We start from the raw sequence: 57671 nt of genomic DNA on the forward strand, positions 1-57671 counted from the left end.
TAGATGATTGAATTACAAGCTATTGGTAAAAGTTACCAAGATAAAGTAGTTTTAAAAGATATTAACTTAAAGATTCAGACAGGTGAATTTATTTGTTTAGTTGGTCCTAGTGGAAGTGGTAAGACGACTTTACTAAAAATGTTAAATCGCTTGGTGGAGCCAAGTAGAGGTAAAATCTTATTGGATAATCGTCCGTTAGAAGACCAATCTGTACAGCAACTACGCTTAAACACCGGTTATGTTTTACAAGAGGTTGCGCTTTTTCCGCATATGACCGTCTTTGAAAATATTGCGTTAATGCTGGAGTTAAAAAAGATTCCTAGAGGTCAGTGGCGAGCTTTAGTTAAAGACTGGCTGCTAAAAGTTGATTTAAATCCTGAGTTATTGGAGCGTTATCCTAGCGAGTTATCAGGAGGTCAGCAGCAGCGAGTGGGGATTGTCCGAGCTTTGATTACTAAACCTAAAGTAATTTTAATGGATGAACCTTTTAGTGCGCTTGATCCCCTAAATCGTCGCCAGTTACAGGCACTAATTAAACGTTTGCAGGTGAAATACCAGCTAACGATTGTTTTTGTTACCCACGATATGGCTGAAGCAAAGTTATTGGCGGATAGATTAGCCTTAATTTATGAGGGAACATTATTACAGTTTGGTCCAGTGGCAGAACTGTTAGCGCAGCCTAAAAATTCCTTAGTGACCCAATTTTTGCAAGGGGGGAAAGCTATTGACTAGTATTGGCCAAGCAGTTTTTGAGCACATGCAATTATCATTAACTGCCCTCTTGCTTGCAAGCTTATTAGCACTTATATTAGCGGTGGTACTTAGGCCCTTTAATAAGCTGTCAGAGTTTGTATTACAGTTGACAGGTATTTTGCAAACCATTCCTTCTCTAGCCATCTTGGGGCTATTAATTCCTTTTTTAGGTATTGGCTTTGGCCCCGCCTTGGTTGCCTTGGTTTTATATGGTCTCTTTCCGATTTTACAAGATACTTTGGTCGGACTCAGAAGTATTGACCCGACCCTTGAGGAAGCAGCCCTTGCATTAGGTCTAACTAACTGGCAAAAGTTTAAGAAAGTTGACTTTCCGCTAGCTTTACCTATGATTTTATCTGGGGTCCGGACAAGTGGTATTATGATTATCGGGACCGCTACTCTAGCCGCCTTAATCGGGGCGGGGGGATTAGGAACTTATATTCTTTTAGGGATTGATCGCCAAGATAATAAGCTAATTTTAATCGGAGCAATTTTATCCGCCGGCTTAGCGATTGGCTTTAGTTTAGTTATTAACCTCTTGAAAAAGTTGAAGTTAAAGCAGATTAGCTTGATAGTTACTATCTTAGTTATTTTAACTGCCGGTTCTTTTTTGCCTCAGATCAAGAACAAAAGTTTTAATCAACCCTTAATAATTGCCGGTAAGCTTGGGACCGAGCCTAACATATTGATTCAAATGTATAAACTGTTAATAGAAAATCAAACCGACATTAAAGTTGAACTAAAGGAAAATTTAGGGAAAACGGCCTTTTTATACCAGGCGCTAAAGTCAGGGGCAATTGATCTTTATCCGGAATTTACTGGGACGATTACCAAAACTTTGTTAAAAAATCCTCCTAAATCTTCAAATAACGCCCGGCTTGTATATGAACAGGCTAAGCTAGGAATTAAACGAGAGGATGACTTGGTTTACCTAAGACCAATGGCCTATCAAAATACTTATGCGTTGGCGGTTAAGCAAGATTTTGCTACCAAATACCATTTACAGACCATTAGTGATTTACAAAAGGTTAGTTCCTTTGCAATAGCCGGTTTTACCCTTGAGTTTAGTCAAAGGGCCGACGGCAACAAAGGCTTACAAAGTAAGTACCAGCTAAATTTAAAGGTGAAAACCATGGAGCCAGCCTTGCGCTATAAGGCGCTTGAGCGAGGGGATATTCAGATTATTGACGTTTACTCGACCGATAGTGAAATCAGACGCTATCACCTTAAAGTCTTGCAAGATAATCGCCAGCTCTTTCCACCTTATCAAGGGGCTCCGTTAATGAGAGCGGAGACCTTGAAAAAATATCCGGCCTTAAAACCAGTTTTAAATCAGTTAGCGGGTAAAATTACAACCAAGCAGATGCAAGAGCTAAATTATCAAGTGGATGTCTTGAAAAAATCACCCCGTCAAGTCGCCCAAAAATTCCTAAGTGAGCAAGGCTTACTTAAATATTAATAAAAAGACCGTTCCTACTTGGGCGGTCTTTTGTAATTACTGGTTCAGTTGGCTAAAATCCGGTTGCCACAAGTCTTGGTAAGTCAGTTTACCGTTTTTATATTCGTATTTGAAAATAGAGCAATTTTTGATGCCCTTAACGGGAAGGCGACTTTGTCCGGTGACTTGGCGGTAGAAGCAAGCGCAGGCGGCACCGTGAGAGACCACCAAGACATTTCCACCTGGGGCGGTTTTCATGAGATCTAAGATAGTTGCTTCCATTCTGCTTCCAACTTCGCTTTGACCTTCACCGCCAAAGGTTTTAAAGAAATCTTCGTAAGGTAAAGGTGGATTTAAGGATTCATCTTGGCCTTCAAAGCGACCAAAATTCCATTCCTTTAGTCCCTTAAGGCGGGTGTAAGGTAAGCTATTATTAGTAACAATCTCTAAGGTATCACTAGCCCGCTCAGAAGTAGAACAAAAGGCAGCGGTAAGCTTTATTTGCCTGTCATTAAAGTAGGCCCGAGCTAGTTTGGCTTGCTTAATACCCAAGTCTGTTAGCGGGGAATCACAAGCGCCTTGAATTTTATGCATTTGGTTAAAGAGCGTTTGCCCGTGGCGCATTAAGTATAGTGTCTTTGTCATTGAACATTCTCCTGGTAAAGCAAGGTTGGTTGGATTAGGTCCTTGAAGGTGAAGTGACCGTCAGCGAAGTCATAAACGCAAATGGCGCAGTTAGTCATGGGCAAAAATTCGCTGCGTTTGTTGGTAATTCCCCAGTAGAAGTTAATCAAAGCCCCACCGTGAGAGACGGCGAGAATATTTTGGCCACTGGTTTGTTCCATAACATCCGTTAGGGTTTCAACCAGCCGGGCTTCAACTTGACTCTGGCCCTCACCGCCGTAGTACTTGAAGAAATCCCCGTAAGGAGCAGGGGGATTTAGGGCTTCGTCTTGTCCTTCAAAACGGCCAAAGCCCCATTCACGCAGGCCCTTTAAGCGGGTGTAAGGGAGGGCGTTGTTAGTGGCAATCTCTAAGGTATCGCTAGTTCGTTCGGCAGTTGAACAAAAGGCAGCGTCAAAGTGAATGCCGGCTTCTTTGAAGTAGCGACCGGCTGCCTGTGCCTGTTTAATCCCAGCTTCCGTCAACGGTGAGTCACACCAACCTTGAATTTTGTGCATTTGGTTAAAGAGGGTTTGCCCGTGGCGCATTAAATATAATTTCTTAGTCATTTGAAAGCACCCCGATTTCTTTAAAGCCGTTAAAGAGTCCGTCGTCCATAAGGTCAGTGGTAATCAAGTCGGCTGCGGCCTTGGTTTCGGGGCCGGCGTTACCCATGGCAACCCCCAAGTTGCAGTAGGTAAACATCGGGATGTCAATCTTGGCGTCCCCAAAAGCTACGGTTTGTTCCTTAGTGGCGTTTAGGAAGGTAAGCAGGTGATCAATGGCGTTAGACTTGGTGATATTTTTAGGGCGGAGGTCACCAAACAAGGCTAACTCGTCCTTGCCGCCCCAAGTTCCTACCTCGAGGTCTGGAAAAGCAGCTTTGGCATCCAAGAAATCCTGGTAGGATTTTAGGGCAAAGCTGATTTTGTTGACGTCAGTCCGGGTGAGGTCTGCCCCTAAAATTAGCCCGTGGAGCTCGTCTTCAACTTTTAAGTTGCTGGTATCTACTTGGGGATTTTTTCCGTGAATGTAGGCTTGAAAGGCGGGCTTGGCTTTGATTTCAAAGTCTGGACTCCCAAACAGGCCGGCGTTACTTTCAAGGTAGAAGGGCAAGTCACGCTCAGTTAGCCAGGCAACGATGGCTTGTTCAGTCTCAAGTGGTAAGGCCTGGTGAAAGATGACCTGGCCGTCATTTTCGACGTAGTTACCATTGCCACCGATAATCCCGTCAAAGCCGATGGCTAACAGTTCCTTAGGTAACTCAGCCTTACTGCGGCCTGAATTGAGGTAAACCCTGTGACCATTTTGGCGGGCGGTCTTGATGGCCGTAACCGCGCTAGCAGGGAGGGTGCCATCATAACCTAGGATGGTTCCATCAATATCTAGGAAAATAAGTTTTTGTTCCATAAATAAGTGTCCTCTCTCGTTATTTGAAATTGCTTACAGTCTATATTATAATTTATTGGTACAAATTATTCAAATCCTAATAACTAGAGGGGGATTTTAGATGAAAATTGAACACCTAGGCTTATTTGTAGCTGATTTAGAGGCGGCTAAGGACTTTTATAGCCAGTATTTTGACGGGCAGGCGGGGCCTAAATACCACAATCCGCGGACAGGCTTTTCCTCTTATTTTATTAACTTGGCGGAAGGGGCGCGGCTAGAACTCTGCCATAAAGCTGACCTACCTCAAGTAGCCACTGAGCGCTTAGGCCTGGCCCACCTGGCTTTTAATCTAGGGTCTAAGGAAGCTGTTGACGCCAAGGTTAAGGAGCTAAGGGCGGCTGGCTGTGATTTGCTTAGTGGTCCGCGAATTACGGGCGATGGCTATTATGAGGCTGTCGTTACAGATTTAGAGGGCAACTTACTTGAATTAACTATCTAAAAAGAGGCCGGAAAATTTTCCCGGCCTCTTTTTGACTAGATTTTATTTAAAACTTAGGCTAAAGCACCCATTGGGTCCCAAGGAGCAAGGACCTTTGGTTCTTCAGTTAGGACTGCTTGTAATTCTGCTGGTAAGAACTTCTTGTTAACAACTACTTGGTAGCAGTATTCGTCCATCCAAGCGTCGCTCATTACGAAGAAGCCTTTCGTCCCGACTTTTTCACCCCAAGAGTTTTCAACCTTCCACTTAGTTGGTTTGTCATCAACTAGGTCAACCCCGGTTAGGACCATGGCGTGAGTCATTAGACTTTCGCCGTAATCGAGCCGGTCTGCCTTAGTCATCTGCATGTCAACGTTGAAAAGTTCATCTTTGTGGTAAAGGTTAGTATCCATGATACCTTTTTGGCGATCTGATTCTTGGCCAACGTCACAACCGAACCAAACACTTTCGCCCGCCTTTAATTGGTCAATGGCAACTTGTTTGAAGGTAGCCATGTCCACGTTTAGGTGCCGAACTTGCCGGCCATCCACAACGTTACCTAACATTTCCACGGTGTACATGTGGTTGTAAGGCTTGTCAGCGGTTGGTGCGTTGATGATAGAAACGTAGTCGCTAAGGTTCCAACCGATGTATTTAGCAAAGAAGGCCTTAGGAGTCAAGTCGCGGTCGATGTGGTAGTTCTTGTCGCTATCACGGTATTCGAAGTCAAACTTAACTGGTGGTTGTCCGAAGCTGTAGCTAGCCATGCGGTAGACTTCCGCTAGCATTTCTTCTTTGCGCTTAGCAATTTCTGCTTCTGAAGCGTTAGCGGCGACTAACTTTCTAAGTTCTACGGCATCCTTACGCAACTTAAGGTTCAAAGTAGCGTTAAATTCGCGGGAAGCGCTGGAGCTGAAGCTTTCAGGCATGACTGACTTAGGTACGACCCCATATTTTTCGATGATGGCCATGAACATATCCCATTGGCCCCCGTCTTGTTGAGGTGTGGTCATCAACCAAGCTACTTTTCGGTCGCTAGTTGGTAATTGAGCAGTGGCTAGGACATTTTGGTAGAAGTAGTTGGCCTTTTCTAGCTTATCCCAAAAGAAAGTGTAGCTTTGGGATAATTCGAAGTCGCCTTCGATTTTGAGCTTATTTTTCATATCGTGACGCATGGTGTTTAAGGCAGCAAACATCCAGCAACGGCCGGATTGTTTTTGGTTGGCCACCTTACCAGTATCAAGGTCGATAGAAAAAACAGGGGCCATGTCAACTTCTGCTTGCCAGTCAGCAGCTGTTTTTAAAATGCCATTTTTAGTCACAGCCCGTTCGATTACGTCGTGGGCAGGTTGGGTATTTAAATTAGCCTGAAAGTCGGCTAATTGTTCTGGACTGATTTCTTTTGTCACAAAAAATTCCTCCTTAAGTGAAACAACTAATTTCATTGTAAACTGATTAGAAATCTAAGTAAAGTCTTAACGGGCTTCTAAGACCTCGGGACCAGTTTGCTTACCGACGATGACGGTGTTTACACGGTCTAAGAAGAGTCCGTGTTCCACCACCCCAACTTGTTTAATGAGGTAGTCGGCTAGGGCATGGGGATCTTCAATTCTACCGAGGTGGAGGTCGATAATGTAGTTATCGGAGTCGGTTAAGAGTAAGCCGCCGTCTGCTTTCTTGCGGAAGCTAGGGTTTAAACCTTTTTCTTCAAAGCGGTCAAAGATGCGTTGGCTCCCATAAGGGATGACTTCAACGGGAAGGGGAAAGGCACCTAGGGTTTCTACCATTTTACTTTCATCGACAATCCACAGGTTTTTCTTAGAGTTAGTGGCTACGATTTTTTCAAATAAGAGGGCGGCGCCACCGCCTTTGATTCCTTGGAAGTCGGCGGAAATTTCGTCGGCCCCATCAATGGTTAAGTCAATGTGGTCAACTTCATCAACCGATTTTAAAGGAATTCCTAGTTCGGTTGCTTGCTTGGCGGTTACGTTAGAGGTCGTAACCCCCACCACGTTTAAACCTTCTTCTTTAACCTTGCGTCCTAGTTCATCCACCATGAATTTGACGGTTGAGCCGGTACCTAGGCCAACAATCATGCCGTCTTTAATCCAGTCGACGGATTTTTGACCAACTAGTTTTTTTAGTTCAGTTTGATTCATTTTTAGTCCCTACTTTCTTAATTAGTTGAAGCGCTCTCTTTTTTAGTGAAATTTAAGCCTTGAGCAAGTCGGCGTATTCAGGGTGTTTTTCAAAAAATTTTTTAGTATATGGGCACAGAGGCAAGACCTTTTTGCCTTCTGCCCTAGCATGTTCTAAGAAGTTAACGGTGATTTTGCCGGCTAACCCCATGCCCCGAGCATCTTCTGACACCCAGGTATGTTCAACCACATAGGTTTGGTTGGCATCAATCATTGAAAAGCCGATATTAGCCAGATGGCGACCTTCTTCGTTGGCGTAATCCATTGAATTATCTGTCCAAGTGTACATAAAATCTAACCCCCAATAAAAATATTTAATTTAAGTTAATTATATCATATTAGCTTGCCTTTTACGTGAAGCCAGCTAAAAAGAATGGTATCATAATAGATAAGTATCGATGAGAGAGGTTAATTCATGAAAAGAGGATTTAAAGTAATTTCTAAGTACAAAGAGCAAGAGATTAAATTACCAACGCGGGCTACTAAAAATGCCGCCGGTTATGATTTTTATGCCCGGGAAGACTTTGTCTTGCCTTCAATTTGGAAGCTGGGCTTTTTAAAAGTGTTACATGCTTTAAGAAAACAAAAAGAAGTCAGTGACGAAGAGTTGTTATTAGGCCAAAAGATTTTAAAGCCCTACCTAGTTCCTACTGGTATCAAGGCTTACATGCAAGCAGACGAATTTTTACTCCTAGCCAACCGCTCAAGTAGTCCCCTAAAGCGGAGCTTGATTTTACCTAACGGGGTCGGCATTGTTGACGCGGATTATTATGATAATGAAGCCAACGAGGGAGAAATTTTCTTCCAGTTATTAAATTTTGGCCTCACAGACCAAGTGATTAAAAAAGGTGAACGGGTCGGGCAGGGCATCTTTATGCCTTACCTCCTAGCCGATGGGGAACAAAGTCCTAGTCAAAAGCGGATTGGGGGCTTTGGGTCTTCCGGCCGTTAAAAGAAGGTGAACTTGTGGCGAAAACCAAAACAAAGTATGTCTGCCAGGAATGTGGTTACAGCTCCCCACGGTATTTGGGCCGCTGTCCTAACTGTGGAGCCTGGAACAGCCTGGTAGAAGAAATCGAAGAAAAGACTAGTCCCAAGGCAGCTGCGAATGCGCGGGTGACCATCAGTGGCACCAAGGTTAGCCCGCAATTAATCGAGCAAGTTAGCATTGAAAAAACACCCCGCATCAAAACCAACCTAAAAGAACTAAACCGGGTGTTAGGCGGGGGGATTGTCCCTGGCTCCTTGGTTTTGATTGGGGGGGACCCGGGAATTGGTAAATCCACCCTATTATTGCAGGTTTCGGGTCAATTAGCTGACTTAAAGAGCCGGGTCTTATACGTTTCTGGTGAAGAAAGTGCCAGTCAAATTAAGATGCGGGCGGACCGGCTAGGGGTTGGCGGTAGCGAATTTTACCTCTACCCCGAAACTGATATGGGGGCGGTTCGTCAAAGTATCAGTGATTTGAAACCAGATTATGTCATTATTGACTCGGTTCAAACCATGCAAGAACCAGAGATGACTTCGGCTGTCGGCAGCGTTGCCCAAATTAGGGAAGTAACCGCCGATTTGATGCAATTAGCCAAGACCAACGGCATTACCATCTTCATTGTTGGCCACGTAACTAAGGGGGGCGCCATTGCCGGACCCAAGATCTTAGAGCACATGGTTGATACCGTCCTTTATTTTGAAGGGGATAAGCAAAGGACCTTTCGGATTTTGCGGGCCGTCAAAAACCGCTTTGGCTCCACCAATGAAATTGGGATTTTTGAGATGCGGGAAGGGGGCTTATATGAGGTCGCTAACCCGTCAGAAATCTTTTTGGAAGAACGGCTGCAAGGTGCAACCGGGTCGGCAGTGGTGGCTTCACTTGAAGGAACCCGCCCAATTTTGGTTGAACTCCAAGCCCTGGTAACCCCAACTGCCTTTGGGAATGCTAAGCGGACCACGACCGGTCTTGACCATAACCGGGTTTCGTTGATTATGGCCGTTTTAGAAAAGCGGGCCGGCTTGCTATTACAAAATCAGGATGCCTACCTAAAGGCCGCGGGGGGCGTTAAGCTAGACGAACCTGCGATTGACTTAGCGATTGCAGTTAGTTTGGTGTCCTCTTACCGGGATAAGGAAACCCGGGCGAGCGACTGCTTTATCGGTGAGTTAGGCTTGACCGGTGAGGTCCGGACGGTGACTAGGATTGAACAACGGGTGGCAGAAGCCGCTAAGCTAGGTTTTAAGCGGGTAATCGTTCCTAAAAATAACCTAGACGGTTGGGACTTTCCGGCTGGCATCCAGGTTTTAGGGGTGACGACTTTAAACGAAGCGCTCCACATTGCCTTTGACTAGGAATATTTTGATGAAAGGAATTGTTAACAATATGCGCAAGAGATTAATCAAGATTGTCTTTGCCATTTTAGGGATTGGGATAGGCTATTCCTTTTTTCCCTGGGCATGGCGTTTAGCTAATTTTAACCAGCCTTGGTTGGTTAATCCAATTATGAATATGTTTTTAGGGTTAGTGATAATGTCTTTTTTAGGTCTACTACTATCTAACCCTTTGGAAGCTTTAATTAAAAAGATTGAAAGTAGCCTCCTCCATCAAAAGCCGGAAGTTTTAATTACAGAGGGAATTTCAATGATTGTCGGCTTAGTGATTGCTGCCTTGATTTCAACTCTGTTCTCGCATTCGCAATTATTCTTCTTTAATACCATTTTACCGGTTGTGTTGATGATTATTTTTGGCTACCTGGGCTTTATCGTGGGGAAGATGCGCTTCAGCGATTTACCTAAGCTTTTTGCCCTTAAGAAAAAGGCCGAAAGTGAAGTGGTGAAAGCTACTCCTGAAGAAGAGGTGCTGGAACGTAAAGTTGGCGAAAACTTTTATAAGTATAAGTTATTAGACACCAATATTTTAATTGATGGTCGGATCTATGATTTAGCCAAGACGGGCTTTTTAGAAGGAACTCTGATTGTACCTAACTTCGTCTTATACGAATTGCAATACATCGCCGATTCTGGTGACAGCATCAAGCGAGTACGGGGCAGACGGGGCTTAGACATCCTAAATAAACTCCGGACCGAAAAGTTAGTTCCGGTTGAAATGTATGAAGGCGACTTTGAAGATATTCAAGAAGTCGATACCAAACTAATCAAGCTGGCTAAGTTGTTGGATGCAGAAATCATCACCAACGACTATAATCTCAATAAGGTTAGCGAGTTTCAAAATGTGCGGGTCCTAAACGTTAATGCCCTGGCTAAGTCCTTAAAGCCCCGGGTAATTCCTGGTGAAAAACTTAATGTAATGGTAATTAAAAATGGGACTGAGCGCCAACAAGGGGTCGCCTATCTAGACGATGGGACCATGATTGTGGTTGAAGACGGGCGCTACTTCATGAATAAGACGATTGAAGTTGAAGTAACAAGTGCCATCCAAACCGATGCCGGCCGGATGATTTTTGCCAAGCCTGCTCATTCCCGGCGAGAAATTAAAGAAAAGAACTAAAAAAATAAGCTCATCAAAATTGATGGGCTTATTTTTTTAGTGTCTATTGCAGTTTAAAGTAGGCGACCGTTTTTTGGAGGTTAGCAGCCGTTTGTTCGTTTTGCTTAGCCACTTGTTTTAATTCCTCAACCTTATTGGTGATGTCCATGGCACTTTCGGTGACTTGGGTGATGCCCTTGGCACTCTCATCGGTTGCGGTATTAACAGCCTGGGTTGATTGGGCAATGGCATCTAGCTTTTGATCTAAGCCCTGGCTGCTTTGGGCGAAGTCTTTGAGAAGGGCCCCGAGGGTTTCGGCTTGCCCCTGGTAATCCTTGGCGATGTCTAGTAGCTGGTTATAACCAGTAGTTACTGTTTCGTTGAGGAAATCCCCGACGTGTTTAGCTTCCCCACTTAATTCAGTTACAACTTGAATGACTTGGGCAGAAACCGTGCTGATTTCATTGGCCACATCACTTGATTGGCTAGCCAGTTGGCCGATTTCTTGGGCGACCACGGCAAAGCCCTTACCGGCTTCACCGGAGCGGGCAGCTTCAATTGCTGCATTTAATGAAAGGAGGTTAGTTTGTTGGGCAATAGCAATAATTTGACTGGTTAATTGTTTAACTTGCTCAACAGCTTGAGCTCCGGCAATTTTGGAGTTAAGTTTAGCAGTAATTGCAGCTACTTCATCATTAGCCTCAGCTTTTTGTTGGCTGGAAGTTTGGTAGATATTTTCTGCTTTAGTGATAGTAGCTTGGCTATCTTTAAAACCGCTATTAGCACGACTGGCAATATCTTGAGTGGTAGTTTTGATTTCCTGAATTGAATCATTGATTTCACTCATTGAGGCGGTTGTTTCTTCCATGGAAGCTGACATTTCTTCCATAGAAGCAGAAACATCAGCAACACCAGCTTGAACTCCGGTAATATTAGTAACCATTTGTTTAGAAGCACTATCTACTGAAGTTGCTCCAGCAGTAATTTTTTTCATAACTTCTTGTAGGTTATCTAGCAGATCATTAACATGGTTAGCCATAGTTTCAAATTCGTCATTTGATTTAATATCTAGACGTTTGGTTAAATCGCCATCAGTATGGGCCAGGTCGTAGATATTTTGGTCGATATTGCGAATAAATTTTTGTAGTACAGATAAACCAAAATTGAGAAAAATAGTTGAAGCAGCTAAGCAAATTAGGCTAATAGCAACTAAGAAGAGAGCTTTTTGCTTGAGCATGGCCATTGCTTCATCGGCACCAAAGTCAACTCCAATAACAGCAACTACCTTACCATTTTTGTCCATAATTGGGCGGTAGACGGTAATTAGATAACCATCTTCAGTTTTTTGAATTTTTGAGTTTGAAGTTACTTGACCCGAGAAAGCTTTAGTGACCAACTCTTTATCACTGGTAAAAGCACTTCCAAGAGCAGTTGGATCATTTTTATCACCGTCTACTTGGAATACGTACTGGTCATTATTTTTAATAATGGTGTAAGCATATTTAATATCACTACCGGTAGTAATTCGGAGTAAGTCTGCCCGGATTTTACGATAGGATGAGTTATTTTTGTGTGTTACACTTACTTTTTTCACGTCAGCTGGATTTAAACTATCGGCTGCTGTCTTAGCAGCTAGTTTACTTTGAGAGATGCCTAGATTTGTAACGGTTGATTTTAAAGAATTAAGAGAACTAAGACTAAAAATGACACAAATGATAAAAACTAAGGTGACAAAAGGAACTAATAACTTAGTCTTGATACTTTTGCCGAATGTAAAACGAACGTGCACATTAATCACAACTTTCTGTATGGAATGGTTTACTAACAAAATCGGATGAAATATATTTAAATTAAGGGCAAAATTCAAATTTCTTGTATATACATGAAGTAATTTGCAACAAATTTCCGAAAGTTTTTCAAAAAAGGTTGTCTGTTACCTAAAAAATGAGTAGAATAAACTGAAAATTATTTTGAAAGGAAAGTTAGTTAATGAGTAAGTTAACGCTGATTTTAGCTACCCTGGTGGCACTTGAATTTTTCTATATCATGTACCTAGAAACATTTAGAACCACCTCTGCCAAGACGGCCAAAGTTTTTAAATTGACACCGGCAGATTTAAGCAACCCTACGGTCCAAACTCTCTTTAAAAATCAAGGGATCTACAACGGGTTACTAGCTGTGTTGATTTTACTAGCAGTCTTTGTGTTTGCAAGTAAGGTCGCGACTGTAATACTAATGGGCTACATTATCTTGGTGGCTGTATATGGAAGTTTAACGAGCAATCCCAAGATTATTTTGATGCAAGGTGGGCTAGCAATTTTAACCTTGCTGAGCACTTTGCTTTAGCCAAGCAAAAGAGCTGTCAGTTTCTCAAAAAATGGAACTGACAGCTCTTTTTTAGTATTAAAAGCGGGCTGTTATAGCTGCGATAACATCTGCTAAGCTGGTGTCTTTTAGCTTGGCAAAGGCTGCTTGCTCAGCCGCGGTATAAACCTGGTCTAAAACGGTCTGAATGTTGGCCCCCACTGGACAGTTGGGATTAGTCTTGGGGTCGATATGAAGGAGGCGTTGCATGTCGATAGCCTGGTAAACATCGTAGAGATTGATTTCAGCCGGACTTTTGGCTAGGTTAGCCCCGGCTGCTCCTTGCCTAGTGACAATTAGACCGGCAGTGCGTAAATTACTCATGAGACTTCGGACCACGCTGGGATTAGCTTCTATGCTGGCTGCGATTTGCCGACTGGAACGGTCGCCGTCTTTGAAAATTTCGAGGTAGGCAAGAATGTGGATGGCGTCACTTAATTTATATGAAAACTTCATTAATAAATCCTCCGCAAATTTAGCTGCTAGCATTTTAGCATGGTTTTTAGAGCTTACGCAAGCTTAGTTTTGGAGTAGGTTAGCGATTGCAGCCGTAATTTCCAGGGGCTGTTTGCCTAAGACGGTGGTTAAATCATCACTTGGCTGAGCTAAATCTCCCAGTGAATTTGGAATTTGGAAGGAGGCGTAAAGGGCAGCTGTTTCATGGTCTAAACCAGTTTGCACCAGGCTGTTAACGTAATCTTCGTGGCTAAGCTTAGTTAGGGTTACTGTTTGGTTAGTAGCTGTACCTACGGCTTGAGCTAGGTCTTCATAGCTAAGGGGAGTTCCGGCAAATTCGTAGACTTCCTTAGGATGTGCCATCAATAAGACGTTAGCTGCCGCTTGGGCATATTCACTTTCAAGGGCCCAGCCGGTTTTATTATCTGCCCAGTAAGCTCCGGTTTGGGTTTGAGCTAAGCCAGAAATTAAGCCTAGTTCATTTTCAAAGTACCAGTTATTACGTAAAAAACTGTGCTTAATGCCGCTAGCTTGAAGTAGCTGTTCGGTTAACTTATGGTCAGCTGCTAAGCCGGCTTGGGCGCTATTAGCGTGGGGGTAGCTAGTGTAGGCAACGTAGGTAACCCCCGCCTTCTTTAAGGTGTTAACAACATTTTGGTGTTGAATATCCCGGCTAACTGCTCCTCCTGGTTGCGAAGAAATAAAGAGAACTTTATCAATCCCCGTTAAGGCCTTGGTTAGTTCAACTTCACTGTCATAGTCAGCAGGGCGAATTTCTAGGTCAGGGAAGAGTTGTTTAGCCTTAGTTAGGTTACGAGCAATAATGACTAACTCTTGACTGGGGAGCTTTTCTAATAGAGCCTTAACGGCGGCTTGACCAAATTTGCCGGTAGCGGCGGTAACTGCATATTTCATAAAAAACATCCTTTCAACTTGTTGCCTTATCATTTACAAGTATTATCATAGCACATGTTATTTTTAAGTCAACATGTTTTTAAAATAATTTCTTGTGCTATACTAGATTAGAAAGAAAAAGAGTGGAGGAAGGAAATGACAACAATTCGCGATGTTGCTAAGTTGGCAGGGGTTTCACCTTCAACTGCCTCAAGAGTGTTACACGATAGCGACATGATTAGTGAAGCAACCAAAAAGAAAGTCCGTCAAGCCATGAAGGAGCTAGATTATTCACCTAACTACTTGGCGCAAAATTTGGCTAATAAAAGTAATAATATGATTGGGATTGTTTTACCGGTCCGTCATGATCAACCAGCCCTCAGTAATAACCCGTTCTTCATGCAGATTATCCAAGGAATTGTAACCGTTTGTAATCAACGTAATTACATGGTTAGCTTGGCTACTGGGCAAACCGATGAGGAATTAATCACGAATTTGACAACGTTAAGCAAGCAGGGGCAGATTAATAAGTTTATCTTTGTTTACTCGAAGGAAAATGACCCGGTCTTTGATTATGTTCAAAAGCGAACGGAAGCCGAGACCATTGTGGTGGGCAGTCCTTACGCTAAGGTCACTAAAAGGGCCCGTTACGTGAACAACGACAACGTTCAAGCGGGGAAGGATTTGACTAATTACCTCCTCAAACGAGGCTACCAAGAGGTAGCTTACGTTTACTCTAATTTAAGTGAAGTGGTTCAAGAAGACCGGTATATGGGTTACAAAGATGCCCTAAAGGCCAAGGCCGAACATTTATTGTGCTTGGAGTCCAGCGACCAAACCGAATTAGTAGCTAATTTTTTGGAGACTAATCCAGAGGTGGATGCCTTTGTAGCCTGTGACGATATGACGGCTATTTTTCTTCAACAAATTTTGACTAGGTTAGGGCTAGCGGCCAATGCCTATGGGTTGGCGGGCTTTAATAACTCTTTGATTGGGCAGCTGGTTCATCCAAGCTTGACGTCAGTTGAGATTCACCCCTATGAATTGGGGATGGAAGCGGCTAAGCTTTTAACCCAGGCAACCACTAAGAACTACCTCTTAGTTGAACATACCATTATCAAACGGGATTCAACCAAGTAATAATAGGTGCAGCTAATGCAAGTTAGGCAGGCTTGACATTGGCTGTGCCTTTTTATTTAAGCAAATTAAAAATTTATTTACGAAACCGGTTGCGTAAGTTTTGTGCCTGTGCTATGATATGAAATGTAAGGCCTTCCAGTTTATTGGTGAACTATAACAATTAATGTTAACTAAAGGGTGGTAATAATAGTGAAACGAATTTTTGAAATTGATCCTTGGAAAATCATCAGTCATGATTTGAATCCAGCAGATAAAAGATTACAGGAAAGTATGACCAGTATTGGTAACGAATACATGGGAATGCGGGGGATGTTTGAAGAAAAATATTCTGCCGATAGCCATAAGGGAATTTATCTCGGGGGCGTTTGGTTCCCTGATAAGACCCGAGTTGGTTGGTGGAAAAACGGTTACCCTGAATACTTTGGTAAAGTCATTAACGCGGTAGACTTTGTTTCCGTAGACATTAAGCTTAACGGTGAATCAATCGACCTTGCCCAAGATAAGTATTCGGACTTTGAAGTTAGCCTGGATATGCAAAAAGGGATTTTGACTCGGACTTACACAATCCACAGAGGCGAAGCTAAGTTAAAGGTGACTTCAACTCGCTTCTTGAGTATTGACTTAAAAGAACTTTACGCTAACCGACTTGAATTTGAAAACGTGGGCTCAGTTCCGGTTAGAGTCGAAGTTGCTTCTAAAATTGACGCTGACGTTTATAACGAAGATGCTAACTACGATGAACAATTTTGGAATGTCTTAGGCAAAGAAGTGTCTGCCAAAGAGGGACGCTTAGTAGCTCAGACAATCCCTAATAACTTTGGTACCCCACAATTCATGACCGAGATGGCTATGTTTAATAGTGGCGACTTAGAGGCCGTTGACTTGGGGCAAACAGCTGAAAAAGAAGTAGTCAATACTTTGGCTACTGAATTAGCAGTTGGGGCTAAGGCTAACTTTGAAAAACGAGTAATCGTTACGACTTCGCGTGATTATGAAACTAAAGCAGACTTAGACCAAGCTACTAGCAAGCTCCTTGATTTACAAGCAGAAAAGACTTTTGACCAATTACTAGCTGATCAAAAGGAGGCTTGGGCTAAGCGGTGGCAAAAAGCGGATGTGACAATTAGTGGTAATGACGAAGCTCAACAAGGGATTCGTTTTAACCTCTTCCAACTCTTTTCCACTTACTACGGTGATGACGCCCGCTTAAACATTGGGCCTAAGGGCTTTACTGGTGAAAAGTACGGTGGCGCTACTTACTGGGATACCGAAGCTTTTGCGGTGCCATTATATTTATCAACCGCAGATCAAAGTGTAACGAGAAATTTGTTGGAATACCGCTACAAGCAGTTGCCAGGTGCCTATCATAATGCTAAGCAACAAGGCTTAAAGGGTGCCTTGTACCCAATGGTAACTTTCAACGGAATTGAATGCCATAACGAATGGGAAATTACTTTTGAAGAAATTCACCGTAACGGAACAATTGCCTATGCAATTTATAACTATACTCGTTATACCGGTGATCAAGAATATGTGACCCACGATGGCTTCGACGTCTTAGTCGGGATTGCCCGTTTCTGGGCCGACCGGGTTCACTACTCCCAACGCAATGACAAGTACATGATTCACGGAGTTACTGGACCAAACGAATACGAAAACAACGTCAATAACAACTGGTATACTAACATGTTGGCTAAATGGTGCTTAACTTACACCGACGAAATTGCAGCTAAAGTTGGGGAAGATAAATTAGCAGAACTAGGTTTAAACCAAGCTGAACGTGACAAGTGGCGCGAGATTGTAGCCAAGATGTACTTACCAGAAGATGAAGAACTAGGAATCTTTGTTCAACATGATGGCTTCTTAGACAAAGATTTACGTCCGGTGTCAGCCATCCCTGCCGACCAATTACCATTGAACCAAAACTGGTCATGGGACCATATTTTAAGGTCACCATATATCAAGCAGGCCGACGTTTTACAAGGGATTTACTACTTCATTGATAAGTTTAGTCCAGCTCAAAAGAAGGCTAACTTTGACTTCTACGAACCATTTACAGTTCACGAATCAAGCTTATCTCCATCCATCCACGCGGTGTTAGCTGCTGATTTACATGAAGAAGATAAGGCGGTTGAAATGTACTCACGGACAGCCCGCTTAGATTTGGATAACTACAATAACGATACCAACGATGGTTTGCACATTACCTCTATGACAGGTAGTTGGTTAGCGATTGTTCAAGGTTTTGCAGGCATGCGGGTAATTGATGATCAGTTAGTCTTTAACCCATTTGTTCCTAAGGACTGGGATGGCTATAACTTCCACATTAACTTTAGAGGGCGCCTTTTGAGCGTAAACGTGGATAAAGCGGGTACCAAGATTGACTTACTAGCAGGTGACGATTTAACAATCAAGTTGAACGGTACCGAAGAAACATTAACAGCATAGGAGGCATTAGTTTGAAGGGTGTAGCATTTGATTTAGATGGGGTAATTACGGATACCGCCAAGTTTCACTTTGAGGCTTGGAGTAAGTTAGCCTTAGAAAAATTTGACTTAGAGTTACCGGCTGAATTTGAAAGTCAGCTCAAGGGAATTAGCCGGATTGAATCGTTAGAGCGTATCTTAGCTTTTGGTAAGTTAAGCGGCAAGTATACCCCAGCGCAAGTTGCTGAGTTAGCGGACGAAAAGAATACTTATTATGTAGCGGCTATTTCCAAGTTGACTCAAGCAGATATCTTACCAGGCATTAGCCAACTCTTAGCAGATTTAAAGGCACAGCAAGTGAAATTGTCACTGGCTTCGGCTTCCAAGAATGCGCCCATGATTTTAGAAAAATTAGGGTTACTGACTTATTTTGATGCCATCGTGGATCCAAGTAAGTTGAAGGCTGGCAAACCAGCGCCAGATATTTTCATTGAAGCAGCTAAGGCAGTTGGACTAGCACCTAGTGAATGTGTGGGCTTAGAGGATGCTAGTGCGGGAGTTGCTGCCATTAAGGCTGCAGGTATGGTAGCCGTAGCAATTGGTGATAAAGAAGAGTTAGCTCAAGCAGATACAGTAGTTAGTTCAACGGCTGACTTAAACTATGACCTATTGGTTACTAGTTACCAACAAGCACAAGGCAAATAAACACTAAATTACAGCAATTCTACAATAGGGGTGGAAAGGGAATCTTTCTGCCCTTTTTTGTAGATAGGCAAAGGGATGATTAAATGGTAACGTTAGCTGATGTAGCTAAGGAGGCGCACGTCTCTAAGATGACGGTTTCACGGGTAATTAACCACCCCGAAAAAGTCACTAAAGAACTGCAAAAGATAGTCTTTGAAGCAATGGCTAAGTTAGATTATCAACCTAATTTAGCAGCTAGGGCTTTGGCTAGTCATAAAACGCGGATTATAAAATTATTTATTTTAGAAGAAATGTCGGTAGTAGAGCCCTACTATATGACTTTACTGGTGGGAATTTCTAAGCAACTCGAAAAACACGGGTATACACTCCAAGTCACTCCTAAACTCGAGTTAAATCCAGGTTTGTGTGACGGCTATATTATTACCGGCTTAAGGGAGCTAGATTACAGTAAATTAGCTGCCTTTCATAAACCTTTAATCTTATTTGGTGATAATCGGCATGGCTATGATTTCGTTGATAACGATAATTATGAAGGGTTAAGGCTAGCTACTCATTATGCCTTAAAGTGTGGTTATGAACACTTAGTTTACGTTGGGACGGATATCGAAGAGCCGTTTGAACTAAAACGTCGTCAAGGTTATTTAGACGTGTTGGCAGAATCTAAACTTCAAAGTGAATTATATTTCTGTGCTAATCATTCACATATAGCTGCAAACTTAATCAAGGCTAAAGATGCTCAGTGGCAAGCTAATACCTGCTTTATTTGCGCTAGCGACCGGATTGCCTTAGGGGTTAGTCGGGCCTTAAAGGCTAGTGGTAAAGCGGTGGGCGAAGATTTTGGCGTAATTGGTCATGACGGGGTCTTTTTGGATCAAGTCGGTGACTTGACTACCATTAAACAACCGATTTTAGAAATGGGCCAGGCCTTAGTTGAAATTTTGTTAGCCAAAATTAATGGTCAGGATAGTAGTAATTACCAACGAATCTATAAGTCAAAACTAGTAGTGCGCACTAGCACGAGAAAGGAAACAGATGCTTATGCAACCAATCATCTATCAGATTTATCCTAAAAGTTTTCAAGATAGTAACCACGATGGCATTGGGGATTTAAAGGGAATTGAACAACGTTTGGATTATCTAAAGGACTTAGGGGTTACCATGCTATGGTTGAATCCAATCTATAAGTCACCTCAAGTCGATAATGGCTACGATGTGGCCGATTACTACCAAATTGATCCCAGCTTTGGGACTTTATCTGATTTTAAAGCCTTAGTTGCTGCTGCCCATGAGCGGGGCTTAAAAATCATTATGGACTTTGTCATGAATCATACCTCAGATGAGCATCCCTGGTTTAAAGAGGCGCTAAAAGGGGCTGATAATCCCTACCATGATTACTATTTGTGGCAGACGGCCCCTAGTGGGCAGTTGCCTAATAACTGGGCTTCCTTTTTTGGGGGGAGCGTTTGGGAACCAGTTGGTCATAATGAGTATTATTTTCACCTGTTTGATAAGCGGATGCCAGATTTAAACTGGCATAACCGTAAGGTCCGCCAAGAAATGGTTAAGATTGCCCAGTATTGGCTTAACTTAGGGGTTGATGGTTTTCGTCTGGATGCCTTTATTCACATCGTAAAGGCCGATTTTAAACAAAATGTGATTACGGCTAAAAAAGGTCCCCAAATAGCTGAGGAATACTATGCTAACTTGCCTTTAGTCCAAGAATATTTAGAAGAGTTTATCAGTAAGTTAAAGCAACAAAAGCCGGATTTATTTATCATCGGGGAAGCAGCTAGTGCCGAGGTTAGTTTAGGTTTTGATTACACTAACCCTAAGCGGGACTTGTGTGATACGGTGGTAACGTTTAGGTACTTTAAAGAAAAACCGAGCCCAGACTTGCCTGCCTTGGCCCGGCAAACGTTGGACTTAGTTCACCTAAAAACGGAACTTTCCAAGTGGCAACAAGGATTGGGCTTAGGGGCCTTGCCGACCTTATACTGGAATAATCATGATTTACCTCGAGTTTTGAGTCGGTTTGAAGTTCCAAGTGAGGCTAAGGAAAAATTGGCCAAGAGTCTAGCAGTAGCAATGTATCTCCAAAGGGGAATCCCTTGCATTTATTATGGAGAGGAGTTAGGGTTAGAGTCCTTGGAATTAAAGACGGTGGAAGCTTACCAAGAAAAGCTCGAGCTCAAGCAGGCCCTAGCAGCTGGCTATAGCCAAAATCAAATCGAGGCTAAATTACCATTGAAACATAAAATGGCGGCGCGGACCCCAATGCCTTGGGACGACACTAAAGTTCACCAAGGTTTTAGTGACGCTACCCCGTGGTTAGAAACTAAAGAGGACGCCCCAGTAACGGTTACAGCCCAGTTGCACCGGGCCGATAGTTGCCTTAGTGCCTACAAGCAACTGTTAGCTTTAAAGAAAACTCCGTTATTTACAGCCGGGCAAGAAATTATTCTGCCAAGTGCAGAGGATTTAGTAGTCTTTGAGCGCCAGTTAAATAATAAACGAGCCTTAGTTTTAGCCAACCTGTCTGCTAAATCGCAAGTCTTTAAAGGGGAGTTTGTCCCCCAGACTTGTGCATTTAAAAACGGAGACTACCAAGTAGTTGAACAAGAGATAAGATTAGCTGCTTATAGCAGTTGCGTCTTTATTAATGATGAGGAGGAAGCTTAATGAATCTAGCAGCATTATATCATCGTCCTGATAGTGAAATGGCCTATTTAAAAACGCCGACGGTCTTTCAAATTCGATTACGGACCGCTAAAGCTGACGTAAGTAAGGTCAGTTTGTATTATGGAGACCCTTATGGTAATAAGGTTAATGAAAAAGACGAAAGCCAGTGGGAGTATCAAGAAGTTGCGATGACCAAACTGGGGACTAGCGAGTTATATGATTATTGGCAAGCGGAAGTGTCTTTACCCTTAAAGCGGCTGCAATACTTGTTTGCGGTAGACTTTAAGGACGGACAAAGTTATTTTTATGATGACCGCCATGTTTGGCCCGCAACCAAAAAGCATTTATTAGCAAGCACCTGCTTTAGAATGCCTTACTTCCACGAAGTTGACCGGAAAAAAGCACCTGCTTGGGTTAAAGACACAGTTTGGTATCAAATTTTTCCTGAAAGATTTGCCAACGGCGATAAGAGTAATGACCCTAAGGGCACCTTAGCCTGGGGAAGTGTTCCACCTAGTCGGACTAACTACTTTGGTGGGGATTTGCAAGGGGTAATCGACCACTTAGATTATTTAAAAGAATTAGGAATTGGGGGGATTTACTTCTGTCCGCTCTTTACAGCCGGATCTAACCACAAGTATGACACCATCGATTACTTTAACATTGACCCTGCCTTTGGAGACAAGGCTAAGTTTAAGGAGTTAGTTGATGAGGCTCACAAACGGGGCATCAAAATTATGCTGGATGCAGTCTTTAACCATATGGGAGATTTTGCTATGCAGTGGCAAGATGTGGTTAAAAATGGCCAGGCTTCTCGTTTTAGTGATTGGTTCCACGTTAAATCATTCCCCGTTTCTTATGAAGAAGATGACCTAGAACATGCAAAAAACATCAGCTATGATGTTTTTGCCAATACGCCCCACATGCCTAAACTTAATACCGCTAACCCAGAAGTTAAGGCCTACCTCTTAGAAATAGCGACCTATTGGATTAAGCAATTCGATATCGATGCATGGCGGTTAGATGTGGCTAACGAAGTCGACCATCATTTTTGGAAAGCCTTCTATGAGGCTACGCATGCGCTGAAACCAGATTTCTATGTTGTTGGCGAAGTATGGCACTCAGCCCAAGCTTGGTTAGCCCAAGAAGAATTTGATGCAATTATGAACTATCCCTTTACAGAGGCTATTTTGGATGGAGTCATCTTAAAGAAAACGAAGCCTAAAGAAATGTTGGCTGCGCTTCTGGATAACTTGATGAAGTATCGGGATCAAACTAACCAAGTGATGTTAAATTCCCTCGACACACATGATACGGCTCGAATTTTAACTTTAGCTAAAGGAAATCAAGATTTGGTTAAACAAGCCTTGGCGTTAATGTTTATACTTCCAGGTAGCCCTTGCATTTATTATGGGACTGAAGTTGGAATGGCTGGGGGCAATGATCCTGCTTGCCGGGCCTGCATGGTATGGGATCAAACTAAGCAGGACTTAGAAATGCTAACTTTCACTAAGAAATTAATTGCTTTAAGAAAGAGATACACAAGTTACTTAAATCAGGTTCCAAGCTGGAGTGAGCAAGCGGGCTTAGTAACCTTGAATTTGGGTCAAAAATTGCAGGCAAGCTTTAACTTGAGCCACCAAGCTGTCGCCCTCCCTAAAGTTAGTCAGCCTTTATTAGCAAATGGCTTAAGTGATAAGCAGTTAAAGGCTGGTGGCTTTGTAATCAGTTTAGCTGACTAAAACGATTTTTGAGTAAGTTGATTTTGTTAAAAAAGTTAAATTTTATTTAAAAAATAAACGTCTAAGAATTATTAGCAGTTGTTAATAAACTTAGGCGTTTTTGATTGCTTTTTGTAACTAGTAAGAGAGGCTGAATAATAGAATGATAAGAATTTAAGTTAGCGGTAACAATAACGGTGAAAACGGTTGCGTAAACCCGAATTTATGAGTATCATAAGAGACGTAATCAAGAAACGGCTTCCAAAAGCTGTTGTTGGGAGGAAATATCATGGGTATTTGGAAAAAAGTCGGTTTAGCAACGCTAGCCGCTGGTTTAACTGTTGGATTAGCTGCTTGTGGTAGCAAGTCAAGCGAAAGTAACCAAAAAACCTTAACTGTTACTGTTGATAAGGGTTATAAGGACTACATCAACGACATTAAGGGTGACTTTGAAAAGAAAAACGGGGTTAAGGTGGTCGTTAAGACTAAGGATGCTTTGACAACCCTTGATTCTTTGAAGTTAGATGGGCCTGCTGGGAAAGCGGCTGACGTAATGATGGCTCCATTTGACCGGGTGGCTGTCTTAGGTAAGCAAGGCCAATTAGCAACAGTTAAGTTGGCTGATGACGGGCGATACAACGACGCAGATAAGAAAAATGTTACGCTAAAGGGCAAGACTTACGGTGAACCCGTAACGATCGAAACCTTGGTTATGTATTATAACAAAGACTTAATTAAGAAAGCCCCAACTTCCTTTAAGGAATTGGAAGCCTTATCTAAGGACAGCAAGTTTGCCTATGAAAATGATAAGACCAAGAACGTAGCCTTCTTAACTCAATGGACTAACTTCTACAATGCTTACGGTTTAATTAAGGGTTACGGTGGTTATGTCTTTGGTGATAACGGAACTAACCCTAAAGAAATTGGCTTGAATAACAAGGGTGCTGTTGAAGGGTTAACATACATCAGCGATTGGTTCAAGAATGTTTGGCCAAAAGGTATGATGTCAGCTTCATCTAACGAAAACTTTGTAACCGACCAATTCACAAGTGGCAAGACAGCTGTTATTATCGATGGTCCTTGGATGGCTGCTAAGTATAAGAAAGCTAAGGTTAACTACGGTGTGGCAGCATTGCCAACCCTTGACAATGGTAACAAGTATCAAGCCTTCGGTGGTGGTAAAGCTTGGGTTATTTCTAACTACTCCAAACAAAAAGGCTTAAGCCAAAAGTGGTTAGACTATGTAACTAACAAGAAGAACCAAACTAAGTTCTTTAACGATACCAATGAAGTACCTGCTAACGAACAAGCGCGTGATGCAGTTGCTAAGGGTGATAATGACTTAGCGAAAGCGGTTATTGCACAATACAAGGATGCAGATCCAATGCCAAACATCCCAGAAATGGCAGAAGTTTGGACTGGGGCTGAAAACTTAATTGTTGATTCAGCTGCTGGTAAGAAGACACCTCAACAAGCTGCAGATGCTGCTGTAAAGCAAATCAAGCAAACAATTCAACAAAAATATAAAGATTAAGATTCAACAATAGTTTTGAGGAGGGGTGGAGCTCTTGAAATCGCTAATTTTCAAGTCCGCCCCTCTTTTTATCAAGGGAGGAAGATCTTATGAAAAGTAAAAATCCTCAAAAAGCCATGTTACTGTCGCTTATCCCTGGGTTAGGTCAGATCAGTAATGGTCAAAAGGCCAAGGGGGGCATCTTTCTAGGTGTTTTTGCCCTGTTCATTATTGAAATGCTAACCTTTGGGGCTAGTGCGGTTGATGGCATCGTCAGTCTAGGTCATAATCCTGGCGTTGACAACTCAATGTTTTTACTGGTTAGAGGGACCTTGCAGTTATTAATTCTCGTTTTATTTGTAATGTTTTATGTTATTAACATGGTAGATGCTAAGCACGTTGCCCAAATCCTTAATAAGGGTGGCCAGGTAGGAACAAGCTTTGCTGATATTAAGGAAAGCTTAGCCACTCACGGGTTTCCATACTTACTAACTTTTCCGGCTTACATTTTAATGATTTTTACAATCATTTTGCCGGTGCTGGTGACCTTGTTTATGGCTTTTACCAACTATGACTTTAACCACATTCCACCTGCTGCCTTAATTTCTTGGACGGGCTTGGAAAACTTAAAAGCCATCTTTACGTTAAGTTCTTATAAGGCAACCTTTGGAGCAGTCTTTGGGTGGACTTTAATCTGGACCTTATGTGCCTCAACTTTACAAATTGTCTTAGGAATCTTTACCGCGGTAGTTGCTCACCAAGACTTTATCAAGGGGAAAAAGATATTTGGGATTATCTTCTTACTTCCATGGGCGGTGCCAGCCTTCGTAACCATTTTGAGTTTTTCAAATATTTTCAACGATTCGGCTGGGGCAATCAACGTGCAAGTAATTCCATTTTTGAACCACTTATTCCCATTCCTACACATTCCACAAATTTCCTGGATGACAGATCCATTTTGGACTAAGGTAGCTTTGATAATGATTCAAGGATGGTTAGGTTTCCCATACGTTTACGTTTTAGTAACCGGGATTTTGCAATCGATCTCCGACGACTTATACGAAGCAGCAACAATCGATGGAGCTAGTGCATGGCAAAAATTCAGAAACATTACCTTACCTGCTATTTTTGCAGTGGCCGCTCCAACCTTTGTTACCCAATACACCTTTAACTTCAATAACTTCTCCATTATTTACCTCTTTAATAATGGGGGCCCTGGCGATGTCGGCGGTGGGGCTGGTAATACAGATATCTTAATTTCCTGGATTTACAAATTAACCACTGGGACGACGCCACAATACGGCTTAGCATCTGCAATTACCATTATTATTTCCTTAATCGTAATTGGAATTTCCTTAGCCGTCTTCAAGAAGACAAAAGCGTTTGATATGGAGGGATAGTTATGGCAGCAAAGAAAAAATCAAGAAGCTCCATTAAGCGGCAACGGTTTATCAAGCACTTCTTTACTTACCTCTATATGGTTGTACTAGCGGTGATTATCATTTACCCACTGTTAATTACCATGTTGACGGCTTTTAAGAATAGTGATGTAGTTGCCTTTACTTTAAGCTTCAAGGGACCTTGGACCTTAGCTAACTTTACGAGCTTATTTACGGATACACTTTATGGTACTTGGTATTGGAATACACTAGCAATTTCAATTATGACCACCATTGTTCAGGTAGCAGTTGTTACCTTGGCAGGTTATACCTACAGTCGGTATAACTTTGTCGGGAAGAAATGGTCACTGACATTTTTCTTAGTGGTACAAATGGTACCAACCATGGCCGCCTTAACAGCCTTTTATGTATTAGGCATGTTGCTGAATGGTTTGGATCACTACTGGTTCTTAACTTTAATCTACATCGGTGGTGGGATTCCTATGAATGCTTGGTTAATGAAGGGTTACTTTGACACCGTTCCTTACGACTTTGACGAGTCGGCCAAACTAGACGGTGCCGGTAACTTCACCATTTTCTGGAAGATTGTCATGCCGTTAGTTAAACCAATGATTGCGGTTCAAGCTCTTTGGGCATTTATGGGACCGTTCGGAGATTATATGTTAGCTCGTTACTTATTGAGAGAAGAAAATCACTTAACAGTTGCTGTCGGGTTACAAGAATTTATTTCTGACCCTAAAGATCAACAAGTAGCCTTGTTCGCAGCCGGGGCCATCTTGGTAGCCTTACCAATTTGTGCACTGTTCTTCTACTTGCAACGCTACTTTGTAACTGGTTTAACAGCTGGTGGTGCCAAGGGTTAAATTTGATTGGGGGAAAAAGAGATGCGCAGACGGCCATTTCCGTTTAATTACTTTACAAATTTTGCTTCGGTTAAGCGCTTGTTTTTAGAGCGGGGGAGCTATTCTTGGGGGCAGTTAATTTTAGTAACCCTCTTCTTATTAGCGCTGGTGGTCTTACCTGTCCCCTTCTTTTATCAAGGGCAAACCGATACTGATCTAGCTTTATATATGCCCAGGGTTAATAAGTTGTTAGCTAATCCTAAACTAGAGCGGGTGGCCAAAACGACTCCTTACACTAAGTCAGGCTATGCGTTTAAAGGCAAACAGGTTTTATTGACTAACCGAAGTGAGATTGTAGGGGTTAATTTAGATAAACAAGATATTGCTAGTCATAAAACGGCGCTTTCGCTGAATAATAACAGCTTTGTCTTAAAGGATAAAGGCGTCAGTTACCATCTCTTTTACACTAAGCAATTTGCACCTAATCAAGGTAAGTTAAAGCAACAGTTAAGTCAAACTTGGTTTTTACGTAATAAGGCAGCGATTAGTTTTTCAATGATGACCTTAGTATTAAACCTCTTTTTGGTAACTAATTTACTCTTTAGCTTCGGGGCGGCCTTCTTCTTGTGGCTAGCTAGAAAGAGTCCAGCCTTAACCATTAATTCCTATAAGGAAGCGGTGGGGCTAATGGTTGGTATTTTAGGGCCAGCGACCTTATTAACAATGATTGTTGAATTTGTTAAGTTTGATATTTCCTTGGCAATTTCAATTCAGATGATTGCGGCCGTCTGTTTGATGTTAGTGGTTTATGCTAAAACCCACTTCAACGAGCACTATTTAAACGACGAAAGGATTGGTAACAGATGAAATGGTGGCAAAAAGCAGTTGTTTATCAGATTTATCCCCGCTCATTTCAAGATAGCAACGGCGATGGGATTGGGGATTTACCCGGAATTATTAGCCGCTTAGATTACTTGGCTAAGCTAGGAATCGGGGCCATTTGGTTGTCACCGGTTTACCAATCTCCTAACGTTGATAATGGTTATGATATTAGTGATTATCAAGCAATTGCTGAAGAATATGGTAGCATGGAAGATATGGACTTATTAATTAAAGAAGCTCGTAAACGGCAGATTAGAATTGTGATGGATTTAGTAGTTAACCACACTTCTGACCAGCATCCCTGGTTTATTGAAGCTAAGCGGAGTAAAACTAACCCTTACCATGATTTCTATGTCTGGAGTGACCAAGCTAATGATTTGGGCTCAACTTTTGGTGGAAGCGCCTGGGAGTATGATGAGCACCTCAAGCAATACTACCTGCACTTATTTACCAAGCAACAGCCTGATTTGAATTGGGCCAATGAGAACTTGCGTAAGGCCATCTACCAAATGATGAATTTTTGGATTGCCAAAGGAATTGGTGGTTTTCGGATGGATGTGATTGATTTAATCGGTAAACAACCGGCGCAAAAGATTACGGCCAACGGTCCCAAACTCCATACTTACTTGCAAGAAATGAATCAAGCCACTTTTGGTAACAGCGACTTAATGACAGTCGGTGAAACTTGGGGGGCAAGTCCTAAGGAAGCTAAGCTATATTCTGATCCTAAACGCCAAGAGTTAGCGATGGTCTTCCAGTTTGAACACATGACTTTAGACCAGGGGCAAAGCAAGTGGGATGTAAAATCCTTGGATGTGGCTAAGTTAAAGCAGGTCTTAAGTAAATGGCAGCAGGAATTAAGTCAAACTGGCTGGAACAGTCTTTTTTGGAATAATCATGACCTCCCAAGAATTGTTTCGCGCTGGGGTGATGAAGGTCAGTACCGGCTTAAGAGTGCTAAGCTATTTGCAATCCTACTTCACTTGATGAAGGGAACCCCTTATATCTACCAGGGTGAAGAAATTGGGATGACTAATCGCAAGGTGACTTCTATTGACCAAGTTGATGATATTGAAAGTAGAAATGCTTACCAAGAGTTATTAGCTCAAGGGTTGAGTCAGAAAGAGGCCTTGGCTGCTATTAATAAAGTGGGACGTGATAACGCACGGACCCCAATGCAATGGGATGCAAGTCCCAATGCGGGCTTCAGTCAAGGCCAACCTTGGCTAGCTGTTAACCCTAATTATCAAACAATTAACGTTGCGCAAGCTTTAGCGGACCCTAATTCTATTTTCTACACTTATCAAAAGTTAATTGAACTCAGAAATAATAATCCCTTAGTGGTTTTAGGTGACTACCAACTTTTAAAGACCAGCCCTGAAGTATTTGCTTACTACCGAACTTACCAGGAGCAAAAATGGTTAGTGGTAGCTAATCTTAGTCACAAGGAAAATTCAATTGAAATAACAGATGAAATAAGCCAAGTCATCCTCGATAACGGGGCTAAGCCTTTAGTTAAGGGACACAACTTGTTAGAACCATACGATGCCTTGGTAGTTAAATTAGCATAGGAGTGATTTTCATGGCAGAATTGCAATTAAAACACATTTATAAACATTACGATAACGCAGAACCAGGGGTTTACAACGTTACCGACTTTAACCTAGATATTGCCGATCGTGAGTTCATTGTTTTTGTCGGTCCTTCTGGGTGCGGTAAATCAACTACCTTACGGATGATTGCTGGACTAGAAGATATTTCCAAAGGGGAATTTTTAATTGATGGGCGCGTAGTTAATGATGAAGCCCCTAAAGACCGCGACATTGCGATGGTTTTCCAAAATTACGCTTTGTATCCCCATATGTCAGTTTATGATAACATGGCCTTTGGTTTGAAATTAAGAAAGTATGATAAGGCCGAAATCGATAAGCGGGTTCACCATGCAGCCGATATCTTAGGCCTAGAAAAATTCCTTCAAAGAAAGCCAGCTGACCTATCTGGGGGACAACGTCAACGGGTTGCCTTAGGGCGGGCAATCGTTCGGGATGCACCCATCTTTTTGATGGACGAACCCTTGTCTAACTTGGATGCTAAACTCCGGGTTTCAATGAGAGCCGAAATTGCTAAGTTACACCGTGAGTTAAAGACAACTACGATTTACGTAACCCACGATCAAACCGAAGCGATGACAATGGCCGACCGGATTGTAGTTATGCGTGATGGTAAGATTCAACAAGTGGGAACCCCACAAGAAATTTATAATAATCCCGCTAATGTCTTTGTAGGTGGCTTCATTGGGTCTCCTGCCATGAACTTCTTTAAAGTCACTCTTAAAGGTAATAAGATTTTTGATACTAAGCACGATTTAGAGCTAGAAGTGCCAGAAGGTTGCCTCAAAGTTCTTAAGGACAAAGGCTATGAAGGTAAGGAAGTTATCTTTGGAATTCGGCCTGAAGATATTCACTCAGAACGTGCCTTCCTGGAAACATTCCCTAATTCCGTTGTTAAGGCGGAAGTAGTCGTTTCAGAATTGCTAGGAGCAGAATCCCAACTTTACAGTAAGGTGGGTGCAACTGAATTTGTTTCTAAGGTTAACGCCCGTGACTTTATGCAACCAGGTGAAAGCCTTGAGCTAGGCTTTGATGTTAATAAGGCGCATTTCTTTGACCCTGAAAGTGAATTAGCAGTTTACTAGTCTCATCAAGGATAAAAAGGTTAGTTGGACAGACTTCCAACTAGCCTTTTTTTGCTTGCTTGTTAGTTAGGAAGGCATTAAGCTAATAATGATGAGGTGAACCATGAAGAAGATACTAATTTTTGAAGACGAACCAGCAATTATTGAAGCAATCAAGCAAGAGCTCACCAAGTGGCAGTATCAAGTTGAGGCTATTAGTGACTGGGAGCACGTGTTAGAACAGGTCCAAACCTTTAAGCCGGAGTTAATCTTGATGGATATTTCTTTACCGGCCTTTGATGGCTTTTATTGGACGCAAAAGCTAAGGGAGTTTACTAAGGTACCAATTATTTTCATTTCGTCGGCAGACCTCAACCAAAATGCCGTGCGTGCGCTAATGATCGGGGCTGACGATTACCTGGTAAAACCCTTTGCACTTGATTTGTTGGTGGCCAAGATGCAAGTCTTATTTAAGCGCTTAGATCAACAGCCAGACGAACACCTCTTAACCTTTGCTAGCTATCAGCTAAACCAGCTAACTAATGAGTTAAGTCAAGGAGAAGCTGTGGTTAAGCTAACTCCAACCGAGAGTTTGATTTTAAAACTATTAGTAATCAATCAAGGTGAAATTGTAACGAAGCTAAAGTTAATTCAAGCTTTATGGCAGGGGAATAATTTTATCGATGAAAATGCCTTGAATGTCAACATTAGCCGCCTACGGACTAAATTAGAACCAGTTGGATTAAAGGATAAGTTAGTAACGGTTAGGGGGAAGGGGTACTTATTGGTATTATGAGAGTTTATCTAAAGAGTTTATTGGATAAGTGGCCGTTAATACTAGCCTACTTTGCCAGTATTTTGGCTGTGACCCTACTTGTTTACCTAAAGTCGCTTTCCTTTGAATTAGTCTTAGACTACCTGCGGTTAACGTGGCTATTTGCTTTAGGGGGTCTTGTACTTAGTGTATTGTCTGAAGCAAGGAAGCTGGTGTTATTAGAGAAGGGGAAGAGTCCTTTGGGTAGTAGTTACTTAGAACAAGCTTATGAAGCATACTTAGCTGACCAGGAGGCTCAATTAAAGGAAACCGAGCGGCAGTTGCGGACGATTTATGAAGAGCGGGCGGATTATTTAAAAATTTGGAGTCATGAAATCAAAACCCCGCTGACCGCCTTAACCTTGTTAGCCCAAACTAAAGAAGAAATTCCGGCCACCGAAGTTAATCACCAAGTTGACGTGGCTAGTTACCAATTAAATTTGCTGCTTAACTATGAGCGGATGGCCGATTTTAATCATGACCTGGATTTTCGTCCGGTTGATTTATTAGCTTTGATTCAAGCAGTGGCCCAAAAAAACATGAATTTTTTTATCGCGAAAAATATTGGCCTGCAAGTTGAGGTCAAACCGGTGAAGGTAGTCACTGATTCTAAGTGGTTGAGTTTTATAGTCGAACAAATTTTGATTAACGCTGCCAAGTATAGTGGGGCTAACAAGATCGTCAAGATTAGTTACCAGGCGGGCAAATTGGAGGTTAGTGACCAAGGAATTGGCATCAGTGCTAGTGATTTGCCCCGCATTTTTGAGGCGGGTTTTACCGGCGCAAATGGTCGTAAGTATGGGGCTGCTACTGGGATGGGCTTGTATATTGTTAAAAACATGGCCCAAAAGTTAAACATCGATTTAAAGGTGAGCTCTATTTTAGACCAGGGGACGGTAGTTAGCTTGAATTTCAACTAAAAATAACAAATTGTAAGGTTTTTGCTTTAATCGTAACTAGGATTAGAACAAAAGCCTTTTTATAATGAGAATATAAATTAAAGCAAAGGGGAAATTAGTAGTGGCAATCTTAACTTTAAAGCACGTAACTAAAAGTTTTAACAAGCAGACTAAGGTTTTAAAAGACATTAACTTTGAGGTGGAAAAAGGAGAATATGTAGCCATAATGGGGGAATCAGGGGCAGGTAAGTCAACCTTACTAAACATCATCGCAACCTTGGATAAGGCTACTAGTGGGGAAGTTAGCCTAACCGGTTTTGATTTAAATAAGTTAAAGGAAAGCGAAGCTGCCAAATTTAGACGCCAACACTTGGGCTTTGTTTTTCAACACTTTAACCTTTTAGATACATTGAGTAACCGTGACAATATTTACCTACCAATGGTTTTAAATAAGGAAAAGCATCAAGAAATGGCTCAGCGCTTAGAACCGCTAGCAAGTCAATTGGAAATTGACGCCTTATTAGACCGCTATCCTTACGAAATTTCTGGAGGACAGGCACAACGGATTGCGGTTGCCCGGGCATTAATTACCAAACCGGAACTATTATTAGCCGATGAACCGACGGGGGCGCTCGATTCCCAAAATACTAAGCGGTTATTAGACCTATTTACTAAGGTTAACCAAGCGGGCCAAACCATCTTGATGGTAACCCATAGTGCGTTAGCGGCTAGTTACTCCAAGCGGACCCTCTTTATTAAAGATGGGCTGATTTATCACGAACTCTACCGCGGAGATTCCAGCCAACAAGAGTACCTGCAAAAAATCTCTGCGGGCTTAACTGCACTAACCAGTGAAGGGGGGCTTAATTAATGTTAGAACTAAAATTGGGTTGGCAGAGTTTGCGTAATAATAAGCAACTGTATCTGCCATTTACCCTAGCAACTTCGTTGTTAATAGGAGTCTTTTATATTTTTCAAGCGATTATTAACAACGACTCGCTTGCCAAGATTCCGACTGCTTCGGCGATTAATTCTATTATGCAAGTGGCTTTAGTCTTTACTTCCTTAATTATTGTAGTCTTTATGTTTTACATTAATAATATTGTCGCCAAGCAACGGAATAAGGAATTAGGACTTTATAGTATGTTAGGGATGACTAAGGCTAACCTCTTCTTCCTAGTTTTGGGAGTGGACGTGTGTTTATTTGGCTTTAGTCTAGTTTTAGGTTTATTAATCGGTTTAAGTTTTATAAAGTTTGTTTTATTAGCATTTGTTAAACTCCTAGATTTGAAGTTAGTCCACCTTACTGTATTTAGCGGGCAAGCACTCTTGCTAACGGTGGCCTTCTTCCTTGCAATCTTCATGGCTTTGTTGTTAGTAGACTTGGCCAAACTAAGTCAGGTCCGGCCGGTAGAGCTATGGAACGCTACCAAAAAAGGGGAGCGCCTCCCAAAGAATTCATGGTTTACTAAGCTGTTAGGATTAGCGGGAGTGGCAACGTTAATAGGAGGTTACTATCTCTCTGTCATTACTAAGCCGAATGCTTCGGTTATTACTACCTTCTTTTTGGCGATTATTTTAGTAGTAATAGGCACCTACGCCCTTTTTACCAGTGCAAGTATTTTCTTTTTGAACTTACTAAAGCAAAACAAAAATTATTATTATAAACGTAATCACTTTATCACCGTCTCAGGAATGCTATACCGGATGAAGCAAAACGGGGTGGGGCTGGCTTCCATCTGCCTTTTATGTACGGCTTCAATCGTGGCTTTGGTTGCAACCAGCAGTTTAATGGCGGGTAAGGACAATCAAATTAAGCAAGGCGCGCCACTTGATGTAAGCATTACGAGCAAAAAAATCACGCCAGCTACCTATAAAAAGGCTCAGGAATTGGCAGCTAAGTACAAGGTAACCTTAATTAATAAAAAGTCCCAACGGATTAGTCATTTAGCGTTGGCAAATATTGAAGCAGGTCAGTTAAAAATTAGTCAAGATGCCAACACCGCTAACTACGAAGTGTTAACTTTACCACTAGCTGATTATAACCGGGTTGAGGGCACAAATTATCACTTGAAAAATAATGAACTGCTAGTTTATGCAACAGATAAAAAGGTGAAGCTAAAACACCTGCAAATTAAGGGCAAGAATTATCGGGTAAGAATGTTATCTGAATATAAATATCGCTTAGGCGATGTTGCGACCTTAACAGGATTGTATTTGATTGCTCCCGACGCTAAGAGTGCGCAATCCTTATTGAATATCCCCCTAAACGAAACCTATAGCTTTGATCTTAAGGGGACGGATCAGGCTAAGAAAAATTACAGCCAAGCCGCTAGTCAGCAGCTAAAGGGGCGTAATTCTGAAAATTTTGTCACCACTAAAGTTGAAGTCAGCGAAATTATAAACCAATTTTATGGGGGCATGTTATTTGTAGGCTTAATGCTCAGTGTGACGATGCTATTAACAACTGGGATGATTATCTACTATAAGCAGGTTTCTGAAGGTTATGCTGACCGGGCTCGCTTTAAGACGATGCAACAAGTGGGCTTGAGTTTAGCGGAAACTAAACAAGCAATCAATAGCCAGGTGCTGATGGTCTTTATGTTTCCAATTGTAGTGGCAGCAATTCACCTATGTTTTGCCTTACCTGCTTTAGCTAGTGTCTTGAAGCTCTTTTCGATGTATGATTTGAAGTTACTGCTAATTGTGGCTGTGACGATGCTAGCAATTTTAATTGTAATCTACTTGTTGATTTACAGTTTAACTACCAAGGTCTATCGCCGAATTGTTAACGCTGATTAAAAAAGAGGAGCAGATTGAAAAATCTGCTCCTCTTTTTTCGGCTAACGAATGACCCAAACTGAAATGGGGGCATACTTAGCCATATAAGCCGCTTGACTGCCGAGGTGACGTGCCAGTCCTTTCTTAGCTAAAGAACCGATAATTAAGAGGTCGGGCTGAAGTTGCGGGATGATTTGTTTAACAATTGTTTCACCTGGATTTCCCTTGGCAGTGAGGGTTTTAACTTGGCTAACACCAGCTTTCTGGGCTTGACGCTGGTATTTTGTTAGGTGTTCGGCTAAATCACGATACTTACCGTGAATAAAATCTTTATCTAGTGATTCATAAACGTTGATGTCATGTTCTTCCAAGACGGAAATAATGTCTAATTCGGCCGAATTTTGTTTAGCAAAATTGATGGCGTAATCAAAGGCCTTAAGCGCGTCGGCTGAGTCATCAACCCCAACTAAAATTTTATTAAAGTTCATCAAGCACACTTCCTTTTGTTTGACTTTGGGCGGCTAACTTAGCTTGAAGTTTCTTATCACCTTGGTGAAGTTCGACCACCGTCCAAACTAATAAGGCCAAGATAGCGACAATCAAGAAGTAGGCGATTCCGTGGGCCCATGCCAACTGACTAGCGCTAGGATTATCACCAAAGAAGTCAGCGATTGAATCAGGCAGGCCCTTCATGTTAAGGACAGTCAGTGAAATAACTGAGAGCCAACCGAAGAATTTAACCACGGGGCTATTTTTGAAACGTTTGCCCATTTCGACTTCACTATTAGTCATCAGTAAGAGGGGCAACATTGAAAATGGTAATGCAAAGGCTAAGAAGACCTGTGAGTTATTCATTAAGGTGTTAATAGCTTCGTGTTGCTTAATGACGCTTAAGTGGTTAGTCATTGCCACACAGATTAAGACTGGAATAACAGAAATTAAACGGGTAATTAAGCGGCGGGCCCACAGTGGCATTTTCATGTGGACGAATCCTTCCATAATGACTTGACCGGTTAGGGTTCCTGTGATAGTTGAGTTTTGCCCTGAAGCTAGTAAAGCAACCGCAAACAGGGTTGAGAGAATTCCGGAACGAGCGACCTCAACTAAGATACCGTTACTTAGAGTCGAAGTGTCAGATAAAGCATGGTACAAGCCAAAGAAGGATGGATCTTGGACAGAACCGGTCTTAAAAACGGCCACTCCCATGATTAATAACAAGGAATTGACGATGAAGGCAAATGTTAGTTGGATATTTGAATCCCAAGTGGTAAAACGTACTGTCCGGGCAACATCTTCTTCATCGTGGTGGTTAATTTTTCTTGTTTGAGAAATAGCTGAATGAAGGTAAAGATTATGGGGCATTACAGTAGCTCCAATAATCCCAAGGGCCCCTTTAATAGGGGTTAAGCCGCCAACGTTTGGATGGTCAGAGAAAGTTTGCGCGCTAGGAATTAAGCCGGCAACAACTTGTGACCAGTTGGGGTTTGAAAGGGCTACTTGGTAGCAGAAAACAAATAAAATTACCAAAATCAAACAAACTACTAGGGCTTCAATTTTCCGAAAACCAACTTTAGTTAGCAATAATAAGAGCAAAACATCAAAAACGGTTAAGAAAACAGCAAAGACTAGCGGAATATTGAAGAGGAGGTAAAGTGCAATAGCAGCCCCGATAACTTCGGCAATATCGGTTGCCATGATGGCTAACTCCGTTAAAATCCAAAGCACAATCCCTAAACTTTTACTGGTGCGGGCTCTGATTGCTTGGGCAAGGTCCATCTGACTTACGATGCCCAGTTTGGCGGCCATATATTGGAGCAACATGGCAATCAAACTCGACATTAAAATCACAGACATTAACAGGTAGGAGAAGTCTTGCCCACCAGTGATAGAAGTTGACCAGTTACCAGGATCCATGTAACCAACCGCAACAAGTGCACCGGGGCCAGAATACATGAAGAGGGTTTTGAGAAACCCTTTACCCTTGGGAACTTCAACCGTCCCATTAATTTCTTCAAGCGAGGGGCCGTTAGCATATTCGATTAGGTGGTGCTTACGACTCACAGAACTATTTGCTTCCATAATTAAATCACTCCTTAAAAAAATACAAAGTAATAATAACATTATTTAACTAGAATGTTAATATATTTTTTAGGTTAACCTAAAAAATATCCAAAAAATTAGAATAAAAGAGTTTATAAAAAAGCTTGTCTTAGAGTTAACTCTAAGTTCTATAATGTGAATTGTAAGTTAAATGCGGTTACACAGAAAGGAAGGATTAGTGCTATGAAGAAAGCAATTTTTGAAGAAGCGGGAAAGATGGGTGTGGTCGAAGCGCCAGTACCTGTGATTGAAAATGATGATGACGTGATTATTAAGGTGGTTAGAGCTTGTGTATGTGGGTCTGATTTGTGGGCTTACTCTGCTGGTGATGCTAAGGAGGCCCATTCAGAAAACTCCGGTCATGAAGCGCTTGGAATTGTAGAAGCAGTGGGGCCTGCAATTAACACGGTCAAAAAAGGTGACTTCGTAATTGTGCCATTTACTCATGGTTGCGGTCACTGTCCGGCTTGTTTGGCGGGCTTTGATGGGGTTTGTCAAGCTCACAGTAATAATTTTAGCATGGGCTTTCAAGCACAATACCTTAAGTTTGCTTACGGTGACTGGGCTTTAGTCAAGGTTCCTGGGCAACCTAGTGACTATAGCGAAGGAATGCTTAAATCACTTTTAACCTTATCAGATGTGATGGCTACAGGTTATCACGCCGCTGTGACTGCCCGTGTTTCTAAGGGGGATAAGGTAGTAGTTGTCGGTGACGGGGCCGTTGGTCAGTGCGCAGTTATTGCAGCCAAGATGTTGGGGGCTGCCCAAATTATTATTATGAGTCGCCATGAAGACCGGCAACAAATGGCACTCGAATCTGGGGCAACTGCCTTTGTGGCTGAACGTGGTCAGGAAGGAATTGATAAGGTACTTGAATTGACTGGCGGAAGCGGGGCAGATGCAGTCTTAGAATGTGTTGGTGCTCAAGCTGCGACTGAACAAGCCTTTGGCGTGGTTCGCCCAGGTGGCCGGATTGGCCGGGTAGGCTTGCCACATGGCGAAAAGATGGCCCCAACCGCTACTTTTTACCGCAATATTACCTTAGCTGGTGGGCCTGCTTCGGTAACAACTTACGATAAAAAAGTTCTATTAAAAGCTGTTTTAGACGGGGAGATTAATCCGGGCAAGGTCTTTACTCATAGCTATAAACTTGACCAAATTAACCAAGCTTACCAAGACATGGCAGCTAGAAAGACAATCAAATCTTACATTGTGTTTGATGACTAATTAAGCAAGCGCGCTGAAATACGAGTTGTATTTTGGCGCGCTTATTTCTTGCCCTTTACTTTTAGATAATGAATAATAGAGACAAAAGCATTTATTTGAGGTGAGAATGTGAAAGTCAAAGATATTATTACAACAGGAATTTACACGGTGTTATATTTTATTTTGATGTCGCTTGGGACCCTAATTGCGGTTTTGTTAACCCATAATCCTAATATGAAGTTTGCCCCTGCAATTACAGCCTTGTTAGCCGGGACGGTCTATATGTTATTGGTTGTTAAGGTGCAAAAATTTGGCGCGATCACTTTGATGGCGGCTGTACTAGGACTATTTTTCTTGGTGTCTGGTCATTCCATGTTAGCTTTTATCCCCAGCTTGTTATGCGGACTTTTAGCTGATGTAGCCGCTAAGTTAGGCCGTTATCAAAGTAAGTTCTTAAATCTATTATCTTACTGCTTGTTTTCGTTAGGTAACCTAGCGCCAATTATCATGATGTGGACTATGAAACAAGCCTATATTAGTCAGCTGTTAGCTAAGGGAAAAGATATGGCTTACGTTCACAAGGTGTTAATTAATTTTGATTTAGGAAATGTGTCAGTGTTAGTAGGAACGATTCTGATTTGCGCTATCGTCGGGGGCTTGTTTGGTCAGTATTTAGTAAGTAAACATTTTAAGGCTGCGGGGCTAGTTTGATGAACCGGGGTTATGATGTCAGGACCAAACTGCTATTTTTACTCTTAGCTAATTATTATGCCTTAGTTACTCCTGGGATAGGGGTGATTTGGGTTTTGATTTTATTATTTAGCTTGGATTTTATTTGGCGGCACGAATACGTGCGGCTAGCAAGCTACCTTATCTTTTTTGGTTTGGCAACGGCCTGTTTAAGCTTGAATATAGATGAAGCTAGTCATCCTTACCTAGGCTTCTTTTTATTAGGCGGACTGACAATCATGCCGTGTTTTATGGTGGGGTTGAGTATCCTACGGACGCCTGTTCATGAGTTCATTCAGACCTTACGTAAGTGGCGGGTGCCCGAGAGTATTTTACTGGTTTTGGCAGTGGCAATGAGATTTTTACCAACGGTCACGGAAAGTTACCTAAATATTAGGGCTGCACTTAAGTTGAGGGGTGAATTTGTAAGTTGGTATCAGTACTTGCTTCACCCCCTAGCCTACTTTGAAAAAATCTTAGTCCCCTTACTATTAAATGCCACCCGCCTGGGCCAAGACTTAACAATTGCAGCCTTGACGAAGGCGGTTGGTAGCCACCATAAGACTTCTTATCGTAATTATGTTTTTACTGGTAAGGATTACCTAGGCTGGTTTGGCTTAGGCGGGTTAGTGCTTTTTACCTTAGGAGGTTTTTTATGATAGAGGTTGAAAATTTAAGTTTTACCTATGCTGGTCAGAAAAAGCCTGCGCTTAAAATCCCCCACTTAGAAATAGCTGCGGGGCGGTGTGTCGTTTTAACCGGGATCAGTGGCAGTGGTAAGAGCACCTTTTTAAGGGTTTTAAATGGCTTGATTCCGGAATATTTCCCGGGAAATTTACAGGGAAAAGTAACGCTTAACCAGCAAGATTTGACCCAGCAGAGTGTAGAAGAGATTGCGGCCCAAGTGGGTTCTGTCTTTCAAAATCCCCGGCGGCAATTTTTCTTTGCTAAGGTCAGTGATGAGTTAGCTTTTCCTGCTGAAAATCAAGGGCAAGCACCTGAACGAATTTGGCAGCAACTAAGAGTAACTGAGCAAGAATTGGGACTAGCAGGTTTGTTATCAGCCAAACTAGCTGAGCTTTCGGGAGGACAAAAGCAGCGGGTAGCATTAGCAGCAGCCCAAATGCAGCGGCCCCAGATTTTGGTCTTGGATGAACCGACGGCTAACTTGGACAAGCAAGGTATCGCGTTGTTGCAGGCAAATTTAGCCAAATTAAAGGCTCAGGGTCTAACCATCATTATCGCAGAGCATCGGTTGGATTATTTACGTGAGGTGGCTGATGATTATTACTATTTTACTGCCGGTGAAATTAAACGAAGTTGGACTAAGGCGGAGTGGTTAAAACTTACAGACCAGCAGCGGATGGCTTATGGATTAAGGCCGCTCCAAGTGAAAGCTTTTTCTAAAGCTAGGTTGCAGGTGACTGGCCAAAATACACTGGCATTGAAGGATTTTACTTTGAAATGGCATCAACAAGAGTTAGGCTGGCTAAAGGAATTTAGCTTAACTTCGGGTATTATTTATGGCTTAACAGGAGCTAACGGTCTGGGAAAAACCAGTTTAGCTAAGGTTTTGGTGGGTTTAAAAAAAGTACGGTCACATTTGACTTGGAATGAGCGGGCGCTGACGCAACGGGCCTTACTAGCTAAAAGTAGTTTGTTAATGCAAGATGTTAGCCAGCAACTATTTTTGCCCACAGTTCAAGCTGAACTAAACGCTAGTGGGGCCACGGAGCAAGAGGTGACTGCGATGGTAGCCAAGCTGGATTTAAGCGAGTTATTAGCCAGTCACCCCTTTAGCCTTTCTGGTGGGCAGCAACAAAGAGTGGCGTTAGGTCGCGCTTTACTTGCACAAAAAGAATTATTTATTTTAGACGAGCCAACTAGCGGGTTAGATGAGCAAAATATGCGCCGGGTGGCAGATTTGCTGTTAGAATTAAAAAGTTCCAAGCGAATAGTAATGGTGATTAGTCATGATCAGGAGTTAATTAATTTAACTTGCGATGAAGTTTTGAACTTATCCGATTTTTTAACTAAGAAGTAGTTTATTTTTAAGGCTATTCATTGTATGATTATTAAGTATATTGTAATTTAAAAGAAAGAGGCGCTTAATAGTGGCAAAAAATAAAATTCGCGTTCGTTATGCTCCTAGTCCTACAGGACACTTGCACATCGGTAATGCGCGAACAGCATTATTCAACTATTTATTTGCACGACGTAATAAAGGAACGTTTGTAATCAGAATTGAAGATACTGATACTAAACGTAATATTGCGGATGGTGAAAGAAGCCAATTAGATAATTTAACTTGGTTAGGGATGGACTGGGATGAAGGTCCAGACAAGCCAGGTAACTATGGCCCATACCGTCAATCAGAACGTAAGGAAATCTATGCTCCTTTAATTCAAGAATTATTGGACAAAGATTTGGCTTATGAATCTTACATGACCGAAGAAGAACTAGCAGCTCAACGTGAGGAACAAAAGGCCAATGGTGAAGCTCCTCGCTATGTTTACGAATACGAAGGTATGACTAAAGAAGAAATCGCTGCTAAGCAAGCTGAGGCTAAGGCTAAGGGCTTAAAACCAGTTGTGCGGATTCGGGTTCCTCATAACAAGGTTTATGAATGGGATGACATGGTTAAAGGTCACATCAGCTTTAAATCCGATACAATCGGGGGCGACTTTGTTATCCAAAAACGTGATGGAATGCCTACTTACAACTTTGCGGTAGTTGTTGATGACCACTTGATGGAAATCAGTCACGTCTTGCGGGGGGATGACCATGTTGCCAACACACCTAAGCAATTGGTAGTTTATGAAGCTTTTGGTTGGCAAGCACCTGAATTTGGGCACATGTCTTTAATCATTAACACTGAAACTGGTAAGAAGTTAAGTAAGCGTGATGAATCTGTGCTTCAATTCATCGAACAATATCGTTCGTTGGGTTACTTGCCAGAAGCAATGTTTAATTTCATTACCCTACTTGGTTGGTCACCAGTTGGTGAAGATGAAATTTATAGCAGACAAGAATTCATCAAGATGTTTGATCCTAAGCGTTTAAGCAAATCACCAGCTGCCTTTGACGGTAAGAAGCTTGAATGGATTAACAACCAATATGTTAAAGCTGCTGGTGAAGATGAAATTATGCACTCAGCTTTACTACAATTAATCAAGGCTGGCAAGATTGAAGCAGATCCAGATCCATTGAAACTTGAATGGGCACGGAAGTTAATCAGCCTTTACAAGCACCAAATGTCTTATACTGGTCAAATTGTTGATATGGCAGAAGTTTTCTTCGAAGAACCACCTGCATTAAGTGAAGCTGCTAAGAATGAATTAGCTGATGAATCAGCTAAGGTAGTTTTAGAAGCATTTGCTAAGAAGGCTAAGGCATTACCATTGTTTGATGGTCCTGCAATTATGGCAGCCATTAAGGAAATTCAAAAAGAAACAAAGGTTAAAGGCCGTAAGCTTTATATGCCAATTCGAATTGCGACAACTAGAGAAACACATGGCCCAGAATTAGGACCATCAATTGAACTTTTGGGTCGTCAAAAGGCTTTGGCTCATTTAGACCAAACTTTAGCTGAAATGAACTAGCTACAATATAGTAGGCTAGCAGTTAGTATAACTGCTAGCCTTTTTTTATTATTTGTGGCATGATATATAGTGAGTAAGTATATTTTTAAATGGGATTAGGTGGGTTAGAAATGATTCAATTGTATAATACCTTAACTAAGCAAAAAGAAGAGTTTAAGCCCCAAAAGCCAGGTCAAGTGTTAATGTATGTTTGTGGACCAACGGTTTATAATTATATTCATATTGGTAATGCTAGAAGTGCCATCGCATTTGATACAATCCGGCGTTACTTTGAATATCGGGGTTATAAAGTTAAATATGTTTCCAACTTTACGGATGTTGATGATAAGATTATTAAGGCTAGTCAAAAACTAGGTTTATCTGTTAAGGAAGTGACAGATAAATTTATTGCGGCTTTTTATGAAGACACAGCGGCTTTAAACGTCAAAAAAGCAACCCTAAATCCAAGGGTTATGGATACGATGGATGATATCATTGATTTTGTTGCTGCTTTAATCGAGAAGGGTTATGCTTATGAGATTAAAGGTGATGTTTATTACCGGGCGCGGAAGTTTAAAAATTATGGCCAGCTCTCAGGACAATCAATAGATGCCTTAGAACAAGGAGCATCGGAACGCTTAAGTAGTGAAGATCAAGCTAAAAAAGAAGATCCACTAGATTTTGCACTCTGGAAGGCAGCCAAGCCAGGGGAAATCTCTTGGCAGTCTCCTTGGGGATTAGGTCGTCCAGGTTGGCACATTGAATGTTCCGTAATGGCAACCAAATATTTGGGAACTACGATTGATATTCATGCTGGGGGACAAGATTTAGAATTTCCACACCATGAAAATGAAATTGCCCAAAGTGAAGCAAAAACGGGTCAAAAATTTGCTAATTATTGGTTACACAACGGTTTTGTTACTATCGGTGAAGATGACGAAAAAATGAGCAAGTCCCTAGGTAACTTTGTGACTGTTCATGATTTAGTGAAACAAGTTGATCCACAGGTAATCCGTTTCTTTATGGCAACAACGCAATATCGGCGCCCAATTCGTTACAGTCAAGCAAACCTTGATGAAGCAGCTAATAATTTAGCTAAGCTAAAAACCGCTTTGACTAACTTGACTTTTAGGTTGCAAGATGCGAGTGAAGGACAGCTAGAAAGTGATGTTAAGGCTGAATTTGATAGCTATGAAGCAAGTTTTACAAAGGCAATGGATGATGATTTTAATGCCCAAAATGGGATTGCGGCTGTTTATGAAATGGCTAAGCAGATGAACATTTATGCTGAAAGAACAAAGGTTATCAAAGAAACGATTGATTATTTATTAGTAAACTTTAAGCGAATACTAGCGGTATTTGGAATCGAATTTGAAGAAGATACCACTTCAGATGAAGCAATCGAAGCTTTAATTGCAGAAAGAAAAGCCGCTAGGGCAGAAAAGAATTTTGCTAGAAGTGATGAAATTCGTGATCAATTAAAAGCACAGGGAATCATTTTAGAAGATACCCCACAAGGGACAAGATGGAAGAGAGTTTAATGGTAGAAACAGATTATCAACAAATGAATGGGATTGCCCTAGCATATATGGGTGATGCTATTTATGAAGTATATGTTAGACAACACCTACTGGCTAAAGGTATGACTAAGCCAACCAAATTACACCACCGTGCAACTCATTATGTGTCGGCTAAAGCGCAGGCATTTTTAATTGAAAAAATGCAGGCGGAAGAACTTTTAACAACAACTGAGTTAGATTATTTTAAGCGGGGGCGAAATGCCAAGAGTTATACTTCAGCTAAAAATACGTCGGTAGTAACTTACCGAATTTCAACTGGGTTTGAAGCTTTATTTGGCTATCTATACTTAAGTGGTCAAAAAGACCGGTTGGACTATTTAGCACAGTGGTGTATCGAAACAGTAGAAAGGGAAGGTAAATAATGGCAGACAAAAAGGTAGAAGACTTTGTAATTGGACGTCATCCAGCCAAAGCGGCTTTGGTGAGCGGTCAAACGATTAATAAAGTTTTTATCCAAGCAGGTCTTAAGGCAGATGCTTTAAATGAAATAATTAAGTTAGCTAAAAAACAAAACCTAATCATTTCGCAAGTACCTAAGGCTAAATTGGATTTAATGGCTGACCATCAAAATCACCAAGGGGTAGTGCTAGCTGTGGCAGCCTATGAATATGCCCAATTAGACGATTTATTTGCGGTGGCAGCTGCTAAAGATGAGGCACCTTTCTTTTTAATTTTAGATGGGATTGAAGATCCACATAATTTAGGTTCCATTATGCGAACTGCGGATGCTGCTGGGGTACATGGAATTATTATTCCCAAGCGTCGGGCCGTGCAATTAACAGCTACGGTTGCTAAGACATCAACGGGGGCGATTGAATATGTCCCTGTTGTAAGGGTGACTAATCTAGCACAAACAATTGACGAGCTAAAAAAACGGGGTTTGTGGATTTTTGGAACTGATATGCGTGGTCAAGATTACCGGACTTGGGATGCTAAAGGTCCAACTGGACTGGTAATTGGCAATGAAGGTAAAGGTATCTCACCGTTAATTAAAAAGGCTTGTGATGGGATGTTAACTATTCCAATGGTAGGCCATGTTCAAAGTCTAAACGCTAGTGTAGCTGCTAGTCTCCTTATTTACCAAGGTTTTAGTTCACGAGGTAAATAATGAATGAAAAAGCAAATTTTAATTGTTGATGCTTATAATATGATTGGTAACTGGCCTAAGCTGGCTAAGTTAAAAAAGGCAGATCATCTAGAAGCGGCACGTGATGAGTTGTTACGGATTTTATCTAATTATCATAAGCAAAGTAACTCAGAAATCATCGTTGTTTTTGATGCGATGTTTGTGCCAGGTTTGTCTAAGAGTTATAAGCAGTTTAACTTGGAAGTTGTTTGGACTGATGAAGGTCAAACAGCCGATAGCTATATTGAATCTTTAGCTGGAAAGTTACAAACGAGCTTAACACAAGTTACAGTAGCTACCAGCGATCAAGCAGAGCAATGGACGGTTTTTTCTCAAGGAGCACTAAGAAAACCTGCTTGGGAGTTATACCAAGACATTAAGCGAGCTAACAAAGAGGTTCATGCGACTGCACGTCGCTACCAGGATGAAAATGCGGTGCGGCATTCGCCTTTTAACGAACAACAATTGGCTGATTTAGCTGCTTTGCGTGATCATTTGAGTAAACATGATTAAAAATTGACAAAGAAACTTTCTAAGTGATAGAGTAAAGGAGAATTTAATGAGTAAGAAAAAAGTTGCGTTAGCATGTTCAGAGTGTGGTTCACGTAATTATACGTTAACTGAAAATCCTAACCGCCAAGAACGATTGGAAGTTAAGAAGTTTTGCAAGTATTGCAATCGCCATACGATTCACCGCGAAACTAAGTAAGAAAGTGGGAATATTATGAAGTTTTTTAAAAGTGTAATTCAGACAATGAAGGATACGACTTGGTTAAACGCTAAAGAAACTAGACGTGATACAACAACAGTAGTAGTTATGTCAATCTTGTTTGTTGTTTTCTTTGCAGTAATTGATTATTTGATTCAAATGGCCTTAAATTTAATCTAAGACTAATCTCCCCCCTGTTTAGTAGTTCTAAGCAGGGGGTTTTTTTAGAAATTTATGCTTTCCTTGGAGTGAACTTCAGGGTTTATGATAAAGGTAGATAAAGGATGTGATTATTATGAATATCAAAAAAGCCGCAGCAATGTTTGATTTAAGTGTTGATACGTTGCGTTATTATGAACGGATTGGTGTCATTCCCCCAGTAAAAAGAAATGAAAGTGGTTATCGTGATTACAAGATAAGGGATTTAAATTGGATTTACTTAGCTAAAAATTTACGCAATGCAGGTTTATCGGTCGAAGCCTTGATTGAATTTGTTCATTTAGCACAGATGCCTGATAACCCTAAGGTTGATGAGGCTAAAAAACAGATTTTGTATGAACAGTTAGAAGAGTTAGATCAAAAAATCGCTGAAATGCAGGCGGTAAGGGAGATACTAACTTATAAAATTGATACTTTTGATGAACACTTGGCCAAGTTTAGAAGTGGTGAACTGACCGATGATAATGTTGAAAAATTGTGGGAAAGAAAAAAATAAAATAACACTTGCCTTGAAGCAAACTCCAGGGTTTAGGATGAAGTTACAGATGATTAGAGGAGGAATTTAACATGCAGATGATTAAATTAAATAATGGTGTAACAATGCCTCAATTAGGTTATGGTGTGTATCAAATCCCACCTGAAGAAACAGCCCAAGCAGTTTATGAAGCAATTAAGGCGGGGTATCGCTTAATTGATACAGCTGCAATTTATGGAAATGAAAAAGAAACAGGTCTAGGTATTAAACGGGCGCTAGATGAAGGTTTAGTAACAAGGGCAGAACTTTTTATTACTTCTAAATTATTTATCTTGCAAACCCCTGAAAAAAAGGCGGCCCAAACGATTGACAACTCATTAAAAGTAATGGGACTAGATTATTTAGACTTATACTTAATCCACCAACCATACGGAGATATTTATGGTGCATGGCGCGCTATGATAGCAGCCCAAAAAGCGGGAAAATTGCGTGCAATTGGAATTTCTAATTTCAAGGCAGCTAAAATGATTGAATTTGCAAGTTTAAATGATGTAAAACCACAAGTTAACCAAATCGAAGTTAACCCTTGGAACCAACGGCTTGAAGATCAACAATGGCATGAAAAATATGGTGTTCAAGTTGAAGCCTGGGCTCCATTTGCTGAGGGTCGCCACGACTTATTTACGAATGAAGTTTTAGCAGAAATTGGGCAAAAGTATAACAAGAGTGTTGGCCAAGTTGTCTTAAGATGGTTAATGCAAAGAGGAATTGTTGCTTTAGCCAAATCAGTTCACCCTGAACGGATGAAAGAAAATATTGATATTTTTGACTTTGAGCTATCAGCAGCTGATTTAGAAAAAATTGCCAAACTAGATATGGAGGAGTCGGCCTTCTTTGATCATGATGCACCAAAACAAGTAGAGTGGTTCATGAAAAGGATGTTAGACACAGAAAAGTAAAAATGAAGAAAATAGTAATTATCGGTGCAGGTGGACAGATTCCAGCGGTCTTAATTCCATTGTTGCAAAAACTTGATGTAAAGTTGACTTTATTTGGCAGAAATGCAGCTAGTTTACCGTATACAAATGTTGACAAGATTTCTGGTGATGCACATAACTTAGATGAATTAGTTAAGGTTATAGCTAAGCAAGATATAGTTTATATGAACTTTGACAATAAAGAAGTAACTAAGTTAGTTGTTGAAGCAATGCATAAAACTGGCGTTAAAAGAATAATTCAAGCGGGAGTTTTAGGTGTTTACGGTGAAGTTGCACAACCTTTTGCTAGTTGGAATAACCAAATGATGGGTGGAAATATTGTGCACAATCGCGGAATCGAAGTCTTAGAAACAAGTGATTTGGATTACACCTATATGCGGATGACTTGGCTATATAATGGCACCAATAAGCAATATGTTGCTAGCCCTAAAGGTGAGCCTTTTTTAGGGGCCCAGATTACCAGAAGGGCAATTGCACAATTTGTGATTGATAATATCGTGGGTAAACGTAACGATGTGTGCGCAAGCATTGGTTTATGGGAACCGGGTTCTGAAAATCAGGCCAAACCTACTTTTTATTAATAATTTTGCGCTTGAAAAGTCCGGTATGTTGCCGGTCTTTTTGTTTACAAAATTATTAGGAGGGAGTAATGATGATTGGTAAGAAAAAATCTAGATTATTAATATTATGTGTAATTATAGTTGGGGGTGTTTTTTTGATGGTAAATAAATTGATTGTGGATAATGAAGTAGCTGCTAAAAAGGCTGATAGAACATTAATCATTTATTACTCACGGACAGGAAATACTAAAGCGGTAGCTGAAATTATCCAGCAACAAGTAGGTGGAAAATTAATTCAACTTAAAACTAAACAGGCGCGACCAACAATTTATCGCCAGGAAGTAGAACAAAATGTAGTTGAACAAGAAAATAATGTTTTACCTGAATTGGCTACTAAGATTACTGATTTTTCCAAGTATGACCGCATCTTTATTGGTGCACCCACTTGGAATATGGCCTTACCACAGGCAGTGGTTACTTTTTTAGATAGTTATGATTTTAAAGATAAAACAGTGATTCCTTTTAATACTAACGGTGGTTATGGTGCTGGCTCAACCTTTAGGCAGATAAAGACATTGGCTAAAGGGGCTAAGGTTTTGGAAGGGTACTCAGTTAAGGGGGGCGAAGAAATTTATGGTCGTAACTTGGTGATTAAAGGTAGTTATAAAACCAAGGTAAGTAATCAGGTTAAAGTTTGGTTACGAAAAATTAAACAAGCAAGGTGATTTTTTGGCAAAAGAGAGATTTGGGATGATTTTACCCATTACATTATTAGCGTATTTTTTAATTTTGATGGATAATTCAATTATCTTTACGAGTTCGGTTCAAATTGGGCAAAGTTTAGGATTAAAAGCAGCCACACTGTCATGGATTTCCAGTGCTTACACGCTGACTTTTGGTGGCTGCTTACTTTTAAGTGGGCGGTTATCTGACTTACTTGGACGTAAGAAAATCTTTTTAGTGGGGCTAACAGTTTTTGGGTTAAGTTCGCTGGTAATAAGTTTGGCAACCTCAGCTCAGTTAGTCATTGTTATGCGGGCAGTTCAAGGATTAGGTAGTTCGATTATTGCGCCAACTACATTGGCCTTAATAATGGATAACTATCACGGAAACATTAGACAACGTGCGATTTCTTATTATGGTGCCATGGCAGGTATCGGTTCGAGTGCGGGTCTATTAATTGGTGGTGGCTTAACAAGCTTATTTTCTTGGCGCTTAGGCTTTTTGATTAACGCTCCGATTACATTATTCTTGATTTGGTTGACGAGTAAATATGTAAAAAAGACTAATGGTCGCAAAGAAAAAATTGATTACGTAGGTAGTTTGTTATCAATTCTAGCTTTAGGCGGAATTATATATGGTTTTACTGAAAGAGAAATCTTATTTATAATCGGTGGATTAGTTTTATTACTAGTTTTTATTTATTTTGAAAGTAAGCTCACTAATCCATTACTACCCTTAGGTCTTTTTAACGATCGGATTCGTTTAGGTGCTTACCTTACAAGATTTTTATTTATGATGTCGATGCTTTCATTTTGGTTTTTCCTACCACAAATGATGCAAAAACAATATGGTTTTTCTCCTTTGGAAGCAGGAATTGCCTTTTTACCGCTGACAATTATCAATTTTATTGTTGCTTTGTGGGTACCGCGGTTAGTTGGAAAAATGGGAAATACTAAAGTCCTATTAAGTGGAGAAATTATTTTAGCCTTAGGTTTTATCCTAATAATCCTTGCTAATCAAGCTAATGGGTATTGGCAGGTACTTTTTATTCCGATGATGGTAATTGGGATTGGTCAAGGCTTAATCTTTGCGCCGGTAACTGCGGCCGGTATCGATAGTGCACCGTTAAAATTAGCCGGAATTGCTAGTGGAGTTACGAACACAATGCATCAACTAGGTGGGGCAGTTGGTTTAGCAATGATTGTTGCTAGCACAACTGATTTTAAAACTGAGCTCAAAATGATACTAGTTTTTACGGTCTTAGGAACAATAATGGTTATGTTGCTTATGCGTAAAAAGTAAAAAACAGCTATTTCTAAGTAATTTACTCAGAAATAGCTGTTTTTGTCATTTACTCAGTTAAGCCTTTGTTTTTTAGGCAAGGTAGGGTAGATGAGTTAGTTTAATTGCTAATTTAGCTCTAATAAGTCTTGACCAACATCAACTTGACCACTAGCGATGGCAGTTACATTATGGTAGTTTTTAGAATTGGTAATAATAACAGGTGTTGTTACTTCATAACCAGCAGCTTTGATAGCGTCTAAATCAAACTTAACTAGTGGGTCACCAGCTTTAATAGCTTGCCCTTTAGTAACTAGGGTTTCAAAACCTTTACCTTCTAGGTTAACGGTATCCATCCCAATATGAATCAATACTTCTGCACCATCGTCAGTATTTAAGCCAATTGCGTGTCCAGTTGGAAAGACTAAGGCGACATGACCATCAGCTGGAGCATATAAAGTACCTGCACTTGGTTCAATTGCTAAACCTTGTCCCATAGCACCGCTGGAGAAAACTTCATCTTTAACGTCTGTAAGAGCTAATACTTGGCCAGCTAGTGGGGAAACTAATTTAGTAGCTTGATTGTAATCAATTTTTTCTTGTTGTACTTTGACAGCATGTTCATTGATATCAGCTGCTTCACTAGCGGCTTGTGCAACGGCTTCAGCTTTACCTTTAGCAACTTCACCTTCAGGATCAACAGCATCACGACCAAAGATTAATTGGAGTGCAAGTCCAGCGACAAAGGAAACAATGATGGAGGCAAATGTCCAGTAAAGTGTGGCGTCAACACCATTTTTACCAATAACCATTGGGAAAGCAAAGATTCCAAAACCAGCCATACTGTAGGCTTTAACATTTCCTAATGCAAAGCAGACAGCACCGATGGCACCTGCGATACATGAAAGAACAAATGATTTCTTACGTGGTAAGGTAATCCCGTAAATAGCTGGTTCAGTTACCCCAAAGATACCGGAAATAAAGGCAGGGATAGCAAGGGAACGTGTTTTAGGATTTTTAGTTTGGAACATAATTCCTAAAACTACCCCAATTTGGGCGAAGCAAACGGAGACTGACAAGAGAAAGATTTGGTCGAAACCTTGAGAAGCAAGTTCTGCATAAAAGACAGCCACAAAGCCCCAGTGAACCCCAAACATAACGAATACTTGCCAAAAACCACCCATTAATAAAGCGGCTAAGATTGGGCTGAAGTTAAAGAGGGTTTGGAATAAAGCTGACAAAGCATCTGAAGCCCAACTAGCAACTGGTCCAATTACGATAAAAGTGATTGGGACAGTAATAAGTAAGGTGAAAAATGGCACCAAGAAGAGTTGAACCATTTCAGGAATTAGCTTCTTAGCTAATTTTTGTACATGTGACGCAAACCAAACCGCTAGGATAATTGGAATAACGGTTGAAGAATAGTTCATCATAATAACTGGAATCTTTAAGAAAGTTATGTGGATATCTGATTCAATAAAACTTCCTTTAAAGAGGGTCATTAAAACATTTTTGCTGTTATTAATTGCGACAATGTTAGGATAAACCATGGAAGCAGCAATCCCAACAGCGATAAATTTATCAAGGTTAAACTTCTTAGCAGCAGTTAGCGAAATGATGATTGGTAAGAAGTAAAAGAAGCCATCACCGATTGCATAAAGAATTTGGTAAGTACCGGATGATTGGGATAACCAGCCAAGTGAAACAGCAGCCGAAGTCAAACCTTTAATCATACCAGCAGCAGCTAAGGCGCCTAGGAACGGTGTGAAAATTCCGGAAATTAAATCAATAAAACGGTCAGTCAAAGACATATTTGTTTTGTCTTCGTAGTTATCATCAACTTGACCACCACCGGAAAGGCCACCTTCAGCCAATAAGGTATCATAAACTTTATCAACGTGGGTACCAATAACTACTTGGTATTGGCCACCAGCTTTAACGACGGTAACAACACCGTCGTTTGCTTTGAGAGCGTCATCGTTAGCTTTTGATTCATCCTTTAACTTAAAACGCAGACGAGTTGTACAGTGAACGACGGATGTGATGTTTTCTTTGCCACCGACATCTTTAAGAATGTCTTTAGCTAATTGTTCGTATGCCATAATAGCTTACCTCCAAATAAAATAAAAATAATAAGTGCAATCAAGAGTTTTTTGCAAAAGAAAAACCCAGAAACTCATTTAGGATACAACTACCACTAGGGTAAAAGTAAAATAAATAAGTTTCTGGGTTAATGCCTAGTCGAACTAGTAACACACCTCTTTACGGCTATTATAATACCGCTTACAGTAAACGTTGTCAATGGTATTTTTAAAAATTGTTGGAATAAATTTAAAAAAGCATAGTGGCTTGTCCAAAAGTACTGAACTCTTCTAACCTAGTGAAAATTGAAAATAATAAAGTATCTAAGATGATTATAAACTTTTTTTAAGCAATTAATAACTTGTAAATATATATATATAATGTTAAGAGAAGTTTAAGATTATATAAAGTTAATTTAAAGGAGATTTTTATGAAAAAGTATATTTTATTAGGTTTTAGTTTGTTAATAGTACTTTTTTCATTGACAGCTTGTAAAGATAAAGGTACTAAAATAAATGGTCATACTGTTTATAAAACAGAAATTACATCAATTAAAACTGATAGTGATCAAGACTGGAAAATAACTGGAACTACAGACGCTCCAGACGGGACAAAAATTTTAGCTTTTAGTAATGATAAAAGCGATTACTATAACTGGACACTTAGCTATACAGATTCTGATTGGGTTAAAGTAAAAGACGGTAAATTTAAGCTAGCAGTAGATCCTACTGAGGTTACAAATGATGATGCTTGGGATGAAGCAAATAAAGATATTAAGGTAACTATAGTAGCTGTATCAGAATATGATAAGGATGCTGATGACGAAGCACCTAAAGCTTTAGTAAAAGGTATTAGAAAGAATTTCACACCAGAGAAGTTAACTACTACAAAGAAGCAGGTTAAGTATAAAGAAAAACTTGAAGAAGACAGTGATGAAGAAGATAGTGACTCTGATAGTTCTTCATCAGAAAGCAGAGATAATGAAGACGAAGATACAGATTCATCAGTAAATACTTCGGATAAGTCGCAATACCAAAGTGTTACGTATGATCAGTTAGCTAGGACACCTGACGATTTTAAGAAAAAGCTAATTACTATTTCAGGTACAGTTTTGCAATCAATTGTTGGTGAAGATGGGACAACTGAATTAATAGTTGACACGACTGGAAATGGTGATGTTATTGAGGTTTTAGAAATGAATAAAAGTTCAGTTCGTCATTTAGAGGGTGACAGTGTTACAATTTATGGTGTTTCTGGAGGCTTGACGTCTTATGAATCGTCTGGTAGCGGTACAGTAACCGCGCCTTTGATAGGAGCTTATATTATTGAATAACGCTAGATAAATACTTTAATTTAAAAAGAAAACTATTCTTCGCATTTTTAGAAGAGTAGTTTTCTTTTTATACACTGATAACGGAATAAATTTAAAAAAGCATAGTGGCTTGCCAAGTAGATGGGAGCTGAAAAACCTTGACTGTTGGGCGGTTGAGTAAGTCTGAATTTAAACTCACCCCAAAAATTTGTGCTTGACCAACTGGTTTAAAGTAGTAGCTTAAACTTTGAGCCGAGGTAACAGTTTGATAAACCGTATAAGTAGGACGGTGGGCCTTACTTTTAGGCACGGAAACAGCGTCTAGTAGTTTAAAGGCGAGGTCCGCTGCCTCTAGCTCATTTGCTGGAACGTCAACCATTTCCTTGAGCCAAGCCGCCTTGACAAAGCGCTGGCTGGGAGTATAACCACCGCTAGGTTGCTTTTTACCGGCTTGTTTACCAGTCGTAACGTGAAAGGCACCTAAGGGACTGTTTCCAGCTAAAAATTCAGGCGTGAAGTCAAGGTAGCTGTCCATCTTAGCTAGTTGCTTTTCAAAACTAGGCATATTAGTTACGACCCCTAAAGGATTTTCAATTACCTTTAAAGGAGAGCGCGAAGGTTCAATTACAATGCTACGTCCGCTGGCGTCGCTGACAGCAAAGTGGAGTTCATCACCGCCATGTTTTAATTGGCTTTTAAGGGCCATGAGTTGAATCGTTGGTAGTTGTTTTTCTAAATCGGCAATTGATTTAAAGTTACCAAGGGTATAAAGGACAAATTCAAAGGCGGCCAACTGGATGTTAGCATCGTTTTTTTCAGTGGTTAGGCTGGTGCCGTTAGCGAAGGTTAGTTTTTGAACGCTTAGGCCCCACTCATTGATGCCATCGCTTAAGTCGATTAGGTTTTGGTCCTGGAAACCAGTTCCTACTACGGCGTACTTATTTTGGTAAGGGTGGTGGTTATAAATAGACTGCCACTGATAGTTGCGGGGCACAAAGATGGGACTAACATAAAGGTCATACCAGTCCATGGTTCGGCCTAATAGATAACTTTTGTCGGTAGCGCTTACGAAAATGCTGGTGCACATAATAAAACCTCACTTTCTTACGCTTATAAGTATGAAATAGATTGTTCAAAATGTAAAGTAACTTGGCTAGTTGCTAGCAATTCTAAAGAAGCTATGCTATAATTTGCATGTCGGAAAGCTTCACGTTGGCGAGGCTTTTTTATTTTGGAAAAAATTAAAGGAGAAAAAAACAATGGTTGAATCAAACGAAAAAAAGTGGTACGTATTGCACACCTATGCCGGTTACGAAAACAAGGTCAAAGAAAACCTTGAATCCCGGGCACAGTCAATGGGGATGGAAGAAAATATTTTTCGGGTAGTAGTGCCTGAAGAAGAAAAAGTTGAAAAGGCTAAGAACGGTAAAGAAAAAGTTGAAATGCTAAAAACTTTCCCAGGTTACGTCCTAGTTGAAATGGTAATGACTGACCAATCATGGTATGTTGTTCGTAACACGCCTGGGGTAACAGGTTTCGTTGGTTCTCATGGGGCCGGTAGTAAGCCAGCGCCTCTGTTGGATGAAGAAATTCAACACATCTTACACGAATTAGGGATGAGTAGCCGGCATGCAGATTTAGACTTAGAGGTAGGCGAGTCAATTAAGATTGTAGCCGGACCATTTACTGGTTTAGTGGGTAAGATTACCGAAATTGATACTGAAAAGATGAAATTAACAGTTGATGTAGATATGTTTGGCCGGGAAACTTCGACTGAACTTGACTACGATCAAGCAGAAAAATTAGCTTAATGAGAGGAAGCGTTGCTAATGCTAAGAAGAAAGAACCTATTGGTAGGGGGGCTTTTAGCTTTAGGAGCGCTTTTTTTGCGCAAATTTGAAGCCTGGGCCAAGCCTGATATTAGACCCCAAGTTCGGATTGGTAATCAAGTTCCGACCCTCTTTATTCATGGTTACAATGGGAACCGTTTCTCCTTTGGACCGCTGATTGAACGTTTTGGCAAATATGGTTGGGGTAAAAAGACGGCGGTGATTGTTGTTAACCCCGATGGCAGTATGAAAATTAGCGGTGACCCTAGCTTGCCAGGAGGTTTGGTTCAGGTTTTGTTTGTGAAGAATCGTTTTCCTTTAACTAAGCAAAGTGATTGGCTTTACCGCCTGACCTATGTGTTAAAACAAAATTATCACCTCAAATCCCTAAACATTGTGGCCCATTCACAGGGTGGGGTAACGGTGCTTAATTACCTTAGCGAACATGCCAACGACATTATGTTAACGCAAGTGGTAAAGGTAGTAACGCTCGGAGCACCCTTCAATGACTTTGAAACCGGCAAAACTACTAAGGTTTTAGAGCGCAATGCACCTGAGATTTTAACCCCGTTATTCAAGAAGTTAAAGAAGTCGCGTTGGCGTTATCAAAATCAAATTGAATTTCTAAACATTGCCGGTGATAAGGATGACGGGAGCTTTTCGGATGGGCAGGTCGCTTTAAGTTCGGTCTTAACCCTGGCTAATTTAATCGATGACTCGGTGAGAAACTACCAAGAGTATGTGGTTAAAGGGAAAAAGGCCGGGCATAATTACCTTTTGCGTAACCAACAGGTAGACCAAGTAATCGGGAACTTTTTATTTGACCTCAAGTAGTAGCTAAAAAACTCAGCTAATTGTTATAATGGAATAAATTACCTTAAGGGGGGAAAACTTTGTTATTTTTAAAACTAGTAGCCACTTATTTAGTGGAACCGCTCTTTTTATTAGGTCTAGTAGCTAGCTATATCTTGTATTTGACGCGGATTAAAAGGGAGCGCCACTTTTTTAGGATTGCAGTTAACCGGGATTTTTATGAACTGAGACATTTTTTAAAGCACGGACTCTTGTTAGGAATTAGTGGGTCAATTGTAACCCTAGGATTAGGTCTAACCCTAGGCTGGCAGGTGGTAGTCATTTACCAAGCATTGGCCTGCTTAGCGTTAGTAGCAGGTATTCAAGCCAACTTGGCTTTCTTAGCCCTACTGTTGACAGGGCTTTTAGCCGGGGGAGTCGCTTACCTTAATCCTAGTTGGTGGTCCTTTGATAAAATAGTTCCTAGCCAGTTAACGGGCGTCATGTTACTAGTAGTACTTTACCTGGCTTTTAAGCTCGTTTTACTAAGGGCCCAAAAGTTTGATTGGTTTTCACCCCAAATTAAGGCGGGCAAACGGGGGCGGCGGATTGCAACTTACTTTTGGCGCGAGGTAAGTGTGGTTCCACTGGTGGTATTGGTACCAGGAAGTTGGTTAAAAGTTAGCGGGGCTTGGCCAGTGCTTACAATTGGCCACCAAAGCTACAGCCTCTTTATAATGCCCTTTTTAATAGCAGTTTCGGTTAAATTAGCTAAGCAAGTGCCGACGGTGGCGTTAGGTCTATACCGTAAGCAAACCTGGCTGTTATTGGGGTTAGCCAGTGGCTTGACGGTGGTGAGCTACTTTTATCCTAGCGCCAGCCTAGTTGGTTTTGGTAGCTTAGCCTTGCTCTGGCTCTATCAGGCCTATCGCCGGAAACAAGCCGATTTGCGGGCGGATTTTTGGTATGTTGAAACCAATCAAGGCGTGCGGGTGGTAGCAGTTAAACCTAAGACCCCGGCAGCCAAAATGAGGCTAGTTCCAGGTGACATTATTATTGAATGTAATCAGCAGTTGGTTAATTCTGAAGCAGAGTTGTACCAAGCCCTCCAGGCCAACTCAGCTTACTGTAAGTTAAGGGTTAGGGGTTTTAATGGTGAATTACGGTTGGCGGAAAGCGCAATCTACGCCGGCGCCCCCCATGAGATTGGTTTGATTCTGTTTCATTAGAGGTGATTTAGTTGGTAAAGAAGATACTGGTGGTTGATGATGAACCGGCAATTGTAACGCTGTTAAAATATAATCTAGAAAATGAGGGTTATCAGGTAACGACTTGTGATAACGGGCAAGCGGCCTTTGAATTAGCCCTAGCAAACTCGTTTGACTTTATTTTGTTAGACTTGATGTTACCAGGTTTAGATGGAATCGAGGTTACTAAGCGTTTGCGGCAAGAAAAGGTGCAAACACCAATTATTATGATTACCGCCAAAAATAGTGAGTATGATAAGATTATCGGACTTGAACTAGGGGCGGATGATTACCTCACCAAGCCATTTTCTCCGCGGGAGGTTATTGCTCGCCTAAAAGCGATTAGTCGGCGCTTACCAGCCCAAGAAGCTGGGCAGCTCAAAGTAGAAAAAGAGCGGTATCACTTTGCTGACTTTACGGTTGATTTAGCCAACGTAGCGGTTGTGGTTCACGGGCGGAAGGTGAAGTTAACACCTAAAGAATTTGAATTGCTAGCTTATTTTGTCAAGCGCCCTAACCGGGTCTTGAGTAGGGA

Annotated in this window: 57 protein-coding genes (1 of these 57 only partly in view); 44 read left to right on the forward strand and 13 right to left on the reverse strand. The window is 41.1% G+C overall.

Translation table 11 applies throughout. The annotated features are described in order from the left end of the window. Positions 1–3: 3 nt before the first annotated feature. Both N4597_RS02235 and N4597_RS02240 read left to right on the forward strand, forming a co-directional pair. Positions 4–732 (forward strand): ATP-binding cassette domain-containing protein, encoded by a 729-nt coding sequence (locus N4597_RS02235; RefSeq protein WP_101811886.1) that lies wholly within the window; start codon positions 4–6, stop codon positions 730–732. A gap of 25 nt (positions 733–757) precedes the next feature. Further along, positions 758–2212, forward strand: coding sequence for an ABC transporter permease/substrate-binding protein (locus tag N4597_RS02240; RefSeq protein WP_167589296.1), 1455 nt, complete (start codon positions 758–760; stop codon positions 2210–2212). Between the two features lie 36 nt (positions 2213–2248). Here N4597_RS02240 and N4597_RS02245 read toward each other — a convergent pair whose 3' ends face one another. From N4597_RS02245 to N4597_RS02255, 3 genes are read right to left on the reverse strand one after another with little or no spacing between them, the layout of a single operon-like run. Beyond that, entirely contained in the window at positions 2249–2836 is a 588-nt protein-coding gene (locus tag N4597_RS02245; RefSeq protein ID WP_260904415.1) for a histidine phosphatase family protein, read from the reverse strand. Further along, positions 2833–3423 carry a histidine phosphatase family protein gene (locus N4597_RS02250; protein WP_260904419.1) on the reverse strand — a complete coding sequence of 197 codons (591 nt, stop codon included), beginning with the start codon at positions 3421–3423 and terminating at the stop codon, positions 2833–2835. Before N4597_RS02250 ends, N4597_RS02245 begins: the two co-directional genes overlap by 4 nt. Beyond that, the gene (locus tag N4597_RS02255) at positions 3416–4264 is read right to left on the reverse strand and encodes an HAD family hydrolase (RefSeq protein ID WP_260904421.1); all 849 of its coding nucleotides are present in this window, start codon (positions 4262–4264) and stop codon (positions 3416–3418) included. The genes N4597_RS02250 and N4597_RS02255 overlap by 8 nt, the downstream gene beginning before the upstream one ends. Positions 4265–4364: 100 nt before the next feature. Here N4597_RS02255 and N4597_RS02260 point away from each other — a divergent pair, with 100 nt between their 5' ends. Then, positions 4365–4742, forward strand: a complete 378-nt coding sequence (locus N4597_RS02260; protein WP_260904423.1) for a VOC family protein — start codon at positions 4365–4367, stop codon at positions 4740–4742. A gap of 53 nt (positions 4743–4795) precedes the next feature. Here N4597_RS02260 and N4597_RS02265 read toward each other — a convergent pair whose 3' ends face one another. The 3 genes from N4597_RS02265 to N4597_RS02275 form a co-directional block, all read right to left on the reverse strand. Then, positions 4796–6130 (reverse strand): C1 family peptidase, encoded by a 1335-nt coding sequence (locus N4597_RS02265; protein ID WP_260904425.1) that lies wholly within the window; start codon positions 6128–6130, stop codon positions 4796–4798. 66 nt (positions 6131–6196) lie between these two features. After that, a complete protein-coding gene (gene rpiA / locus N4597_RS02270) occupies positions 6197–6880 on the reverse strand; it encodes a ribose-5-phosphate isomerase RpiA (protein WP_056975652.1) in 684 nt (227 codons plus the stop codon). 52 nt (positions 6881–6932) lie between these two features. Beyond that, entirely contained in the window at positions 6933–7208 is a 276-nt protein-coding gene (locus tag N4597_RS02275; RefSeq protein WP_056975650.1) for a GNAT family N-acetyltransferase, read from the reverse strand. Between the two features lie 126 nt (positions 7209–7334). Between N4597_RS02275 and N4597_RS02280 the strand changes: the two genes are divergently transcribed. From N4597_RS02280 to N4597_RS02290, 3 genes are read left to right on the forward strand one after another with little or no spacing between them, the layout of a single operon-like run. Further along, positions 7335–7871, forward strand: coding sequence for a dCTP deaminase/dUTPase family protein (locus tag N4597_RS02280; RefSeq protein ID WP_260904428.1), 537 nt, complete (start codon positions 7335–7337; stop codon positions 7869–7871). Positions 7872–7885: 14 nt separating this feature from the next. Continuing rightward, complete coding sequence (gene radA / locus N4597_RS02285; protein WP_056975644.1) at positions 7886–9262, forward strand: DNA repair protein RadA; 1377 nt, start codon at positions 7886–7888, stop codon at positions 9260–9262. 31 nt (positions 9263–9293) lie between these two features. Continuing rightward, positions 9294–10418, forward strand: a complete 1125-nt coding sequence (locus N4597_RS02290; protein ID WP_056975642.1) for a PIN/TRAM domain-containing protein — start codon at positions 9294–9296, stop codon at positions 10416–10418. Between the two features lie 43 nt (positions 10419–10461). On the opposite strand, the gene N4597_RS02295 is transcribed toward N4597_RS02290, so the two are convergent. After that, entirely contained in the window at positions 10462–12195 is a 1734-nt protein-coding gene (locus N4597_RS02295) for a methyl-accepting chemotaxis protein (protein WP_260904433.1), read from the reverse strand. A 191-nt stretch (positions 12196–12386) separates the two neighbouring features. Between N4597_RS02295 and N4597_RS02300 the strand changes: the two genes are divergently transcribed. After that, the gene (locus tag N4597_RS02300) at positions 12387–12743 is read left to right on the forward strand and encodes a DUF1304 domain-containing protein (RefSeq protein ID WP_089144265.1); all 357 of its coding nucleotides are present in this window, start codon (positions 12387–12389) and stop codon (positions 12741–12743) included. A gap of 57 nt (positions 12744–12800) precedes the next feature. On the opposite strand, the gene N4597_RS02305 is transcribed toward N4597_RS02300, so the two are convergent. Next, positions 12801–13217 carry an Rrf2 family transcriptional regulator gene (locus N4597_RS02305; RefSeq protein ID WP_172577809.1) on the reverse strand — a complete coding sequence of 139 codons (417 nt, stop codon included), beginning with the start codon at positions 13215–13217 and terminating at the stop codon, positions 12801–12803. A gap of 63 nt (positions 13218–13280) precedes the next feature. Continuing rightward, positions 13281–14132, reverse strand: a complete 852-nt coding sequence (locus tag N4597_RS02310) for an NAD(P)H-binding protein (RefSeq protein ID WP_260904438.1) — start codon at positions 14130–14132, stop codon at positions 13281–13283. A 135-nt stretch (positions 14133–14267) separates the two neighbouring features. On the opposite strand from N4597_RS02310, the gene N4597_RS02315 reads away from it, so the two are divergent. The 16 genes from N4597_RS02315 (at position 14268) to N4597_RS02390 (ending at position 34608) form a co-directional block, all read left to right on the forward strand. Continuing rightward, positions 14268–15251, forward strand: coding sequence for a LacI family DNA-binding transcriptional regulator (locus N4597_RS02315; RefSeq protein ID WP_056977089.1), 984 nt, complete (start codon positions 14268–14270; stop codon positions 15249–15251). Between the two features lie 189 nt (positions 15252–15440). Further along, positions 15441–17699, forward strand: a complete 2259-nt coding sequence (locus N4597_RS02320) for a glycoside hydrolase family 65 protein (protein ID WP_260904443.1) — start codon at positions 15441–15443, stop codon at positions 17697–17699. An 11-nt stretch (positions 17700–17710) separates the two neighbouring features. Then, positions 17711–18382 carry a beta-phosphoglucomutase gene (gene pgmB, locus N4597_RS02325; protein ID WP_056977091.1) on the forward strand — a complete coding sequence of 224 codons (672 nt, stop codon included), beginning with the start codon at positions 17711–17713 and terminating at the stop codon, positions 18380–18382. Positions 18383–18465: 83 nt separating this feature from the next. Continuing rightward, entirely contained in the window at positions 18466–19452 is a 987-nt protein-coding gene (locus N4597_RS02330; protein ID WP_089144260.1) for a LacI family DNA-binding transcriptional regulator, read from the forward strand. Continuing rightward, positions 19415–21061 carry an alpha-glucosidase gene (locus N4597_RS02335; protein ID WP_260904448.1) on the forward strand — a complete coding sequence of 549 codons (1647 nt, stop codon included), beginning with the start codon at positions 19415–19417 and terminating at the stop codon, positions 21059–21061. The genes N4597_RS02330 and N4597_RS02335 overlap by 38 nt, the downstream gene beginning before the upstream one ends. Beyond that, positions 21061–22803: a glycoside hydrolase family 13 protein gene (locus tag N4597_RS02340; RefSeq protein WP_260904450.1), complete on the forward strand. Its 1743-nt coding sequence runs from the start codon at positions 21061–21063 to the stop codon at positions 22801–22803. Before N4597_RS02335 ends, N4597_RS02340 begins: the two co-directional genes overlap by 1 nt. A 268-nt stretch (positions 22804–23071) precedes the next feature. Beyond that, the gene (locus N4597_RS02345; RefSeq protein ID WP_260904451.1) at positions 23072–24316 is read left to right on the forward strand and encodes an extracellular solute-binding protein; all 1245 of its coding nucleotides are present in this window, start codon (positions 23072–23074) and stop codon (positions 24314–24316) included. An 89-nt stretch (positions 24317–24405) separates the two neighbouring features. Then, positions 24406–25695 carry a sugar ABC transporter permease gene (locus N4597_RS02350; RefSeq protein WP_089144256.1) on the forward strand — a complete coding sequence of 430 codons (1290 nt, stop codon included), beginning with the start codon at positions 24406–24408 and terminating at the stop codon, positions 25693–25695. A gap of 2 nt (positions 25696–25697) precedes the next feature. After that, positions 25698–26558: a sugar ABC transporter permease gene (locus N4597_RS02355; protein WP_056977097.1), complete on the forward strand. Its 861-nt coding sequence runs from the start codon at positions 25698–25700 to the stop codon at positions 26556–26558. Positions 26559–26579: 21 nt separating this feature from the next. Then, positions 26580–27404: a maltodextrose utilization protein MalA gene (locus tag N4597_RS02360; RefSeq protein ID WP_260904452.1), complete on the forward strand. Its 825-nt coding sequence runs from the start codon at positions 26580–26582 to the stop codon at positions 27402–27404. Beyond that, positions 27401–28990 (forward strand): glycoside hydrolase family 13 protein, encoded by a 1590-nt coding sequence (locus N4597_RS02365; RefSeq protein ID WP_172585094.1) that lies wholly within the window; start codon positions 27401–27403, stop codon positions 28988–28990. Before N4597_RS02360 ends, N4597_RS02365 begins: the two co-directional genes overlap by 4 nt. Positions 28991–29001: 11 nt before the next feature. Beyond that, positions 29002–30114 (forward strand): ABC transporter ATP-binding protein, encoded by a 1113-nt coding sequence (locus N4597_RS02370; protein WP_056977100.1) that lies wholly within the window; start codon positions 29002–29004, stop codon positions 30112–30114. A gap of 103 nt (positions 30115–30217) precedes the next feature. Continuing rightward, complete coding sequence (locus N4597_RS02375) at positions 30218–30889, forward strand: response regulator transcription factor (protein ID WP_260904457.1); 672 nt, start codon at positions 30218–30220, stop codon at positions 30887–30889. Then, positions 30886–31827: a sensor histidine kinase gene (locus N4597_RS02380; RefSeq protein ID WP_260904459.1), complete on the forward strand. Its 942-nt coding sequence runs from the start codon at positions 30886–30888 to the stop codon at positions 31825–31827. Before N4597_RS02375 ends, N4597_RS02380 begins: the two co-directional genes overlap by 4 nt. Before the next feature lie 100 nt (positions 31828–31927). Further along, entirely contained in the window at positions 31928–32677 is a 750-nt protein-coding gene (locus N4597_RS02385) for an ABC transporter ATP-binding protein (RefSeq protein WP_260904461.1), read from the forward strand. Further along, positions 32677–34608: an FtsX-like permease family protein gene (locus N4597_RS02390; RefSeq protein WP_260904463.1), complete on the forward strand. Its 1932-nt coding sequence runs from the start codon at positions 32677–32679 to the stop codon at positions 34606–34608. The genes N4597_RS02385 and N4597_RS02390 overlap by 1 nt, the downstream gene beginning before the upstream one ends. 41 nt (positions 34609–34649) lie before the next feature. Here N4597_RS02390 and N4597_RS02395 read toward each other — a convergent pair whose 3' ends face one another. Together N4597_RS02395 and N4597_RS02400 are read right to left on the reverse strand one after the other, a co-directional pair. Next, positions 34650–35075, reverse strand: coding sequence for a universal stress protein (locus N4597_RS02395; RefSeq protein WP_170091347.1), 426 nt, complete (start codon positions 35073–35075; stop codon positions 34650–34652). After that, a complete protein-coding gene (locus N4597_RS02400; RefSeq protein ID WP_172579499.1) occupies positions 35065–36666 on the reverse strand; it encodes an Nramp family divalent metal transporter in 1602 nt (533 codons plus the stop codon). Before N4597_RS02400 ends, N4597_RS02395 begins: the two co-directional genes overlap by 11 nt. Before the next feature lie 204 nt (positions 36667–36870). On the opposite strand from N4597_RS02400, the gene N4597_RS02405 reads away from it, so the two are divergent. The 16 genes from N4597_RS02405 (at position 36871) to N4597_RS02480 (ending at position 49895) form a co-directional block, all read left to right on the forward strand. After that, complete coding sequence (locus N4597_RS02405) at positions 36871–37914, forward strand: zinc-binding dehydrogenase (RefSeq protein WP_172579500.1); 1044 nt, start codon at positions 36871–36873, stop codon at positions 37912–37914. A gap of 108 nt (positions 37915–38022) precedes the next feature. Continuing rightward, a complete protein-coding gene (locus N4597_RS02410; protein WP_167589240.1) occupies positions 38023–38604 on the forward strand; it encodes an MptD family putative ECF transporter S component in 582 nt (193 codons plus the stop codon). Further along, the gene (locus tag N4597_RS02415) at positions 38604–39281 is read left to right on the forward strand and encodes an energy-coupling factor transporter transmembrane component T (RefSeq protein ID WP_167589239.1); all 678 of its coding nucleotides are present in this window, start codon (positions 38604–38606) and stop codon (positions 39279–39281) included. The genes N4597_RS02410 and N4597_RS02415 overlap by 1 nt, the downstream gene beginning before the upstream one ends. Next, on the forward strand, positions 39278–40666 hold the full coding sequence (locus N4597_RS02420; RefSeq protein ID WP_167589238.1) for an ABC transporter ATP-binding protein: 1389 nt from the start codon (positions 39278–39280) through the stop codon (positions 40664–40666). The genes N4597_RS02415 and N4597_RS02420 overlap by 4 nt, the downstream gene beginning before the upstream one ends. A gap of 70 nt (positions 40667–40736) precedes the next feature. Beyond that, positions 40737–42224, forward strand: coding sequence for a glutamate--tRNA ligase (gltX, locus tag N4597_RS02425; RefSeq protein WP_167589237.1), 1488 nt, complete (start codon positions 40737–40739; stop codon positions 42222–42224). Between the two features lie 110 nt (positions 42225–42334). Beyond that, positions 42335–43744, forward strand: a complete 1410-nt coding sequence (gene cysS / locus N4597_RS02430) for a cysteine--tRNA ligase (protein WP_167589236.1) — start codon at positions 42335–42337, stop codon at positions 43742–43744. Continuing rightward, positions 43744–44145 (forward strand): Mini-ribonuclease 3, encoded by a 402-nt coding sequence (locus tag N4597_RS02435; protein ID WP_167589235.1) that lies wholly within the window; start codon positions 43744–43746, stop codon positions 44143–44145. Before cysS ends, N4597_RS02435 begins: the two co-directional genes overlap by 1 nt. Further along, a complete protein-coding gene (gene rlmB, locus N4597_RS02440) occupies positions 44145–44891 on the forward strand; it encodes a 23S rRNA (guanosine(2251)-2'-O)-methyltransferase RlmB (protein ID WP_167589234.1) in 747 nt (248 codons plus the stop codon). The genes N4597_RS02435 and rlmB overlap by 1 nt, the downstream gene beginning before the upstream one ends. 3 nt (positions 44892–44894) lie before the next feature. Beyond that, positions 44895–45422 carry a YacP-like NYN domain-containing protein gene (locus tag N4597_RS02445; RefSeq protein ID WP_167589233.1) on the forward strand — a complete coding sequence of 176 codons (528 nt, stop codon included), beginning with the start codon at positions 44895–44897 and terminating at the stop codon, positions 45420–45422. 46 nt (positions 45423–45468) lie between these two features. Beyond that, positions 45469–45618 carry a 50S ribosomal protein L33 gene (gene rpmG, locus N4597_RS02450; RefSeq protein WP_260904469.1) on the forward strand — a complete coding sequence of 50 codons (150 nt, stop codon included), beginning with the start codon at positions 45469–45471 and terminating at the stop codon, positions 45616–45618. A gap of 15 nt (positions 45619–45633) precedes the next feature. Beyond that, positions 45634–45798, forward strand: coding sequence for a preprotein translocase subunit SecE (gene secE, locus N4597_RS02455; protein ID WP_167589229.1), 165 nt, complete (start codon positions 45634–45636; stop codon positions 45796–45798). 115 nt (positions 45799–45913) lie between these two features. Further along, positions 45914–46333 carry a MerR family transcriptional regulator gene (locus N4597_RS02460; protein ID WP_167589227.1) on the forward strand — a complete coding sequence of 140 codons (420 nt, stop codon included), beginning with the start codon at positions 45914–45916 and terminating at the stop codon, positions 46331–46333. A 71-nt stretch (positions 46334–46404) separates the two neighbouring features. Continuing rightward, on the forward strand, positions 46405–47271 hold the full coding sequence (locus N4597_RS02465; RefSeq protein WP_167589225.1) for an aldo/keto reductase: 867 nt from the start codon (positions 46405–46407) through the stop codon (positions 47269–47271). 2 nt (positions 47272–47273) lie between these two features. After that, positions 47274–47891 carry an NAD(P)H-binding protein gene (locus N4597_RS02470; RefSeq protein WP_167589223.1) on the forward strand — a complete coding sequence of 206 codons (618 nt, stop codon included), beginning with the start codon at positions 47274–47276 and terminating at the stop codon, positions 47889–47891. A 137-nt stretch (positions 47892–48028) separates the two neighbouring features. Further along, complete coding sequence (locus N4597_RS02475; protein WP_167589295.1) at positions 48029–48595, forward strand: flavodoxin family protein; 567 nt, start codon at positions 48029–48031, stop codon at positions 48593–48595. Positions 48596–48599: 4 nt separating this feature from the next. After that, the gene (locus tag N4597_RS02480; protein ID WP_260904470.1) at positions 48600–49895 is read left to right on the forward strand and encodes an MFS transporter; all 1296 of its coding nucleotides are present in this window, start codon (positions 48600–48602) and stop codon (positions 49893–49895) included. Between the two features lie 107 nt (positions 49896–50002). Here the strand turns inward: N4597_RS02480 and N4597_RS02485 are convergent, their stop codons facing one another. Further along, positions 50003–51976: a beta-glucoside-specific PTS transporter subunit IIABC gene (locus N4597_RS02485; RefSeq protein ID WP_260904471.1), complete on the reverse strand. Its 1974-nt coding sequence runs from the start codon at positions 51974–51976 to the stop codon at positions 50003–50005. 410 nt (positions 51977–52386) lie between these two features. On the opposite strand from N4597_RS02485, the gene N4597_RS02490 reads away from it, so the two are divergent. Continuing rightward, on the forward strand, positions 52387–53289 hold the full coding sequence (locus N4597_RS02490) for a hypothetical protein (protein ID WP_167589219.1): 903 nt from the start codon (positions 52387–52389) through the stop codon (positions 53287–53289). A gap of 91 nt (positions 53290–53380) precedes the next feature. Here the strand turns inward: N4597_RS02490 and N4597_RS02495 are convergent, their stop codons facing one another. After that, positions 53381–54355 carry a choloylglycine hydrolase family protein gene (locus tag N4597_RS02495; protein WP_260904472.1) on the reverse strand — a complete coding sequence of 325 codons (975 nt, stop codon included), beginning with the start codon at positions 54353–54355 and terminating at the stop codon, positions 53381–53383. 172 nt (positions 54356–54527) lie between these two features. Between N4597_RS02495 and nusG the strand changes: the two genes are divergently transcribed. The 4 genes in view from nusG to N4597_RS02515 are tightly spaced (at most 59 nt apart) and all read left to right on the forward strand, a layout consistent with a single transcriptional unit that may run on beyond the window. Beyond that, complete coding sequence (gene nusG / locus N4597_RS02500) at positions 54528–55079, forward strand: transcription termination/antitermination protein NusG (RefSeq protein WP_167589293.1); 552 nt, start codon at positions 54528–54530, stop codon at positions 55077–55079. An 18-nt stretch (positions 55080–55097) separates the two neighbouring features. Beyond that, positions 55098–55931: an alpha/beta hydrolase gene (locus N4597_RS02505; protein ID WP_260904473.1), complete on the forward strand. Its 834-nt coding sequence runs from the start codon at positions 55098–55100 to the stop codon at positions 55929–55931. A gap of 59 nt (positions 55932–55990) precedes the next feature. Beyond that, positions 55991–57118 (forward strand): PDZ domain-containing protein, encoded by a 1128-nt coding sequence (locus N4597_RS02510; protein ID WP_260904475.1) that lies wholly within the window; start codon positions 55991–55993, stop codon positions 57116–57118. An 11-nt stretch (positions 57119–57129) separates the two neighbouring features. Further along, on the forward strand, positions 57130–57671 hold the 5' portion of the coding sequence (locus N4597_RS02515) for a response regulator transcription factor (protein WP_094127798.1). It continues 172 nt past the right edge of the window; the window shows 542 of its 714 coding nt (coding positions 1–542); it begins with the start codon at positions 57130–57132; the stop codon falls past the right edge of the window.

Origin of the sequence: Ligilactobacillus agilis (genome assembly GCF_025311475.1) — a bacterium.
Taxonomy (GTDB): Bacteria; Bacillota; Bacilli; order Lactobacillales; family Lactobacillaceae; genus Ligilactobacillus; species Ligilactobacillus agilis.

What these genes read in the sequence shown, in the direction of transcription:
- N4597_RS02245 (WP_260904415.1), bottom strand. Translation starts at nt 2,836, where the DNA reads ATGACAAAGACACTATACTTAATGCGCCACGGGCAAACGCTCTTTAAC.
- N4597_RS02260 (WP_260904423.1), top strand. Translation starts at nt 4,365, where the DNA reads ATGAAAATTGAACACCTAGGCTTATTTGTAGCTGATTTAGAGGCGGCT.
- N4597_RS02380 (WP_260904459.1), top strand. Translation starts at nt 30,886, where the DNA reads ATGAGAGTTTATCTAAAGAGTTTATTGGATAAGTGGCCGTTAATACTA.
- nusG (WP_167589293.1), top strand. Translation starts at nt 54,528, where the DNA reads ATGGTTGAATCAAACGAAAAAAAGTGGTACGTATTGCACACCTATGCC.
- N4597_RS02485 (WP_260904471.1), bottom strand. Translation starts at nt 51,976, where the DNA reads ATGGCATACGAACAATTAGCTAAAGACATTCTTAAAGATGTCGGTGGC.
- rpmG (WP_260904469.1), top strand. Translation starts at nt 45,469, where the DNA reads ATGAGTAAGAAAAAAGTTGCGTTAGCATGTTCAGAGTGTGGTTCACGT.
- N4597_RS02280 (WP_260904428.1), top strand. Translation starts at nt 7,335, where the DNA reads ATGAAAAGAGGATTTAAAGTAATTTCTAAGTACAAAGAGCAAGAGATT.
- N4597_RS02390 (WP_260904463.1), top strand. Translation starts at nt 32,677, where the DNA reads ATGTTAGAACTAAAATTGGGTTGGCAGAGTTTGCGTAATAATAAGCAA.
- cysS (WP_167589236.1), top strand. Translation starts at nt 42,335, where the DNA reads ATGATTCAATTGTATAATACCTTAACTAAGCAAAAAGAAGAGTTTAAG.
- N4597_RS02345 (WP_260904451.1), top strand. Translation starts at nt 23,072, where the DNA reads ATGGGTATTTGGAAAAAAGTCGGTTTAGCAACGCTAGCCGCTGGTTTA.
- N4597_RS02235 (WP_101811886.1), top strand. Translation starts at nt 4, where the DNA reads ATGATTGAATTACAAGCTATTGGTAAAAGTTACCAAGATAAAGTAGTT.
- N4597_RS02350 (WP_089144256.1), top strand. Translation starts at nt 24,406, where the DNA reads ATGAAAAGTAAAAATCCTCAAAAAGCCATGTTACTGTCGCTTATCCCT.
- N4597_RS02445 (WP_167589233.1), top strand. Translation starts at nt 44,895, where the DNA reads ATGAAAAAGCAAATTTTAATTGTTGATGCTTATAATATGATTGGTAAC.
- N4597_RS02400 (WP_172579499.1), bottom strand. Translation starts at nt 36,666, where the DNA reads ATGGAAGCAAATAGTTCTGTGAGTCGTAAGCACCACCTAATCGAATAT.
- N4597_RS02495 (WP_260904472.1), bottom strand. Translation starts at nt 54,355, where the DNA reads ATGTGCACCAGCATTTTCGTAAGCGCTACCGACAAAAGTTATCTATTA.
- N4597_RS02310 (WP_260904438.1), bottom strand. Translation starts at nt 14,132, where the DNA reads ATGAAATATGCAGTTACCGCCGCTACCGGCAAATTTGGTCAAGCCGCC.
- N4597_RS02365 (WP_172585094.1), top strand. Translation starts at nt 27,401, where the DNA reads ATGAAATGGTGGCAAAAAGCAGTTGTTTATCAGATTTATCCCCGCTCA.
- N4597_RS02255 (WP_260904421.1), bottom strand. Translation starts at nt 4,264, where the DNA reads ATGGAACAAAAACTTATTTTCCTAGATATTGATGGAACCATCCTAGGT.
- N4597_RS02420 (WP_167589238.1), top strand. Translation starts at nt 39,278, where the DNA reads ATGATAGAGGTTGAAAATTTAAGTTTTACCTATGCTGGTCAGAAAAAG.
- N4597_RS02505 (WP_260904473.1), top strand. Translation starts at nt 55,098, where the DNA reads ATGCTAAGAAGAAAGAACCTATTGGTAGGGGGGCTTTTAGCTTTAGGA.
- N4597_RS02355 (WP_056977097.1), top strand. Translation starts at nt 25,698, where the DNA reads ATGGCAGCAAAGAAAAAATCAAGAAGCTCCATTAAGCGGCAACGGTTT.
- N4597_RS02465 (WP_167589225.1), top strand. Translation starts at nt 46,405, where the DNA reads ATGCAGATGATTAAATTAAATAATGGTGTAACAATGCCTCAATTAGGT.
- N4597_RS02330 (WP_089144260.1), top strand. Translation starts at nt 18,466, where the DNA reads ATGGTAACGTTAGCTGATGTAGCTAAGGAGGCGCACGTCTCTAAGATG.
- N4597_RS02250 (WP_260904419.1), bottom strand. Translation starts at nt 3,423, where the DNA reads ATGACTAAGAAATTATATTTAATGCGCCACGGGCAAACCCTCTTTAAC.
- N4597_RS02395 (WP_170091347.1), bottom strand. Translation starts at nt 35,075, where the DNA reads ATGAACTTTAATAAAATTTTAGTTGGGGTTGATGACTCAGCCGACGCG.
- N4597_RS02435 (WP_167589235.1), top strand. Translation starts at nt 43,744, where the DNA reads ATGGTAGAAACAGATTATCAACAAATGAATGGGATTGCCCTAGCATAT.
- N4597_RS02415 (WP_167589239.1), top strand. Translation starts at nt 38,604, where the DNA reads ATGAACCGGGGTTATGATGTCAGGACCAAACTGCTATTTTTACTCTTA.
- rpiA (WP_056975652.1), bottom strand. Translation starts at nt 6,880, where the DNA reads ATGAATCAAACTGAACTAAAAAAACTAGTTGGTCAAAAATCCGTCGAC.
- N4597_RS02360 (WP_260904452.1), top strand. Translation starts at nt 26,580, where the DNA reads ATGCGCAGACGGCCATTTCCGTTTAATTACTTTACAAATTTTGCTTCG.
- N4597_RS02340 (WP_260904450.1), top strand. Translation starts at nt 21,061, where the DNA reads ATGAATCTAGCAGCATTATATCATCGTCCTGATAGTGAAATGGCCTAT.
- N4597_RS02470 (WP_167589223.1), top strand. Translation starts at nt 47,274, where the DNA reads ATGAAGAAAATAGTAATTATCGGTGCAGGTGGACAGATTCCAGCGGTC.
- secE (WP_167589229.1), top strand. Translation starts at nt 45,634, where the DNA reads ATGAAGTTTTTTAAAAGTGTAATTCAGACAATGAAGGATACGACTTGG.
- rlmB (WP_167589234.1), top strand. Translation starts at nt 44,145, where the DNA reads ATGGCAGACAAAAAGGTAGAAGACTTTGTAATTGGACGTCATCCAGCC.
- N4597_RS02300 (WP_089144265.1), top strand. Translation starts at nt 12,387, where the DNA reads ATGAGTAAGTTAACGCTGATTTTAGCTACCCTGGTGGCACTTGAATTT.
- N4597_RS02240 (WP_167589296.1), top strand. Translation starts at nt 758, where the DNA reads ATGCAATTATCATTAACTGCCCTCTTGCTTGCAAGCTTATTAGCACTT.
- N4597_RS02475 (WP_167589295.1), top strand. Translation starts at nt 48,029, where the DNA reads ATGGTAAATAAATTGATTGTGGATAATGAAGTAGCTGCTAAAAAGGCT.
- N4597_RS02375 (WP_260904457.1), top strand. Translation starts at nt 30,218, where the DNA reads ATGAAGAAGATACTAATTTTTGAAGACGAACCAGCAATTATTGAAGCA.
- N4597_RS02335 (WP_260904448.1), top strand. Translation starts at nt 19,415, where the DNA reads ATGCTTATGCAACCAATCATCTATCAGATTTATCCTAAAAGTTTTCAA.
- N4597_RS02290 (WP_056975642.1), top strand. Translation starts at nt 9,294, where the DNA reads ATGCGCAAGAGATTAATCAAGATTGTCTTTGCCATTTTAGGGATTGGG.
- N4597_RS02370 (WP_056977100.1), top strand. Translation starts at nt 29,002, where the DNA reads ATGGCAGAATTGCAATTAAAACACATTTATAAACATTACGATAACGCA.
- N4597_RS02315 (WP_056977089.1), top strand. Translation starts at nt 14,268, where the DNA reads ATGACAACAATTCGCGATGTTGCTAAGTTGGCAGGGGTTTCACCTTCA.
- N4597_RS02460 (WP_167589227.1), top strand. Translation starts at nt 45,914, where the DNA reads ATGAATATCAAAAAAGCCGCAGCAATGTTTGATTTAAGTGTTGATACG.
- N4597_RS02305 (WP_172577809.1), bottom strand. Translation starts at nt 13,217, where the DNA reads ATGAAGTTTTCATATAAATTAAGTGACGCCATCCACATTCTTGCCTAC.
- N4597_RS02405 (WP_172579500.1), top strand. Translation starts at nt 36,871, where the DNA reads ATGAAGAAAGCAATTTTTGAAGAAGCGGGAAAGATGGGTGTGGTCGAA.
- N4597_RS02275 (WP_056975650.1), bottom strand. Translation starts at nt 7,208, where the DNA reads ATGTACACTTGGACAGATAATTCAATGGATTACGCCAACGAAGAAGGT.
- N4597_RS02490 (WP_167589219.1), top strand. Translation starts at nt 52,387, where the DNA reads ATGAAAAAGTATATTTTATTAGGTTTTAGTTTGTTAATAGTACTTTTT.